This is a genomic window from Paraburkholderia sp. Ac-20340, from assembly GCF_017104965.1.
Classification (GTDB): domain Bacteria; phylum Pseudomonadota; class Gammaproteobacteria; order Burkholderiales; family Burkholderiaceae; genus Paraburkholderia.
On the sequence record NZ_JAAGPR010000039.1, the window covers coordinates 1 to 57671 of the forward strand.

The window sequence follows — 57671 nt, forward strand, 5'->3', positions numbered from 1 at the left end:
CCGCTACGTGCAGCAGGGGTGACAGGGGCGGCGGGCGTGACGGGCGCCGCGGCCTGCGGCGCCGCAGGCTGGCCGCCGAGCCACAGGGCCTGCGCGTCGGAGGCGCGCAAACCGGCCTCGCGCAGCGCAGTGCGCGCCGCGCGATTCTGGATGGCGATGAGACGTCGCATGCCACCCGCCCACAGCTTCGTCAGATCTTTCGTCATCAGTGGCCTCGTGAAAGGGGTCGGATACGTAGCAAAAATCTGCCACGCGCATTCGTTGTGCGATGCACAATATCATCAATCTGACAGCGCTGCAGTCGAATGAGTTCTAAAAGAAAATCGTCGTTCGCTGCAGCGCATTAAGCGCAACGAATCGCGGCTATACTGCAAAATCGCGCGACGCCCTGTCGGCCCAACCGGCCGCTCATGCGTTGAATCAATCGATACCCTCTTTCGAACGCGCCACCGTGGTGCCGACTCATGCCCGATTTGCCGCTTAACCTCTGGAATTCGATAACGAACCTCGGCGGTGCAGGTCTCACGTTCCCGCTCGCCGCCGCGATCGCGCTGTGGCTTGTCGCAGGCTATTCGTGGCGCATGGCGGCCAGTTGGGTGGCGCTGCTCGGTGCGGCAATCGGCCTCGTCATACTGACGAAGATCGCCTTCATGGGCTGGGGCGTCGGCGTGCGTTCGTACGATTTCACGGGCCTGAGCGGCCACGCGATGATGTCCACCTCGGTGTATCCGGTGGCGTTCTTCCTGATGCTGCAAGGCGTGCGCGCCCCGCTGCGCGCGGCTGGCGTCGCGCTGGGGTTGATCGTCGGCGTGGTGGTGGCTTTTTCACGCGTCGTACTGGATGCGCATTCGCCTTCGGAGGCCGTGACCGGCACCATCGTCGGCGCGCTGACGGCGCTGGTGTTCGTGCGCTACTGGTGGGATGCGCGTTCGGGCGGGATTTCGACCGCCGTGGTCGCGCTGAGCCTGGCCGCCATCACCGTCGCCTTGCATGATGTGCGCGTGCCCACGCACCGCTGGGTCACCGATATCGCGCTCACCGTTTCCGGTCACGATCAGCCCTTTGTGCGCGCCCGCTGGAAGACCAACCGGCCGATCCGCACGCCCGGCACGCCCACCGCGCCGGTCTCGCAAACCCGCGACACCCTCACGCCGCCGGCGCAACGCCCGGCCTGATCCCGCGAGCGGCATCGTGCTGCTCACGTTCGGCTCTTTCTAGCCCGCCACGCCCAGCAACACGCTCGACGCCTTGAAAACGGCCGTCGCGCTTGCGCCGATGTCGAGCCCGAGCGCATCGACGCTGACATCGGTGATGACGGCCGCGACCACCGTGCCGCCGGGCAATTCGAGCGTCACTTCCGCATTCACCTCGCCGCGCCGCACGTGGCTGACGACGCCGCCAAGCCGGTTACGCGCCGACAGCCGCGCCGCCGCGTCCTCCCTGCCCGCCACCAGCACGACCGAGGACGCCTTCACCAGCGCCACGACCGCCACGCCTTGCGCCAAACCCAAAGCGTCCGCGCTCTCGCGCGTCACGATCGCCGCCAGGCGCTGGCCGCCCGGCAGCGCAATCGACACTTCGTCGTTGACGGCGCCGCGCACGAGTACCGCAACGGTCCCGTAAAGCTGATTGCGCGCACTCGTGCGCAGCGCGAAACGGCCGAGCACGGCCAGATCGACCGACACGCTTTGCGCCGCGTCCCGATTCGACGCACTCTCCAGCGCACTCACCGCCGCCGCCGCGCGCTCCAGAAAACGCCGATGCTCACGCTCGATCGCGCCAAAGGCTTCGATCAGCCGCAACGCGCGCGGCGTGAGTCGCGTGCCGCCGCCGCCCGTCCCGCCGGTCGAGCGCACGACGAGCGGTTCGCCGGCGAGATTATTCATGGCGTCGATGGCGTCCCACGCGCCCTTGTAGCTCATGCCGACCGCCTTGGCCGCGCCCGTGATCGAGCCGCAATCGCGGATCGCCGCGAGCAGCGCGATGCGCGCCGCGCCGCCCAGCATCTGCGGCCCGGACTGGAACCAGACCGAGCCGCCGAGGCCCAGTTCGGGCGCGGCGGCGTGATCGGCGGCATCGGGTGGGAGAGAAGTCGAGGGGACGTTTGTCATCGCGTATTGCGTGTCGCGTATTGCGTGTCGCGTATTGCGTGTCGCGTATTGCGGTCGTGATCGGAAACTTGCATGTTGCGGCGATTATAGAGATGGCGCCCTCACGCGCCGCGCACGATCTTCGGCTGACGCAGATCGCGCAGCAGGCGCTCGCCCTCTTTTGCGGTATAGCGTTTGACCGCTTCACACCAGCCTCGCGCAAAGCCCAGTTGATACGGCTCGGCGTCCATGCGTTCGAGAAAACGCAGCGCCACGGCCGCGTCATTGCCATCGCCCAACACGCTTTGCAGGCGCCCAAGCGTGCGCGCCGTATCCGTGCGCGTGCGGCGCGACGTAATCGGCGCGAAAAACTCGAGCGTGTAGCGCAGATACTTCGCGTTTATGCGCACACGATGACGGCTGGCTTCGTCGATGGCGGTAAGTTTCTGCGCTTGCGCAAGCCGTTCGTAATAGCGATGCACGCGCTTTTTCGCATGGCGACGCAGCGACGGGCCAGCCTCAGCGGATGTGGCGGCATGCTGCGCGAGCGCGGCCAGCCATTGCAGCCACGCGAGCGCCAGATGCGCATAGCGCGGCGATGCGAGCGCCTCGCGCACCCGGCCGCGCGCGGCTTGCCGGCCGGCTTCGGCCTCGTCGCGCAGCGCGCGCCAGCGTTCGGACTCGTTGTCGGCGGCGGCCAGCGCGGGCAGCGTCGATTCGACGAACACATCGCGGTCGCGCGCCTCGCCGAGCAGGCCGCCCAGCCATTTGAGATCGGGTTCGATACGCTCGCGCCAGCCCACGTCCTGCCAGTGCGAAAAAATGCGCATCGCCGTGCGCAACCGGCGCTGCGACACGCGCATCTGGTGAATGAACTCCGTGTTGGCGGAATCGCGCACGCCCGCGTCGTTGCCGAACCATTGCGCGCTGATATTGGCGCCGATCGCCGCCAGCGCGGCCTCGGCGCTCGACGCGCCGCCCAGATCGACCGGATCGGCGTGAATCGCCTTTTCGTCGCCGACGGTGCTGCCGTGCGCCGTGCGCGCCAGCGCGTCGGTCAGGCGCACGAAAGCAGGCAGCGCATCGACCAGCGCGTGCGCGCCGTCAAAAAGCCCGGCGACGAGTGGCGCAGATGGTGCATCGTCAAGCCAGGGCACGCTCAAGCGAAGTTCATGCAGCCGCGCCGTTTCGTCGCGCGGCATTCGCGTGTCGGCATCGAGTTCGAGTGTCAGATCTTCGGCTTCGCGCGGCCACGTCCAGGCGCTTCGCGTCGCCATCAGAGAAGCCGATGGCGCAAGCGGACCGGCCGCCGCCAGCGCCTCGCGAAACGCTTCGGGGGCGGCCTCGAAAAGCGCTGCGTCGAGCCCATCCGTTTCGAGATGCGCCGAGAATATCGGCTCGACGACAACGATGCCCGGCGTCAGCACGTAGCGCCTCGACACGACAACGCTATGCGCGGCGCTTCGCGTCTCCACCGCAATCCGCCAGCCGGCTTTCGCGAGCGCATCGCTGCTATCGAAAGTGACGTTCGAAACGGACTCTACGGGACCGGCCTGCGCAACGAGTGACGGCACCGCGGCGCGCAACGCCGCCGTGACACCGGTTGCCTCTGAACCAGAATCAGAATCAGGCGCAACGGCTGTCTCGCGCGGTGCCGGAGGCGCGCCATTCACGACATCCAGCACGATTTCCAGACGGCGGACCATGAACGCTCCAGGAGTTCGTTGGCGCGACGAGCGGACGGTTTGCGCAGCGCTTCAAACCGAACCGGGGCAAACCGCGTTACTGCCCTGATAGTACACGCGCCGCTGCAGCGATGCTTCCAGAAACGGATTGCGCCTTCCCTTACGCGCACTGACGACGATCAAGATCGTCAGGAGGCGAAAGTGGAAAAATACTTACATATCCCTTCGATCAATCTCGTTTTTATCAGGAGTATTGAGTGTTTCCCGAATACAGAGAACAGATCTCGCACCTCAAGGTCCACGACGAACATTTCGCGCGGCTTTTCAATCGTCACAACGAGCTCGACCAGCAGATCAAGAACATGGAAGCGGGCATCGTTCCCACCCACGGCATGGCCATCGAACATCTCAAGAAAGAGAAACTGCACCTTAAGGATTCGCTCTACTCGATCTTGCGCAAAAACACGAACGACTAGGCATCGCGCACGCTGTTTTTACGCGCTTCAGTCCATTTTCAGACGGCTTCAAATCGCCTCATTGCGCGGCATGCTTCAAAGCGTGCCGCGCGTGAGCGCCTGACCGGAAACACGCGCATGAGCGTCCGGCCACGCCCTATCGAACGAGAACAATCATGTCCAGGACCGCGCCGCAACCCCTCCCTCAGCATTCCGCCGCTAGCGCGCAAACCGCCGACGATGCAAATCTCGGCCCGGCCGCGCGCCGCCCAGGCATCACGCCGCGCAGCGCGCAACGGCGTACCGTCGATGCCGCCGTCGAAGCATCGGCGCAAGCCATCGCAGGTGCCGTTCACGACGTCATGAGCGTGCATCGTTCCGCGCAGCTTGCGGATCAACCCGCGGCGAACAGCGAGCCGCCGGAATCGCTGCTCGATTCCATCGCCGCCTTGATGCGTGGACTGTCGCCCGACGAAGGCGCTCAACTGCGCAGCCTCGTTCTCGAAGGCACGCCATCCGACTGGCAGGCATCGCGCTCGCGTCATCCCGACGACGAACTCGCTTCAGGCTGGCGCGAAGGCCTCTATCCGTATCGCCATCTGATGTCGCGACGCGCCTACGAGCGGCAAAAGTATCGTCTTCAGGTTGAATTGCTGAAACTTCAGGCGTGGGTGCGCGAGACCGGCCAGCGCGTGGTGATTCTGTTCGAAGGGCGCGACGCCGCCGGTAAGGGCGGCACCATCAAGCGCTTCATGGAGCATTTGAATCCGCGCGGGGCGCGCGTCGTTGCGCTGGAGAAGCCCAACGAACTCGAACGCGGCCAATGGTATTTTCAGCGCTATGTGCAACATCTGCCGTCGGCGGGCGAGATCGTCATGTTCGACCGCTCCTGGTATAACCGCGCGGGCGTCGAGCGCGTGATGGACTTCTGCTCGCCCGAGCAATACGCCGACTTCATGCGGCAGGCGCCGGAATTCGAGCGGCAACTGATCCGCAGCGGTATTCACCTGATCAAGTTCTGGTTTTCGGTGAGCCGTGCGGAGCAGCGCCGGCGCTTCAAGGAGCGCAGCGTGCATCCGCTCAAGCAGTGGAAGCTGAGCCCTGTCGATCTGGCCTCGCTCGACAAATGGGACGACTACACGCAGGCCAAGGAGGCGATGTTCGCCCAGACCGATACCGCGGACGCGCCCTGGACCGTGATCCGCTCCGATTGCAAGAAGCGCGCGCGGCTCAATGCAATGCGCTACGTGCTGCAAAAGCTGCCGTATGCGAGCCGGGATGCCGAAGCGATCGGCGTGGTCGATCCGTTGCTGGTCAGCCGGGCGATTTGAGACTTTGCGGCAAGGCTCGAGGCGTGTTGCCTTGAGCCGATCTCAGCGCGTTGCCGCGCCTGCGGGCCGCATCCGCCATTGTTTGCTCGCCGCGCCATCGACGGACGAGTCGAAACCGGTGTCCAGCACCCACTCCCAGTCGGGCGCGGCCATCTTGCCGCCCGTTACGCTGGCCACCTGAGACAGAACCTGATCGCGGTCGGCGAGAAACTTCAGTGAGCCGCACACCACGTTGAAGAGCGGCACCGTGCCATCCACCATGAACACATGGGCGACAACACCGTCTGCGCACGCAACGCGCGTCGAACTGCCGACAGAGCGGGGAAAAGACACTGCAGGTGTGACCATGAAACTCCTCATACGTCAGGCAAAAGAAAGCTTGGCAGCCGCAAACACGTCCTGTGATCCGGTGAGCCCGGAAGGAACCGTGTACTCGCACGCACGGGGAATGACTCGCTCGACCGCCGTGCGTGATACCTGCGAGTTAACGACAACAAGCTGCGCGACTTTACCCATCCGCAGAATGAAGTTTCTTGTCTGACGAATGACGGCGAGTTCAGCGGCACGCTATTGGCAATCACAAGCCCCAATTACCTGCCGCTTTGTCTGCCCGCCCCGAAGCGCTACGCAGCCTGACTTCGCAACGCTCCGGGCGGGCTACCCAGATATTCAACCCGTCATCAACGGCCCAGCGACGCCGCTTCCTGCAGACTCATCGAGCGAGTTTCAGGCGCCAGCATCATCGACACCAGGAAGCCGAGCAAAGTGATTGCCGCCGCCGCGAACATCGTCTCGCCAATCCCGAACTTTTCCAGCGAGATCGGCACGAGCCAGGTCCCAACAGCGCTGCTCAGTGCCGACAGCGATGCACCGAGCCCGACAGCGAAAGCGCGAATCTCCGTGGGGAACAGTTCGTTGGGGTAGACGAACTCCAGCACCTGCGCACCGCCGATAAACAGCGCATAGGCCGCGAAGAGCAGCAGCACGATCCAGCCCGCGGCTTCAGGGAACAGGCCCAGACCGAGTAGCGCGAGTCCCGACCACAGGAAGCTCTGGAGAATGATTGTGCGTCGGCCAATGAAATTGATCAGCCACGTCGCCACCACGCAACCGACGACAAACATCAACGTGATGCCGACCGAACCATAGGACGCGAGACGGCCGGTCAAATTCAGCGCCTGAAACAGCTTGGGCACGAACGCGTAGACCGCGAAAACCGGAATAACCGCGCAGCTCCAGAACATCACCACAAACATGATCCGCTTGCCGTAACCCGCGCGGATGGCGTCCATAAAGCTCATCGCTTTCGCCGCCTTCGGCTCCTCAGCAATATTGCGCAACGAGAACGACGGGCCGAAGACGCGTTTGATCACGGCTTCGGCGTCGGCGCGACGTCCTTTGCTCAGCAGCCATCGCGGCGATTCCGGCGTGCCAACGCGAATGACCAGCAAGATCAACGCGATGATTGCCGGGCTGGCCATGACATGACGCCACGCGTCGGCGCCAGCGCTCGACAGGATGAAATTGCCCGCGATGTACGACAGTGCCGCCCCCACGAACCACAGCACGGTCAGGACCGAGAGTCGCGCACCGCGATGCTTCTGCGGAATGAACTCAGTCAGCAAAGACCCCGCCGCCGTGTATTCGATCCCGACCGCGAGCCCAGAGAGCAGACGCAGAACGGCAAGGCTCGCCCCACTGCCCACCCAGAGCATGCCAATCGAGCAGGCGAGCACGATCGCCGGCGCGACAAAAAACAGTTTCTGACGCCCGAGGCGGTCAGTCAGCCAGCCGCCGACGAATCCGCCGACGAACACACCGACAAGCGCCATCGCTGCTGTAATGCCTTGCCAGAATCCGCCCAGCGCCAAGGCGCTGGACATGGGAATGGTCGCAACGCCGATGATGCTCAGGATGTAGCCGACCATCACCCAGCCGCCGCCGGTGCGTACCGTCAACAGTTGATGAAATGCATTTATCTTTACATCGTCAATCAGTACATCAGATTTAGTAGAACTCATTTTCCTGCTTTATATCCTTACGTGTAGTGGGCACCGTATTCTCGCGACAACGTGTGCGTTGTCATGCTTCGAGACCGGCGCGGAATTGCCCCCACTTCAAAACCGCATTCACGCCAATCGAGAGGAACGGCTCCGGTGGCGTGCTGTTCGGTCCCGGCGAGGCCAGCAGAAATTCCGTGAGTTCGCCGCCTTTGCCCGCCAGCCAGTCGGCGAGCAGCTTGCCGGTCGCCGTGCCGCGCGTGATGCCAAGCCCATTGCAGCACAAGGCGCCATACACATTGGGCGCGAGTTGCCCGAAGAAGCCTTCGTGGTTTTCCGAGAGGCAGATCGCGCCGCTCCACGTGTACTCGAGATCGACCTTCGGCAGCATCGGGAAACGACGCTCGAATGATTTCCGATGGTTCTTGATGTAGCGCTTCAGGTAATTCGCGTTCGGCCTGCCATTCGGATTGAAGCTGAAGCTGTTACGAACCAGGATGCGGTTGTCCATCGTGCGCCGCACCGTGCTGCCGAACGGATCGGCAGGAATCACACCCCAGACGTCCTTGCCGCCGAGTTGAGCCTGCTCCTGAGTCGTCAGCGGGCGGGTCAGGCTGCCATACAGGAACGTCGACAGCAGCCGGCCTTTGAGGAAGCCAAAGTGCGAAGCGAAAGCGTTATTCGTGAGAATCAGCTTTTCGGTCGTAATGCGGCCCTGGTCATGCGCGAGAACGATCTCGTCGCCGTATTCGACGCCGGTGATCGGCGTGTGCTCGTAGAGCGTGACGTTCGCGGGCAGGCTATCCGCCAGGCCCTTCACGAGCGCGGACGGCTGCAGCAGAATCGTGCCGGGAATGAAAAGCGCCTTCTTGTAGAACGACGTGCCGATATGCTCGGGCAGATCCTTCCCTTCGATCATCTGGGTCTCGCGACCGATCTTGGCCAGACCGCTCCGATACGCTTCCAGCACCGCGATGCCGCGATCCTCGACAGCGGCCTGATACTTGCCCGCTTCCGACATCTGGCATTGGATATTGTTTTCCGCGACGATCTCGCGCAGGAAATTCTGGCCGAGCGTATTCAGCTTCAGGACCAGCTTCGCCGTATTCACATCGCCGATGTAGTCCTTTGCGCCGATGTCATGCGGCACATCGATGGCGAAGCCCGCATTTCGGCCTGCCGAGCCAAAGCCGACTTCCTGGGCTTCGACGAGTACGATCTCTTCATCCGGGAAATTCGTCGCGAGTTGCCGGGCTGCGGCGAGTCCGGTCAAGCCCGCGCCGACAATCGTCCAGCGCACGCGCTTCTCGCCCGTATGGCGCGGCTTCGGTCGACGCGCGGCACTCGTGTGATACCAACCCGGGCGCGAATCGTCTCCCGGTAGCGATGTGACTTGCTGCATATTTCCGTCCAGTTATCGATGCGTGCATCTGCCCTGCTGCCGTTTTGTGGCTGTCTTTGCAGCATTCCAGGAGCACCAGTACTTATCCTTCTTGCCGAATAAGACGCGATCCCGGCAGTCCCCTCGAAGACCCGGGATCTGGAAGCCAGCCAACGGTATGCGCTGGCATGGCAAAAGAAAATTCAAGAGCCGAATCCATTCGCACGCGATTCGCCACGAAAGACTGATTAGGCCTACGAAATTAATGGCGTGCCAAAGCCTCGACCTCGCCTCATCGGATGAGGCTATCGATGCGTCATTTCAAATGACACCGGAAGGTTCGCCGCCGCGCGTGCCCGCGCGAGCGCTTTGATTTCAGATCAGCGCTCTATGGCCAACGAACCAGAGCGATTCAGACTCACAAATTTCTTTGTATACAGATTGTCTAACATTGGTAGGCGAGATTATGGACCGTCTCGCGAATCGCGTCAAATGGACGCATCGCACCGAAGGATCGATAATCCGGACGCCAGCGGGATGACGCGTCCAAACCAGCACAAAACGCGCCCCGGTTCGACGGCACCCAAGTAAAACGTTTGCGCGCCAACAACTGCTTTTTAACCATTGCGCGCCCTGCTGTGCCGCATATATTCTGAGCGGGCATCTCGCGAAGCCGATCAGATACTCGAAAAAAATGAAAACTGAGCAAATCGGGGTAACGAATTCCGACTCCAGCCTCTCACGGCAAACGTCTCAGACGGAAGCATCGAGCAATCTGGTTGGCCGGGAGCCTATCCAGCAGTTGGGCTATTCCATTTATCTGCTGAATGCAGAGGGATTGATCAGAACGTGGAACGCCGAAGCTGCGAACGCCACCGGATTCCCGGCGGAGGAAATCGTCGATCGGCACTTCTCGCGCTTCTATTCTTCTGATGAAAAGCTAGCCGAAGTTCCTGCGCAACATCTGCATCTCGCGAGCACAACGGGAAAATTCGAGGCCGAAGGCTGGCGCGTGCGCCCGGACGGCACGCAATTCTGGGCCCATGTCCTCATCGAACCTGTCTACGGCGGCGATGGCGAATTGCACGGGTTCGTCAAGCTGATGCGCGATCGCACCGAAGAACGCTCGCTGGACAAGCCGACGCGCGACCATGAGCGCAGCCTCAGGTTGCTGGTGGAAGGCGTCACCGACTACGCGATCTACATGCTCGACACGAATGGCGTCGTCTCGAACTGGAACGCCGGTGCGCAACGCGCCAAGGGCTATCAGGCGGCCGAGATCGTCGGCAAGCATTTCTCCTGCTTTTACGAACCCGCCGATCGCGAACGCGGCTTGCCGCAACACGGCCTCGAAACGGCGCGTCAAACCGGGAAATTCGAAGCCGAAGGCTGGCGCGTGCGCAAGGACGGACGCCGCTTCTGGGCCCATGTGGTCATTCAGCCGATCTACGACGACGCAGGCGTGCTGTTCGGCTTCGCGAAAATTACCCGCGACTGCAGCGAACAGCGCGAGATTGCGCGCGCGCTCGAAGAGACCACGCGCAATCTGGATCTCGCGCTGGATAACATGTCGCAGGGATTGTGTCTGTTCAATCGCCGCGGACGCCTCGTCCTGTCCAACAACCAGTTCGCCCGCATCCTCGCGCTCCCTGACGGTGCGCTGTTCGAAGGGATGCGGCTGGGTACGCTGCTACGGTGTATCGGCGAGCGTGCCGGCATGCCGCAAGATCAAACGGCGGCGTGGGTCAGAACGTTGCGTACGCAACTGGTTCACCGTTTCGAAGTCAATCAGCAACAGGCGACGATGGAAATCGCCTGTCTGGGCCGCAGCATCTCGGTCGTGACACGCCTGCTGTCGCATGGCGGCTGGGTGTCCACGATCGAAGACATGACCGAACGGCGCATCGCGGAACAACGCATCTCGCATCTCGCCCATCACGATCATCTGACCGACCTGCCCAATCGTCTGCGCTTCCAGGAGCGCTTGTCCGAACTGGCAGAAAGCGCATCCGCCGAGCGGCCGTTTGCGCTGCTTTTTCTCGATCTGGATCGCTTCAAGTCGGTCAACGACACGCTCGGTCATCATGTCGGCGATGAACTGCTCAAGGCCGTCGCGCGACGACTCTCGGACACCGTGCGCGCGAGCGACCAGTTGGCTCGCCTGAGCGGCGATGAATTCGCAATTCTGCAGGTGCCGTTTCGCAGCATGAATGACGCGGCCGAACTCGCGCAACGATGTATCGAGACGCTCTCCGCGCCGTTCGAAATCGCGAGCAATGAAATCAGCATCGGTGCAAGCGTCGGTATCGTCATTCACGCGCGGGCAGGAATCGATGCGGGGACCGTGCTCCAGCGCGCGGACCTCGCGCTCTATGCGGCCAAACGCGATGGCCGCAACTGCTTTCGCCTGTACGAAAGCGGCATGAACAACCCGATCCGGTTGCGCAACGAACTCGAAGACGATCTGCGCCGCGCCCTGCGCGCGAATCAACTGGAATTGCACTATCAGCCGATCGTCGATGCGCATAGCGGCGTCACCACTGCCTGCGAGGCGTTACTGCGCTGGCGTCACCCCAAGCGCGGCCCCATCTCTCCCGCCGAATTCATCCCGGTTGCGGAAGAGCGCGGCCTGATGCCGGAACTCGGCGCGTGGGTGCTGGAGAAGGCGTGTCGAGACGCGGCGCTCTGGCCGTCGCATATTCGCCTGAGCGTCAACGTTTCGCCGGCCCAACTGATTCACGCGGACTTTACGCACATTCTCGCGAAAGCGCTGGTGAATTCCGCACTTCCTGCGCATCGTCTGGAAGTGGAAATCACCGAAACGGTGCTGCTGGAATCGTCTGGCACCTCGTCGCGAATCCTGAACGAAATTCGCGCGATGGGCGTGGGTGTCGCGATGGACGATTTCGGCAAAGGTTATTCGTCATTAGGACTACTGCAGAGCGTTCCCTTTACGCGCGTGAAAATCGATCGCGGTTTTGTGAATGGACTGGGCAACAATCCGAAATCGGCGGCCATTATCCACGCGATCACCGAACTTTGCCGCAGCCTCGATTTGCCGATCACCGCGGAAGGCGTCGAAACGGGCGATCAGCGGCAAGCGTTGCTCGACGAGCGCTGCCACGAACTGCAAGGCTTTTTCTTCGCGCGGCCAGCACCCGTCATTGCGCTCGAACGTTATCTGAACTCGTAGCAAGCGTGTAAGTTCACGAAAGCAGTCGACTTCGTGTGGCCACGCGATTGCTTATGTTGCGTATTGCGCCGCCCCATTCCCAAACGACACTTAATATAACACCGAGAGAAAATCGCTCAGAGCCATACGTGTCAAGGGTTTCCGGCAACCCAGCCGACGTAGGAACGGCCTAATCAGGCTAAATTTCATCCCACTCAAAGCACTGACGCGGATAAGCCTGCAAGGTCATCCGACACCAATTCCCCCCTTCGGGAAGCCCGGTTGCAGCATCCAGATGTGCCGCTACGTCCGGCCCGGTACGCTGAGTTATTCTGCGGCCTGAACGGGCCGCCTCCGCAGCCGCTGCGTGGCCACGCCCCTTCGCTCGCCTTCGTCGGCAGTCGGCCGATTCTGTTGAAAAACTCCGCTGCCGCGAGGCAAGAGAGGTTTTCGAGGATCCTCTCACCTCTGGCGGGTGCTCGCGAGCGGTTTATACGCCGATCAGAGAGGTCGATTTTTTGATCGCTGCGTGCGCAACGACGCGGAACGAGTTTTTCAACACTATCGGCCACGAACTGACGTTCAGCCAGTGCAAGACTCTGCCGTTTGAACTGCAGTGCTCCGATGAGCAGCCGTTAGCCCCGCAGCCATTTCTCGCGTCCATAGTGAAGTTGCCAAACAGCACTGATGGGGTGCTCCCACCCGATCAGCTATTCCGTCGTTGTAGCGACCGGTTGAGTCCACTGTCATGCATTGACGTTCCAATAAGATACTTTCTCTCGCAACCTATACGAGGCAAAATACTACAATGGCACAAACCGCCTAAGCCAATTGTCGTCTAAAAATTGCTAGTCCAAGGGAATGAATGATAGATACAGAACAAGAGGTTTTTTTGCTCGAAGATGTGCAGGAACGGATACCAACCTCCGGGAAACGTGTAACGCGGGTATTGCCGGGAATCAACGGGTGGACAAACATTGGCGCGGTCGCACTAGTCCTTTTCGCTGGTTTTAGCGTTTGGTATTACGTCCACTTAGCTCGTGATGGTGCCAAAACCGCTCCTGTGAGCGAGGCGCTTAGCGATTTTGGACAGTATCTTGGTGGTGTTATTTCTGCCGCAACGGGCTTGGTAACTGTTCTTTTTGTGGCTAAAGCATATTTACAGCAACGAAAAGAATTAGCAGAAGCCAAAACCGAAGCCATACAAGCGAATGAACACAACCAAAGAATTTATCATCTCAGTGTCACACAAAATATAAATCAAACCCTCTTTTCTTGGCTGAGTAGCTACGATGCGCTAATTAATTCCATTTCTCGGAACTCAGGGACCAGCGGCAGGCGTGTACTTCAGGAGCTGTACATTGAATGGTTCGCAAGTGGTCCCGTTGCAAGTGAGATCGAAAATAATGGGCAATACGCTTCAACGGATCCCGATAATAGAACGCAAGCTTTTATTCGATACATAATTAACGGAAACGGCCTTACCTCGGAGGAACTTGACGCTCTTTACAGGCGGTCATCCGACGTATTACTAGATCGCTTTGGCAGAATGTACTCTTCCAACAGAGCTGATTTAGATTCTATTTTTCGGACGATGTATAGGCTGTTATGGTGGCTTGACACGCTAGAGTCTCTTACCTCCAGAGAGAAGTATGATTTTGTTGCGCTTGTTCGGTCTCGCTATTCTTGGATAGAGCAGGCATTTTTTCTTTGTAACTGCATGACTCCTAGAGGAGAGAAATTCGCTCTCTTAGCAGAGAAATATGCACTTTTTGACAACTTCGAAATCGATGCAAGAGAGATACTCTGCTCGGTCATTCAATGGTCCAAAACTCCTACAGGAACTGATCACTTCCGAAACCATCCAACGTTTCAGGCACTATCTGAGTCAGCATTTTCGTCTGATTTAGCTAAGATAGCGCTCGGAATTTCTACTTAATCGGCTCGGCCTTAGCACGCCTGCTGCCATCTCGCTGGGCGATGAAAGCATACGTCCTGACGATCATTCCTATACGCTCTTCAATAGGTCAATGAGTACTGTGGCGCGACTAAATCTATCGAACATCGACCTCAGTGATTGGACCATCGAATGGCCGATGTATCCTAGAAAGCCACGCGTCCGCGAATTTCCCAGATCGGCCACGACCCGACACTCGGTTCAATTGTATGTGCGACCGCTTCGAACCGGGTTCGTGGCTGGATGTTAGCGGTAGCGAAGTCGGGAAGCGGAGGGAGCGGCGGCAATTACCCGGGAAACTGCCAGTATGACTGGCAAACTGCCGCAGATGGGTCGCGCTGTGGCGCACGCTCTACGGAGTCACGGCCGGGTGGCTACTGAATCACCGGAGCTCGGAAAGGGCGTTGTCCCAACGCAAGCTTCCTGCTTGCACTACCGCGGAGCACGCGGGGTCGGGCCATTTTTTGGTTTTTTAATCGACAAAGTCCGCCGCTGCGCTTCTTCCGCCGGCTTCTCGTTGAACCGCTTGATATGGCTTTCGCGTGCATTATCGCTTTGACAGAGTGCGCGTTCGATCCTATGTGAAGTTGGACCGACCGACTCGTTTTTTGCCGGGTACAACGCGTCGATATTGAACGGCACCACGCAGGCGTTGGCCTTTTCCAAGCTTCGATCTACCGCATGGAGAATGACGTTGAAGATGTTTACTTTCAACTGCTCAGGACGGTCGTACCAATGCTTGACGAGCGTGTCTACAGCGTGCAGCGAGTCGTAAAATTCCACGAGCACTACCGCATCGTCTCCCGGTAAGTCGTGGAATTGCGGGGCACTGGGGTAAAGGACAGGCATGAACGGCACAAAGTCTACCTGAATGTCGTTCGGCAACGCATGGCCCCAAGCCGCTGAAGAATAGTTAGCAAGCGCCCGCTGGTGCACGTGGAGAATTTTGTCAATGAGCCGCATCAGCTCCGGTGTCAAGAACCGTTTGGCATTAAGTTCCCGCTCAGCCTTCTGAGCCGCGTTGGCGCGTTGCGCGTTGTTCGCCGTTATCCATCCGCCGAGCATCGTCGCGCCTGCGCCGAACAGCGCTCCAGCAATCGCGGGAATACTGAACGCGAGACCTAGTATGCCGACGAAAAATAGCGTGCCTGATAGCGCGAGCTGTGGATTTCGCCGCAGCAATTCCCAAATCTCTCGTAAATCTGGCTTCAGTTCATCCATCGACGTATATTGAGCCTGTCGTTTGTCGTTATCGGGACTTGATTCAGTAGGACACTGTCCGAGCAGACCAATGGTGTTACTACAAGTACCACGACGGCTCGTCGTTCCACTCAGAAATTATGCCTTCGGCCTCAATATGGTTGGGGAGTAATTCGCGAAGGCGTTCCACTTTGCGATCCATGATCGTACGATCACCAGAAAGAGTCATCAGGACGGCGCCGTCAACTTCAAGCTTCACAGCCGCGTCGGCGAGATCTTGAATATCGCTATCGGCGATTATTTCCGCGCTGATCTTGGCTTCCCCGATGATGAATTTATTATCAACGGTACAGACAACATCCAGTTCGCGGGTTGCTCGACCGCCCTGATTTTCTGGGTAGTCTGCATAAAGACTCATTTGCGGACTAAAAACAAATGCGCTCTTGGACTTATGTCGTAATGCCGACAAGGCCCAAGCCACGGTCAAAGTGTCATGTTCGCGTAGGCATGTGGCAAAGAAATCGTTGAGACGGAAGTCCAATGTGATGTCGACAGGCAATTGATGTGCACTTCCGCAAACTTCACAAACCATAGCGTTCTTCAGAGCATCCACCGTCACCCAGTTGCGGTGCGCGCAATGCCAGCAACTCCACTCGTGTCCACGATAGAAGATGCCACGATCAAGCAGATAACTCAGTGAGCGCCTGAGTTCGCCTCTTGCCTCACCCAAAATTTCGTCCCGGCGAGTGACCATATTCTGATCAAGCTGGATGGCCTGCTCAAGTTCGGCTAACCACGCTTGTAACAGCTTATCAAACTGTGTTGTGGTTTTCGGCGCACGAAGTCGAGCAGACTTCTCTATGACGCGCTGAGCAAGGTTTTGCCAGCCCGCTTCATCATTTATCGTTAGCGTACCCTCACGTGCTCTCAAACGACGTTGCAGATAGGTGATGATCTCTGTCTTCTGATCCTGAGCCGGCGTAGCCATTTTCAGAAATTGATTGCGCCAGAAATGATTTCCTAACGTATTCTCGGCATCATTCAGAGAGCCAAAAAGCCCCAGCATTCCACGCAGATAGGAGCCCTTGTCGGACGGCACAGCATAGCGATAAGCAGCGGTTTTCTGAAGCGCCTGACGCATGTCGCCGTAATTGTACTGGGGTGCATCCGTCAGCAGGCTGCGGATGAACTCGTCATCTGACGGAGTACTTATCTCGAAAGAGGACTGGTTAATGTCAACGGGCCGTGAAATCGCCCCATCCCGTAGTATCCGGGCTTCACGTATCGGACAAAACATCCTGACCAGCTGACGACGCCGAGGCAACCGCCATTCCTCGCGTACGTTCGCGAAACGACCATTGTCATTCAGCCGGTCGATCGACAGGTCCACATACCATGAGCCGCGCGAGAAAATCGGATGCTGACCGATGGCGTACTTAAGATGATAAGGGTTCGGTACAGCCAAAGTAAGACTATCGCCGGTAATCCGTATCTCGTTTCCATCCAATGGATCATTCGGCCACCTGCGACCGCCTGCATGGACGTGCGTGAGGTCATCGGGGCAACATTCGTCAAGCGTTGCTATGGGGCGAACTTCGGTCCAGATGTGTTGGTCATCGCGGAGTTGACGAGCTATGGCATCGAGCTGGTCCAACGGTAACGAGTGCGAGCGCAAAATAACTCTGCCACTACCGCCCTGCTGATTGATCCAGTTCTTTCGGTTAAGGTATTTGGCGAGAATGGATAGCTTGCCCCGGTCAGTCGCGACGTGCGCAGGAACGCGCATCGTTTTTATTGACTGATGCTGGGCGTCGTCAAACAAAAGCGCAGCATTCCAGCACGACACTCGATCCGCAAAACTATCGCCAATCACCATGCAAAAAGCCTGGTTCCATGCATGCGGCAGATGGAAGCGCTGCGAGGCCAGATTAGAGAGTTGAGCAAGTGTTGCGATGTTACCGCTATTTGTTAGGCGCTCGATGGCGGCGTAGGCATCTTGGATTTCCTCGCCATTAACTGCCCTGATATGCCAGCGGTTGGCTGGTGCGTCTGGCGGCGTAAGCATTAGAGCACGCAGATCTATTTGGTCGTGCAACGGAAAAGGATCGAGGCTGCCACAGAGTGTGCCGAAGTTGTCCTTGATGATACCGTCGTCGCCCCAATCCGGGTAACGGTCGAGAATAAACTCTGGCGCAGTTTGAAACGGTCCTGAGACAACCCTAAAGAACGGCAGCCAAGAGATTGCCGGCAAGCTTGGCAAATCGACGCCGACACGTGGGTGTTGCTCAATCGTGCCGTGTACACGCTCACGCTGCTGGATCGTTGTATCACCAAGCAGCCGCGCGAGAGGCTCTACCAGGCCGGCATTGTCATAGGTTAGAAGCAGAGCATAATCCGGATCAAGTTGCCGCAACCAGTTCTTGTAACGATCCGAGATCTGTCCGTCGACAGCGGGAACGACTAGCGACTGGCGGCCACCATGACGGCCAAAACATTCGGCAAATATCGCGTCAAGCCACGCATGGCTGTCGACGCCGTCCTCGATCACGTAGGCCACTCGGAGTGGACGCGGTATCGCCTTAATTTTAGCGTCTGGTTTCATCATCGAGTAACGTTCACGCCTCACGAAAACGATTACTGAAACATCGCGGTAGTTGCACAACCCTCCCTGAAGGGGATTGTCTCGATGGCGACCATTCGGCCGTCATCGTAATCTTCACCCCGGGTGCCTCATTCGACTTTGAGCTGCCAATGCAAATGTAGTCGCAAAATTCACCGCGAACAAAGCGTCAGCACGCGTCAAGGACGTAGAGTCTTGCATACGTTGCCAGGTGAAGTTCCCACCCGCCATTCGCAGTACGATAGGGACGACAGACTCGAAATGGATAAGATCATTCAGGTTTGCGGCGAGGGCAAGCATGAGTGCAATACGCTCGGTTCTGGACGCCAAACCATCAACATACCTTTCAATGTCGCGCACAAGACGCGCCGCAGGGTCATCAAATCTTAAGCCCGATCAGGGCCCCCACGAACTGGATCGCGCGGAAAGTAGTGCGATAAGCTCGCCAGATGCAACAACAACCGATTCGGCGCTGTGCCCGAGGGCCTTCTCGACTTCGCCTTCCCGCAGTCCCTCGTGAGCCAAGTTCAGCCTCTCCCGGACTGCGCTTGAGATCACAAGGTCAGTAATAGACAACTCAGAGAATCGAACGTTGAAGAAGCGCTCAGCTGCTACATCGAAGAAATCTTCGACATGGGCCAGCATTCGTCGTGCGTCTGTCTTGTCCGGCACCAAGCCATAGTGCTTAAAGTTTACACGTGCCTTGTTTAATTCAATGAGCTTCGCTCGAAATGGCACATACTTGTCCTCATCGCCGTTAGCTGCGATGTCGATGTAGTCCATGCATTTGATGAATTCATCAGGGATCTTCTGACCTGGAACGGGGTACTCTTTCATCACTGCACGCAGGAATAGCTCAACCGAATCCTGTGCGATTGAGACGGCAAGACCAACATGGATGCCGTCGTTACGTGCAAGATAGGTTTCTGCTTCTGCATATAAGGCGCGACACATTACGACCTGGTGGATATCCATATTTTTCCTAAGCAGAAGCACATGACCGAAAACGAATCATGTGGTTACCGCATCGAAGTCCACGAGCCGCGCAATGCGCAGGAGTACAGGTGACGGTCCCAACAAATCCCCACCTCCAGCAGTGGCCTGGGTACTGAAGAACCCCGTTCGTCGCATTCCGTCCGCAACAGCGGCAAATTCCGCATCATCGCCAAAGACGCTCGGGACGAGATCGCGCTGAGATTTTAGCGTGGCGGCCCTCATGCGCTCGAACTCGTCACCCTTCTGCTCTATCGCCTGATTCCAGTGCCTGAGAATACAACCCGTCAAAAGTATCTCGTCTCGTCGCAACGGCGCGAGAACATCCGCATAGTAGAGAAATTCATCGGCCTTGACGAGGCCAAACCGCGCTTGGCCACAAAATACATCAGCAAGCAATCGTAAGTTGGTTCGCGCAGCACCTTCTTGTGCCGCGCGCAAATAGCGATAGACAATCGCAACCGACTCCTCAACATCGGACTCACTAAACCGGACATCGCCGCGCGCAATTGCCTCCATCATGACTTCTCGCGCATTATCTATACGCTTTTGAAGAAGCGCATTCAGCGCTTCGCCAGCAACGCCACCACCTACAATCGAAAAGACACTGAAGATATCCCCAATAACTGCTGAAATGCTAGCGCCCAAGGCAAATTCCTTCCTAGTAAATCTCGCTTACCACTATGCGAAATGCATGTACGTTTAGTGATGTAACTACTGTCGCAACTGTACACTCAATCACGCGCTTCTCGGCGCCCACCGTCCACACTCTCAAGTCTGGCGCGTGATTGCCGTTGAACCTATATGACTGTTCGATGCCGCACATCAAACCGATAGCCCACTCAGCCAGAAAATCTGAATTCAGGGTGAACTCCCCTTTGACTATACATATCTCACACGGCCAGTCGAGGGAGGATCGGCCGGCTAAAGGCGAGCGATAAGTTGGGCCAACGAACTGGCGCGAGTCACCGGACGGCACGAACCGACATTCGCCGGGCAGGCCAGGATGATTTCAGCGAACGACACGTTCGATCACTTCAGTAGTGGCGCCACACCGCTAATAAGTTAAGGAGGATGGATGGAAATTCTTGAAGCATATTGTGTGGAACTTGGCAAAGTTGTGGATATCTACGATGCACAGAAAGCCTACTTCGCCTTGCCAGAAAATCGTCGAAAGCGATTTACCTTCCGTTGTTCCGATGATGCTTGCCGAGCGGAAAAAAACCCGCTTGTGTCCGGAGTCAATTACGATAAGTTGGTCGAGGATACCGAAAAATTTCGTCAGATTCACTTTCGAGCGCCGGTCGGAAATCCGCACCTCGAAACGTGCATCTGGGTGCAAGGACATGAGCAGCGTCAGACTGGCGGCGGTAACGCCGACAGTGATCCGCACCCTCGGGTGGCGCGATCCAAGTCAACTAACGTGATCGACGTTTTCCGACCGAAAACCTCTGATCTGTCGGCTGATGGGCCATCCGGCAGACCGGTAACCAACTCTCCCGTAGATCGCGAACCACCGGATGTGAATCCATCGACGGGCCGCGGCGCCCGTACACGCGATGGCTACAGCAGTACGTCGCTCCTGGAACGCTTCATCGATTGCTGGGCGCAGTTTGAAGGCGATGAGCTCAAAGAGCATCAGGTCGTCATTGGGGGAAAAACGCTCAGCTATCGTCAAGCTGTTTTACGCCCGGACTGGATTACGCCGGACGAGAACGGTCGCCGGATCGTATGCGGTGGCGCACGCGTCAAGTTTTGGCCAGAAGACACGCCGAAGCGGATATACATAAACTTCATGGACGAATGCGAAAAATTCGATGAAAGCGAAGGCGGCCGGTCGCTCACGATCGATTTACCTTTGTCACGTGTGCACGCTTATGGCGGAGGTGCCTTGCTGATGAAAAAGATCGAACAGGCCCAAGCGCCTGGCCACTATTTGAAAGTCTATTTTTGGGGAAAAATTAACGCGCGTGATCAACGACCAGGCTACGTTGTCGAAATCGAGGCGCTCGACAATCTGGTATTCAAGGCGATTGCACGACAATCTGACGCTACTGCTGCGGCTGCGCCTCTAGACTCGCGCAACGGCTAGCACACGGCGGCCGGTGGCCTTCCCTACCGAGCTTGCGCCGATTCAAGGCAATCGCATAAGTACATCACGACCCAGAAAGGATTTCCGGCGCCGCCTTCGTCCTTCCTGGGTCGAGTGACCTGACACGTTTGCTCAAGTCGCGTATTGCGCCGCCCCATTCCCAAACGACCAATTCTCCCTCGCGACATCCACGAGATTGACGAACACATCCTCGCGCCTGACGCCCGGCGCCTGCGCGAGGTTTTCCGCGATCTGTGCAAACAGCGCCTTCTTCTGATCCTGCCCGCGCGTATTGCTCACGGCGATCTGGATCATCACCAGATCATCGCTGCGCTCGATGCCCAAATAGTGCCGGCCAAAGACAAAATTATCGGCATCGTGTTCGGTGACGATCATGAACTGGTCGTCCTCGGGCACCTTGAACACGTCCATCAGCGCGCGGTGCACGCCCTGCATGAGGGCCTTGCGATACGTTGCGGGCTTGCCGGCGCGAACGGCGATACGAGTGAAAGGCATGTCGGTCTCCATCAGGGTTGATTGAACATGACATCAGCTTAGTCCGCGCTTATCATAATAAACAGACATCACTCGATATTTCATTCATTTACGATGGAAATGAAACCGCTCGATCTCGACGCCGTGCGCGCCTTCGTGCTCGTCGCCGAACTCCGCAGCTTCACGCGCGCCGCCGACGCGCTCGGCACCACGCAATCGGCGGTCAGCCTGAAGCTCAAGCGCCTCGAAAGCCATCTCGGGCGCCAGCTGCTCGAACGCACGCCGCGCCTCGTGCGGCTGTCACAGGATGGGCTGGCCTTCCTCGGCGCCGCGCGCGATCTGCTGGGCGCGCATGAACGCGCGCTCGGTGCGCTGTCGGGCGAGGTGCGACGGCTTTCTCTCGGCTTGAGCGAGCACGTCGCCGACGCGCAACTCGCCCGCCAGCTTGCGCTCCTGCGCGCGCACGATCCGGGATTGGTCATCGCGTTGCATCTGGGTTTGTCGGCGCAGTTGCTCGCGCAGTTCGACGAGCGTCGGCTGGATGCGGTGATCGTGCGTCAGGAAGCCGATGAAGCACCGCGCGGCGACGCGCACCGGCTCTTCGACGAGCCTTTGGTCTGGCTCGCCTCGCCCGAGTGCCAATGGTCGCCCGGCACGCCGCTGCCGCTCGCCCTGCTGACTGCGCCTTGCGCGGTGCGTGCGGCGGCGATCGGCGCGCTCGATGCGGCTGGGATAACGTGGACTGAGGTGTTCGCAGGCGGCGGCGTGGCCGCGGTCGGTGCGGCGCTGGAGGCCGGCCTGGCGGTATCGGCACTGGCGCGGCGGGTGGCGCCGCGAACGCTCGTCGATGTCGGTGCGAAGTTTGGTCTGCCGCCCTTGCCGACCTCGCGCGTCACGCTGCATTCGCGGGTGCGCGAGCCGCGTTCGGCGGCCACGCTGCAGTTGCTGGCGTCGACTCTCGGCAGCGCGTGAGCGCGGCGGTTCAGCTCAGGATCGGCGGGAGTTCGTGCGGCTGCTGGATCGCGCGCTTCACGGGCACGGAAGGCGTAACGGAGGAAGGCGCCGGCGCATCGACCATCAGCCGATGATGGGGTGCAGGACGCACCGCCGCCGGCTTAACCGGTTTGTGCGCGCTCGCCTGACGCGACGTGCGCGATGTGTGCTGCGCCTCATGCTTCGGATGCGACGCGTGCGCCGATTTCGCCGATCGTCCAGTTCGCCCGCCATGCGAGGCCGTGGCGGACTGCTTAGCGCCTTTCCTGTGCGCGGACGTCTGCGCCTTGCCCGCATGAACGGCATGAGCACCATGCACACCATGAGTCGCATGCGCCGCATGCGCCGCATGCGCCGCATGTCCCGCCGCTGGCGCGGCAGCCCATGCCGTCGCCGTCGCGAGCCACCATGCCGCGACCATCACTACCGCTGCCCGCACGCCGCGCCTCCGTCGATCACAAGTAAACCGGGCGGCGATTATACCCAACCCAAATCGACTGCCATCGGCCTGCGGGACTTAAAAATATTCAGGGAAAGGCCATGTCCGCGGCACCCATCGCACGCGCGGCCTGCAAGGAGATCGACCAGTTGCGCGACGTCCGCGCCTCGACCATGGTCAGACGGCCTTCGGGGATGAAGGCGCCGGTATCGATAAACATTTGCGAACCAATCTGGCGCAACTCGCGCACCGGCGTATGGCCGCAGTAAGTCAGCGACAGCGCGTGGCGCGGCGGCGATCCTGCCTTGAAAGCAAGCTCGCGCCCCCACAGCATGCGCTCGCGCACGGCCGGGTCGAACTGGCCGGCGTCGAGTTCGGCATCGTCGCCGAAGAATTCCGCGTGCAGCACGTTGAAGCGCGCTTCGCCTTCGCCCACCGTGCGCGCCAGCGGCAGTTCGCGCAGGCGTTTCGCATGCGCCGCGAGCGCGCGATCCGGCAGCGCCTGCGCCCAGCCTCCGCCGATGCCATACCAGCGATGCCGCGGCAGCCGCCCTTCGGCGACCGCGCACAGCGCGTCTTCGTGATTGCCGAGCACGGCATAGAACCAGGGCTGATCGAGCAGCTCCAGCGCCTGTTCGCACTGGTCGCCGCGATCGACGAGATCGCCGACCGAAAAGAGCCGGTCGCGCTCTGCGTCGAAGCCCACTTTGTGAAGCAGAAAGCGCAAGGCATCCACGCAGCCGTGCAGGTCGCCGATCACGAAATCGCGACCGGCCGCATTGGCCGCGTGATGCACAACTTCCGGAACAAGAGTGAGCGTCATCGCTTCATCATAGTGCTGCGCACGCATTATGTATGCGAGCCAGCGAGCTTTTCATGGAGGTTTTTTCAGCGCCTTTTCACACGCCTTAAATAGCGCTTTCAGGCGGACTTTTTTATTGCTGGATTGACGCGATTCAATGGCGAATCTGCACGTAATCCTGGGTAGTACGGATAACTTCACCATCGTGCCCGAACACGCGTGCGCGAGGCGTGACAAGCAGTAACAAGCGTGACATTCGTGACAAGGGCGAGCGCCCTGCCATGCCGATAAAAGGTCCAGATGATCGAGCAACGATCAGGCACGCCGACGAAAGCGCAGCCGTAAGGTGCGTTCCATAAAATATCGCCATATCGGCGGTCTGACTAGAATCGAAGTGCGCAGCACACTCATACGGGCGATCGACAACGATGAAGCTACTTCCGCAGGTTTTGAGCAATCGTCCGCATATGACGGTCGGCATCGCGGTGGGCGTGCTGCTCGGCGTGCTGACACCGGCAGCGATCCGGCCGGTCGCGCGCGTTCTGCTCGGCTGGGACGCCGCGATCTGGACCTACCTCGTGCTGATCTGGATACACATGGCGCGCACCGACGAAGAAAGCGTGCGCGCCAACGCCCAGCGCGAGGACCAGAGTGCGAGCACCGTGCTGTTCATGGTGTGCGCGGCGACGGTCGCCAGCATCGTCGCCATCGTGCTGGAGCTGGGCACCACCAAGGATCTGGGCACGGCCTCGAAGGTGCTGCATTCCCTGCTCACGGGCATGACGCTGATCGGCGCGTGGTTCCTGATTCCGACCATCTTCACGCTGCACTACGCGCGCATGTATTACGGCTCCGATCCCGACGCGCCCGCGCTCGCCTTTCCCGACAAAGCGCTCACGCCCAATTACTGGGACTTCCTGTACTTCTCGTTCACGATTGCCTGCGCCTCGCAAACCGCCGATATCGGCATGCGCGGGCGCAGCGCGCGCCGCAGCGTGCTCGCGCAGTCGATCCTGTCGTTCTACTTCAATGTCTCCGTGCTCGGGCTGTGCGTGAATATCGCGGCGAGCATGGTGGGGAACTGACGCCTCGGTCCGCCACGCCGTTTTTGCAAATATCGCGCGTCTCTACGCCATCGCGGCAGACCCGCGCACGCACCGGATTCGCCGCCACACGCCAGCGCCGCGCGCGGCGGCGGGCCGATCCCCTCACTGCGCCCGCCTTGGGCACAGGCCTTGCTGAATTCATCGCCAAGACGCCACGCGTCGACCGCGGTTTGGTTCCGGCCTGCTCTTGCACTACTCTGAACAGGACGCGCCGCGGCCCCCGCGCGGCCCGCTCCGGCAGCCCACGGGCAACGTGATCGCATCCGGTGACACATCGGCCTTGCATCCACGCCGCCCGACGAACCTGGAAGACGACCGATGGAACCTCCCCACGCCTATGCGCCGCGGATCTACTTCGTCCATTCCGTCCTTGTCGGGTCGCTCGACGCGTGGCCTGCGCATTTTGCGCACGCGGCGTCGCTCGGCTTCGATCATGTCCTGATCGGCGGCCTGTTCGCGCCCGGCGCGTCAGGCGACGACCGCATCATCGCCGATCACACCCGCTTGCATCCCGCCTTCGGCTCGCAGGAACGCGTGGACGACGCGTTGCGCCTGCTCGCCAGCGCCGCGCGCGCACGCGGCCTCACGCTGCTGGCCGATCTCACGCTCGACCGCGCAGCCGCCGATGGCGCGCTCTACGCCGCACACCCCGAGTGGTTTCATCCATTCGAGCCCGAGGACGCGCGCCTCGACCCGCGTCACGGCCATGCAGAAGACAACGTCGCCTACGCCGATTTCGACCGTGCAGCCGCGCCGCTCGCGCTCTGGTGGACGCAGCTCGCGACGCGCCTGGTCGATGCCGGGCTCGGCGGCTTTCGCGTGGATTCGCCGCATCGCGTGCCCGTGAGCGTGCTGCGCGCGGTGTTCGACGCCGTGCGCGCCACGCATGCGCAGACGCGCTGGCTCGCGGCCACGCCGGGCCTTGCGCGCGAGGAAATCGCGCAACTCGAACATGCGGGATTCGACGCCGCATTCACCTCGCTGCGCTGGTGGGATTTTTCCGAGCGCTGGATGATCGAGGAACATGACGTCGTGCGTCGCGTCGGCTCGCCGGTTTCGTTTCCCGAAGCGCCGTATGGCACGCGTCTCGCGCACGATCTCGAAGGCGCCGCCGACGCGCGTGCGGTCGAACGCGCGTATCGCCGGATGTTGCGCACAGCCGCTGCGCTCGGCACCGGCTGGCTCGTGCCGATGGGCTTCGAATACGGCGTCCACGACGCCACCAGCCACGGCAGCCGCACTGCGCAGGACGCCTCGCCCCGATGGGACGACATCAAGGCGCATGCGCCCTTCGACTTTTCCGCCGATATCGCCCACGCCAACGCCTTGCAGCGGGAGACGTTCGTCCTGCAGACCAACGGCGAACTGCGCGCGCTCAACGGCGCGGGCGCGCCCGTGGCCGCCGTGCTGCGCGGCGACGGCAGCGATCTGCGCATCGCCGAAGAAGCGCTGCTCACGCTGATCAACCCCGCGCTGGCCGCGCCGGTGCGCGTGAACATGGCACATCTGCTCGACGGCGTGCCCGGCAATTTCACGCGCTTCACGCCGCTCGACGCGCAGACCTTGCGCGGCGCACGCCTGCCCGAGCGCCACGATGCGAGCGCCGTGCCCGACAGCTTCACGCTACCGGCCGGCGCGTGCTGGATGTTCCGCGCCATGGCCACGCCGCTCGTCTCGCTCGCGCCGCCCGAGGATCTCGCGAAGTCGGCCACGAGCGGCCACAAGAGCGTGCTGGAAGCGATCGCCGCGCCCCGCATCGCCATCGAAAGCGTGACGCCTTCGGTCGATCACGGACGCTTCGTGGCGAAGCGCATCGTCGGCGAGCGTTGCGAAGTGCGCGCCGCGATCTTCGCCGAAGGCCACGATCGGATCGATGGCGCGATTCTCTGGCGCGCCGCCGATGAAACCGCCTGGCACGAAGCGCCGTTGTCGCCGGTGCCGCCCGCCGGCACCGACCTCTGGAGCGGACATTTCCCGCTCGATCGCGTGGGCCGCTACGAGTTCGTAGTGATCGCGTGGCGCGACGACTTCGCCTCGCTCGTCGAGCATCTGAAAAAGAAGCGCGCGGCGAATCAGCCGCTCCACCTCGAACTGGAAGAAGCGAGCCGCCTGCTCGCGCTCGTGCTCGCCACGGCGGAAACCTCGGACGTGCCCGGCGACGAACACGCGCGCAATCGCGCAGCGCTCGACGACATCGTCCGGCGTTTTATCGGTGCCGATGAAGACACGCGCTGCGCCTTGCTTGCCGCGCCCGCGACCGCCGCGGCCGTGCGCGCCGCGCATCATCGCCCGTTCCTCTCGCGCGATGCCACCGTGCAGCGCGTGGATGCCGAACGCCCCGCCGCGCGTTTCGCGAGCTGGTACGAGATCTTCCCGCGCTCGATGAGCGACGACGAATCGCGCCACGGCACCTGGGACGATGTGATCGCGAAGATGCCGCGCGTGCGCGACATGGGCTTCGACGTGCTGTATTTTCCGCCGATTCATCCGATCGGCCTGGCCAACCGCAAAGGCCGCAATAACTCGCTGACCGCGCAGCCTGGCGACGTGGGCAGCCCGTATGCGATAGGCGCGGCCGAAGGCGGACACACGGCCGTGCATCCCGAACTGGGCACGCTCGAAGACTTCTGCCGCATGCTCAACGCGGCGCACGCGCATGGGCTGGAAATCGCGCTTGACTTTGCGATTCAATGCTCGCCCGATCATCCGTGGCTCAAGGCGCATCCCAGCTGGTTCGCGTGGCGCCCCGACGGCACGCTGCGCTATGCGGAAAACCCGCCGAAGAAGTACCAGGACATCGTCAATCCCGAGTTCTACGCGCACGATGCCAAACCCGATCTCTGGCTCGCGCTGCGCGATGTGATCCTGTTCTGGGTGGATACGGGCGTGCGCATTTTCCGCGTCGATAACCCGCACACCAAGCCGCTGCCGTTCTGGGAATGGATGATCGCCGACGTGCGGGCGCGTCATCCCGATGTGATCTTTCTCTCCGAAGCGTTTACGCGCCCGCGCCTGATGTATAGGCTCGCGAAGATCGGCTTTTCACAGTCGTATACGTATTTCACGTGGCGCGAATCGAAGCGCGATTTCATCGCCTATCTGACCGAACTCACGCAGAGCGAAGTGCGCGATTTTTATCGGCCCAATTTCTTCGTCAATACGCCGGACATTAATCCGCGCTATCTGCAAAGCGGTGCGCGCTCGATGCATTTGATACGCGCGGCGCTCGCCTCGCTGCTTTCAGGATTGTGGGGCGTGTATAGCGGCTTCGAATTGTGTGACGCTCGTCCTTTACCCAATAGCGAAGAATATCTGGACTCCGAAAAGTATCAACTACGCGCGTGGGACTGGAATCGACCGGGCCATATCATCGGTGAAATTGCGGCGCTCAATCGCATCCGCCGCGCCAATCCCGCGCTGCAAACGCACCTGGGCGTCACCTTCCTGAATGCCCATAACGACGCGATTCTCTGCTTCGAAAAAGCCACGCCCGCGCGCGACAACGTGATCGTCGTGGCCGTCAATCTCGATGCCTACAACGAGCAAGGCGCCGATATCGAATTGTCGTGGGCCACGTTCCAGCAATGGCAGATCGACGATCACGCGCGCCTGGCCGTCATCGATGAAATGACCGGCGAGCGCTTCGAATGGCAGAGCCGCTGGCAGCACGTGCGGCTCGACCCGCACACGAAGCCGTTTGCGATCTGGCGCATCGCGCCCATTGACGGTCTGCCGCGCGAAACGCCGCCGCATGATCCCGACGATGCGCAATTCGACGCGCAACTCGAAAGCCACCCCGAACTGGGCGATGATTTTCCGCCTGGAGGAGCGACATGAAACGCGATCCCTCGGTTACGCACGACCCCACCACATCGACCGACGACGAGCACGACAAACGCGAAAACCACGCCACGCAAAAGCGCGGCAAAGCTTCGCTGCTCACGGACGATCCGCTCTGGTACAAGGACGCCGTGATCTACCAGGTGCACGTGAAATCGTTCTTCGATGCCAATAACGACGGCGTGGGCGACTTTGCCGGCCTGCTCGCGAAGCTCGATTACATTGTCGGGCTGGGCGTGACGGCGATCTGGCTGCTGCCGTTCTATCCTTCGCCGCGTCGCGACGACGGCTATGACATCGCCGATTACCGCAACGTGCACCCCGACTACGGCCAGCTTGCCGACGTGCGCCGCTTCATTCAGGAAGCGCACGCGCGCGGCATGCGGGTGATTACCGAACTCGTCATCAATCACACCTCGGACCAGCATCCGTGGTTTCAGCGCGCGCGGCGCGCGAAGCCCGGCTCGAATCATCGCAATTACTACGTGTGGTCCGATACCGATCAGCGCTATCAAGGCACGCGCATTATCTTTATCGATACCGAGCCTTCGAACTGGACCCATGACCCCGTTGCGGGCGCCTATTACTGGCATCGTTTCTATTCGCACCAGCCCGATCTCAACTTCGACAATCCGGCCGTGCTGCGCGAAGTGCTGCACGTGATGCGCTTCTGGCTCGATATGGGGATCGACGGGCTGCGGCTCGATGCCGTGCCTTATCTGGTCGAACGCGAAGGGACGAATAACGAAAATCTGCCTGAAACTCATGCGATTCTTAAACAGATTCGCGCGACCATCGACGAGCATTATCCCAACCGGATGTTGCTCGCCGAAGCGAATCAATGGCCGGAAGACGTGCAGGAATATTTCGGCAATGAAGACGAATGCCATATGGCATTTCACTTCCCGCTGATGCCGCGTCTTTATATGGCGATTGCGAGCGAAGACCGCTTCCCGATCATCGACATCATGAAGCAGACGCCGGATCTGCCGGAAAGCTGCCAATGGGCGGTTTTCCTGCGCAATCACGACGAACTCACGCTGGAGATGGTGACCGATTCCGAGCGCGATTATCTCTGGAACACCTATGCGAGCGACCGGCGCGCGCGTCTGAATCTGGGCATTCGCCGCCGCCTCGCGCCGCTGATGGAACGCGACCGCCGCCGCATCGAATTGATCAATTCACTGCTGCTTTCGATGCCGGGCACGCCCGTGATCTATTACGGCGATGAGTTGGGCATGGGCGACAACATTCACCTCGGCGACCGCGACGGCGTGCGTACGCCGATGCAATGGTCGTCCGATCGCAATGGCGGTTTCTCGCGCGCCGATCCCGAACAACTGGTGCTGCCACCGCTGATGGGCTCGCTCTACGGCTACGACGCGATCAACGTGGAAGCGCAGACGCGCGATCCGCATTCGCTGCTGAACTGGACGCGCCGCATGCTGGCCACGCGCCGCGCGAAGCAGGCGTTCGGACGCGGCACGATCCGCTTTCTGCGGCCCTCGAATCGCAAGATTCTCGCGTATCTGCGCGAGATGCCGGGCGAGCCGTCGATCCTGTGCGTGGCGAATCTTTCGCGCGCGCCGCAAGCGGTCGAACTCGATCTTTCCGAATTCGCCGGCACCTCACCGGTGGAAATGACCGCCGATTCCGTGTTTCCGCCGATCGGGCAATTACCTTATCTGCTGACTTTTCCGCCCTATGGTTTCCTGTGGTTCCTGCTGTGCCCCGGCAATCAGCGTCCATCGTGGAGCCAGCCGATTTCGGAGCAACTGCCGGAATTCGTGACCGTCGTGATTCGCGAAGGTCAAACCGGCGCGACGCCTGAAAACGTGCGTCTGCTCGAATCGGAAGTGCTGCCGTCGTGGCTTTCGCGACGCCGCTGGTTCGCGTCGAAAGACAAGCCGCTGCACAGCGTGAAGCTGGCTGCGCTCACCACGATTCAGGGCGCAGGTTTTGCCTTCACCGAAATCGAAGCGGAACTCGCCAATGGCACGAGCGAGCGCTATGTGTTGCCGATCGCCATTACCTGGGGCACGGATACGACCACGCCGCTGCACATCCAGTTGGCGCTCTCGCGCGTGCGGCGCGGTCGCAATATTGGCTATCTCACGGATGCTTTCTCGCTGCCGTGGTTTGCCAATGGCGTGCTGCGCAAGCTGCATGAACGCGCGGCGGTGCCCACCGTGCAAGGCAGCACGATCCGCTTCGAGCCGACCGACCGGCTGGACGAACTCGAACTTGGTGAGGAACCCGAAATACGCTGGCTGGCCGCCGAGCAAAGCAATAGTTCGCTGATCATCGCGGAAACGCTCGTGCTCAAACTGGTGCGCCGACTGATGGCAGGCGTGCATCCCGAAGCCGAAATGAGCCGCTACCTCACGAAGCTCGGCTATGCGAACACCGCGCCGCTCTATGGCGAAGTTGTGCGCGTCGATCCTGAAGGCGTGCCGCACACGCTCGCGATCCTGCAAGGCTTTATCGACAATCAGGGCGATGCGTGGGCGTGGGCGCTCGACTATCTGCGCCGCACGATCGACGAACTGGCGCTCGCCGCCGACGACAGCGAAAACGTCGACACCGCGCACGAAGAAGAAGTCATGCAGAACTACGCGAACGTGATCGGCGCGATTGGCAAGCGGCTGGGCGAATTGCACGCCGCGCTCGCTTCGCCCACCGACGATGCGGCCTTCGCGCCCGAAGCCGCAACGCCCGCCGATGTGCGCCAGTGGGTCGCCGACGCGAAGAAGATGCTGATCGAAGCGCTCGATATCGTCGCGCAGCATGTGGGCGACGACGTCCACACGCTCGACGACGATACGCGCGAACTCGCACGCAGCCTGGTCGACCGGCGCGACGCGCTCGTCAAGGCCGTGGACACGCTGGTGCAGGAGGAGGCATCGGCGGCGCGCATCCGCATTCACGGCGACTTCCACCTGGGCCAGGTGCTGCTCGCGCAAGGCGATGCTTACCTGATCGATTTCGAAGGCGAGCCCGCGCGAGCGCTCGATTATCGGCGCGCCAAGCAGTGCTCGCTGCGCGACGTCGCGGGCCTGCTGCGTTCGCTCTCGTATGCGGGTGCCGCCGCGCAATCCACCACGGAAAGCGCGCCGCAGCAGATCGCCGATCGCAAGCGCACGCTGTTCGAGCGCTTCCGCGGCCAGGCCGCGGAAACCTTCCTGAGCCAGTACCGCGCAGCCGTCACGAACGCGCCTATTTCGCTGGTGAGCGCCACGCACGAACAGGCTCTGCTCGACCTGTTCCTGATCGAGAAAGCCGCCTACGAGATCCGCTACGAAGCCGCCAACCGGCCGACCTGGCTCGCGCTGCCGATTCGTGGCCTTGCCGCGCTGGCGAGCCGCGTGCTCGGCCTCACCGCCAATCAAGCCCACGGGCACACCCATACGGGAGGGAGCGGACATGCCTGAGCGCGCCCCGGACGCCGGCCTGCATCATCACGACATCGACGCGCTCGTTGAAGGGCGCCATGCCGATCCGTTTGCCGTGCTCGGGTTGCACTGGGTCGACGGCGCGCCCTATGTGCGCGCCTGGTTGCCGAATGCCTCGCGCGTGAACGTGCTGGCGCGCGACCGCGCGCAAACGCTGGCGGAACTCACACGCGTGCATCCCGCCGGTTTTTTTGCGGGCCCGCTCGCCGAAGCCGTGCCGTATCGGCTCGATATCGACTGGCATGGCGTCACGCAGGAAATCGAGGATTCCTATTCATTTGGAGCGCAGCTTTCCGAAGATGCGCTGCGCCGTCTTGCCGATGGCGATCCTTACGCGGTGCTTGAATGTCTGGGCGCGCGACCGGTCGTTTGCGATGGCGTGCCGGGCGTGCGCTTCGCCGTGTGGGCGCCGAATGCGCGGCGCGTTTCGGTGGTAGGCGACTTCAATGCCTGGGACGGCCGCCGCCATCCCATGCGCCTGCGCTACGAAGCCGGCGTGTGGGAGCTATTCATTCCGCGCGTGGCCGCTGGCGCACGCTACAAGTACGAGATTCTGGGCGCGCAGGGCAACGTGTTGCCGCTCAAGTCCGACCCCTGCGCGTTGCAGACCGAAGCGCCGCCCGCGACGGCTTCGATTGTCGCGCCGGTGGAAGCGCTCGATGGCTTCGCATGGCGCGATCACGAATGGATTCAGCAACGCGCGCAGCGGCAAAGTGCCCGCTCGGCCATGTCGATCTATGAAGTGCATGCGTCCTCCTGGCTGCCCACGCAAGGCGCCGATGCACCCGCGCCCGACTGGCGCGCACTCTCGGAGCGCCTGATTCCCTACGCGCAGGGCATGGGCTTTACGCACATCGAGTTACTGCCGATTGCCGAACATCCGTTCGGCGGTTCCTGGGGTTATCAGCCGCTTTCGCAGTTCGCGCCCACGGCGCGGCTTGGCTCGCCCGTCGACTTCGCTGCGTTTGTCGATCGTGCCCACGAAGCGGGGCTGGGCGTGATTCTCGACTGGGTGCCCGCGCACTTTCCGAACGACGCGCACGGCCTGATCGAATTCGACGGCACCGCGCTGTATGAACACGCCGACCCGCGCGAAGGCTATCACCCCGACTGGAACACGATGATCTACAACCTCGGCCGTAAAGAGGTGAGCGCATTTCTGATCGCTTCCGGTCTCGCGTGGCTGATGCGCTATCACGTCGATGGCCTGCGCGTGGACGCGGTGGCATCGATGCTTTATCGCGACTATTCGCGCGCGCATGGCGAATGGGTGCCGAATATCTACGGCGGCCGCGAAAATCTCGAATCGATTGCGTTTCTCAAGCGCCTCAATCACGAAACGCAATATGTGCCGCAGCGCCCCGGCGTCATCACGATTGCCGAAGAATCCACGGCGTGGCCAGGCGTGACCGCGCGCCCCGAAGACGGCGGTCTGGGCTTCCAGTTCAAATGGAACATGGGCTGGATGCACGACACGCTGCACTACATGCACGAAGACCCGGTGTATCGGCGCTATCACCATCACATGATGACGTTCGCGATGGTCTACGCGTATTCCGAGCGCTTCGTGCTGCCGCTTTCGCATGACGAAGTCGTGCACGGCAAGGGCTCGCTGCTCGGCAAGATGCCGGGCGACCGCTGGCAGAAGTTTGCGAACCTGCGTGCGTATTTCGGCTTTATGTGGGCGCATCCTGGCAAAAAGCTGCTGTTCATGGGCGGCGAATTCGGGCAAATGGCCGAATTCGATCACGACGGCACGCCGCACTGGAATCTGCTCGACGATCCCTTGCATCGTGGCGTGCAGACGCTCGTGCGCGATCTCAACAAGCTCTATCAGGCCGAACCTGCGCTGTTCACGCTCGACACCGAACCGGGCGGCTTCGAATGGCTGGTCGGCGACGACAGCGAAAACAGCGTACTCGCGTGGCGGCGCGTGGATGGCACGGGCCGCGAGATCGTCGTGATCTGCAATTTCACGCCGCTGCCGCGCCACGGTTATCGCATTGGCCTGCCGCAGCCGGGGCAATGGGAAGAAGCGCTCAATACGGACGCCGAGGTCTATGGCGGCTCGAACATGGGTAACGGGGGCCTCGTGTCGACCGAGCCGGTGCAAAGCCACGGCAAGCCACAATCGGCGGCGTTGGTGCTGCCGCCGCTCGGCACCTTGATTCTGCGGCTGCGACGCTGATTCATGAGCACACGCCCGATTCATCAGGAATCCGATGCAATACAAGAAGGACGAGAAGGAGCATCGACATGGCTAACGGCCTGCCCGACCGGCTGCTACCCGGTTCACCCTACCCGCTGGGCGCGACGTGGGACGGGCTTGGCACGAATTTCGCCGTGTTTTCCGCGCACGCGTGGCGTATCGAACTGTGCCTGTTCGACCCGACCGGCCGCAAGGAGCGCACGCGCTACACCTTGCCCGAATGCACCGATGAAATCTGGCACGGCTATCTGCCGGGCGCGCATCCCGGCACCGTCTATGGCCTGCGCGCGCATGGCCCTTATCAACCGCATCAGGGGCACCGTTTCAATCCGTACAAGTTGCTGCTCGATCCTTACGCGCGCAGACTCGTGGGGCAGTTTCGCTGGTCGGACACGCTCTATGGCTATCGCGTGCATTCGAATCGCGTCGATCTCTCGCTCGACCGGCGCGATTCCGCGCCCGCCATGCCCAAGGCCGTGGTCAGCCACGACACCTTCGACTGGTCGCACGACGTGCGCCCCAACACGCCCTGGGGCAAGACCGTCATCTACGAAACCCATCTGCGCGGCATTTCGATGATGCGTCCCGACCTGCGCTCGCATACGCGGGGCACCTTCGCCGCACTGGGCGCACCGCATTTCATCGAACATCTGCACAAACTCGGCGTGACCGCTGTGGAACTGCTGCCCGTGCAGGCGTTTCTCAACGAGCGCTTTCTGGTCGAGCGCGGCTTGCGCAATTACTGGGGCTATAACTCGGCCGCGTATTTCGCGCCCGAGCCGTCCTATCTCTCGGGTTACGACACCGACGAAATGCGCATCGCCGTGCGCCAGTTGCACGCGGCCGGCATCGAAGTGATTCTCGACGTGGTTTATAACCACACCTGCGAAAGCGGCGAAATCGGCCCGACGGTTTCGTGGCGCGGCCTCGACAACGCCTGCTATTACCGCTGCGTGCCCGGCGACGAACGCCATCTCATCAACGATACGGGCTGCGGCAACACGGTCAATCTCTCGCATCCGCGTGTTTTGCAGATGGTTGTGGATTCGCTGCGCTACTGGGTGACGTCGTACCGCATCGACGGCTTTCGTTTCGATCTGGGCGTGACGCTCGGACGCGAGGCGCACGGCTTCGACCCAGCCAGCGGCTTCTTCGACGTACTGCGTCAAGACCCCGTGCTTTCACAGGTCAAACTGATTTCCGAGCCGTGGGACGTGGGACCGGGCGGCTATCAACTGGGCAATCATCCGCCGGGGTTCGCCGAATGGAACGACCGCTTTCGCGACAGCGTGCGGCGTTACTGGCGCGGCGCGCCCGGCCAGCGCGCCGATCTTGCCGCGCGCCTGACCGGTTCCGCCGATCTGTTCGACCGTCGCAAACGCCGGCCGTGGGCCTCGCTTAATTTCGTGACCTCGCACGATGGCTTCACGCTCGCCGATCTGGTTTCGTACGATCACAAGCATAACGAAGCAAATGGCGAAGATAACCGCGATGGTCACAATGAAAACTGGAGCGCGAATTGGGGCGCGGAAGGCCTCACGGACGACCCCGCGATTCTCGACACCCGCGCCCGCGTCGCGCGCTCGATGCTGGCGACGCTGTGCATCGCGCTAGGCACGCCGATGCTGCTGGCTGGCGACGAAACCGGTCGCACGCAGCACGGCAACAACAACGCCTACTGCCAGGACAACGAGCTTTCCTGGCTCGACTGGTCGCTCGCCGCCACGCCGCAAGGCGAAGCGATGACTGCGTTTGCCGCGCGCGCGATTGCCTTGCGCCGGGATCATCCTTTGCTGAGGGAAACCCACTTTCTGTTTGGCGACCGAGAAGTGCTGCCGGACGTGCACGACATCGACTGGTTCGACGAAAACGGCGAACGGCTGTCGCCGGAAGCGTGGCAAGACCCCGAGGCGCGCGCGCTGGCTGTTCGGCGCGCGGGACCGGGACTCGACGGCGAAATCGAAGTATTGTTGATGATGCTGAATGCCTCGACGCATCCGCTGACATTTACGACACCTGCCCCGCACCTGGCATGGTCTGTGGCGCTCGACACCGCGCGACCTGAAGCGCAAGCGGAAGCGCCATCGCATGCACTGTGCGGCGTGACCTTCGAAGTCGCGGCGCACGCGCTCGTGGTGCTTTGCGCGCGGCCCGCCCATCGCACCGCACACGAAACGAATACGGCGATCTCAGGCACGGAACCGCCCCCGCCCGACCCGCGCCAGCCCGGCATGGGCGCAGACGAACACGCTGCTGGATAGCCACAGGAACTGGCCATGGCCTTGCATCCGAACAATCCGCACGATTCACACGATCCACACCATGCTGCGCATGCACACCACTACATGCACTGCCTGCCGTTCGGCGCGCAGTTGACCGGCGCTGCGCTCGCGCAGCCGCATACGCGCTTTCGCTTCTGGGCGCCGTCCTGCAGTGCGGTGCAACTGGTGTTCGAAAACGATGACCGGCACGAAGCGAACGAATCGCACGACGCGCACGAACCGCTCGCACCGATCGAAATGACGCCTTCGCACAATGGCTGGTTCGAGGCGCAGGCAGCGTGCGGCCCAGGCACGCTTTATCGATATCGTATTGACGGTGGCCAACTCGTGCCCGACCCCGCTTCGCGCTTTCAGCCGCAAGGCGTGCACGGCCCGAGCGAAGTACTCGATGCGCGCGCTTATGCGTGGCAGCACGCGAACTGGCGCGGACGTCCGTGGGAAGAGACCGTGCTGTACGAGCTGCATGTGGGCGCATTGGGCGGCTATCGAGGTGTGACGAAACGCCTGCCCGCACTCGCCGACATCGGCATTACGGCAATCGAGTTGATGCCGCTGAACGATTACCCGGGCGAGCGCGGTTGGGGTTACGACGTCGTGCTGCCTTACGCACCGCATGCCGCCTACGGCACGCCCGACGAACTCAAGGCGCTGATCGACGCCGCGCACGGTCTTGGGCTCCAGGTGTTTCTCGACGTGGTCTACAACCACTTCGGCCCGGACGGCAACTGGCTTGGCCGGTACGCGAAGCCGTTCTTCAAGGCAGGCACGCATACGCCGTGGGGCGAAGCGCTCGATTTCGAGCGCCCCGAAGTGCGCGACTTCTATAGCGACAACGCGCTCTACTGGCTCACTGAATACCGCTTCGACGGACTGCGTCTCGACGCCGTGCACGCGATCGACAATCCCGCATGGCTGCGCGAACTCGCCGATCACGTCCAGGCGCGCATCGAGCCAGGTCGCCACGTGCATCTGGTTCTTGAGAACGAGCATAACGAAGCCAATCTGCTGGAGACGCACTTCAACGCGCAATGGAACGACGATGCTCATCACGCGCTGCATGTGATGCTCACGGGTGAATCTGAAGGTTATTACCGCGCGTTCACCGATCATCCGATCAGAAAGCTCGCGCGTGCGCTTGGCGAAGGCTTCATCTATCAAGGCGAACCGTCGCCCGTGCATGACGGCAAGCCGCGCGGCGAACCGAGCGCGCATCTGCCGCCCACCTCGTTCGTGATGTTTTTGCAGAACCACGACCAGATCGGCAATCGCGCTATGGGAGACCGCCTGCGCACGCTCGCCGACGACGACGCTTTACGCGCGGCCACCGCGCTCCTCCTGCTTTCTCCGCACATACCGCTGCTGTTCATGGAAGAGGAATACGGCTCGACGCAGCCGTTCCAGTTCTTTACGGCCTTCGAAGGCGATCTCGCCGATGCGGTGCGTGAAGGGCGTCGCCGTGAATTCAAGGCTTTTAGCGCGTTCCAGGACGAAAAGCGCCGCGCGCAGATTCCCGATCCGAACGATCTGCAGACCTTTATCCAGTCGTCGCCGCCAGCCGATGCGCCGCTCGACGAAGAAAGGCTCGACTGGATGCACTTCTACAAATCCGCGCTTGCGGTGCGCGCCCGCTTGTTGATGCCGCGTCTTCACAACGCACGCGCGCTAGGCGCAACCGTGCTCGCCGACGACGACGCCAACGGCCAACGCGCCCTGATCGCGCGCTGGCGTCTGGACGACGGCGAAACCTATACGATCGCACTCAATCTCGGCCACGATGGCGTGCGGCTCGAAACGCCGCCCGAAGGCATGGTGGTATTCGAAACACCGCCGCGCGCGCGCGATCGCACCGACAACGGCGTGCTGCCCGAAAGCGCGTGCGTGGCCTGGCTCACCGGCAAGGTGCCCGAGTACGCGCAGCATCACGACGCGCGCACGATGCGGCGCGAGGAGCCGTTCGCATGAACAGCGCGAATACCTCCCGGCGCAGCGAATCGCTCGCGGAACTCGCGCAGCGTGCGGGCTTCGAAGTCGAATGGTCCGACGCGCATGGCGTCGCGCAACGCGTGCCGGACAACACGCTCGAAGCGCTGCTCGATTGCATCGGCCTGCCGTGTGCGAACGCCACGCAATTGCGCCACAGCATGTCGATGCTGAACGCCGAGCAGTCGTCGCGCCGCCTGCCGCCGCTCATCACCGCCGAATACGAAAGCGCCATCGAATTGCCCGCGTCCGCCGTGCGTACCGGCAGCCACTATCGCGTCGATCTGGAAAACGGCGAGCATATCGAAGGCCGTTTCACGTCGCCTAAAGGCGCGCCCGCGCTGCTCGCGCCGCTTTCCGAGCCGGGCTATCACACGCTCAGCGTCAACGATCATCGACTGACGATTGCGGTTGCGCCGCCGCGCTGCCATAACGTCGCCGATGCCTGGCGCGCACGGCATGGCGGCCAGAGCGCGGGTGTGCCGCCACTTTGGGGCGTCGCCGCGCAATTGTATGGACTCCGACGTAAAAACGATGGCGGTATCGGCGACTACACCGCGCTGGCGACGCTCGCCACGCACAGCGCAAGCCACGGCGCCCAGGCGCTCGCAGTGAGCCCCACGCATGCGATGTTTTGCGCCGATCCTGGACACTTCAGCCCTTACTCGCCGTCCTCGCGGCTCTGGCTCAATGTCACGCACATCGATCCTGCCGCCGTATTCGGCGAGCAGGCCGCACGCGAAGCCATCGTGGCAGCACACGCCGAAGACGCATGGCGCGAACTCGAAACGCTGCCGCTGATCGACTGGCAGCGCGCCGTGCCGCTCAAGCTCAACGTACTGCGCGTGCTGTTCGATCGCTTCGACGCCACCGAACGCGCGAGCGGTTCGCCGCGCGCCGCCGCGTTCGACGCGTTCTGCGCGCGCGGCGGCGAAGCACTCGACGATCACGCGCGCTTCGAAGCGCTGCAGGCCGCCATGCTGAGCGGCCCGGAAGACTCCGGTGCGAGGCACTGGCGCGACTGGCCCGACGCGCTGCGCGATCCGCGCAATCCCGCGGTTGCCACCTTCGCCACCGAACATCGCCGCGAAGTGGATTTTTATCGCTTCCTGCAATGGCTCGCCGCCGAAGGCCTCTCTGCCGCGCAGCGCGCGGCGCGCGAAGCGGGCATGACGGTCGGTCTCGTCGCCGATCTCGCCGTGGGTTGTGACGGCGCGGGCTCGCATGCGTGGTCGCTGCCCAACGACATGCTGCAACGCGTTTCGGTTGGCGCGCCGCCCGACATCTTCAATCAGGCCGGGCAAAGCTGGGGCCTCACGACTTTCTCGCCGCGCGCGATGCACAACAACGGCTTTCGCGCCTTCATCGACATGTTGCGCGCCGCGTTCGCGCATGCGGGCGGCGTGCGTATCGATCACATTCTGGGCTTGCGGCGTCTTTGGCTCGTACCCGAAGGCGAGAGCGCGAAACATGGTGCGTATCTGCGCTATCCGTTCGACGATCTCGTGCGGCTGATTGCACTCGAATCGTGGCGTCATGACGCGGTCGTGATCGGCGAGGATCTTGGCACGGTGCCGCCGGGTCTGCGCGAGCGGCTGGCCGCGCATGGCCTCTATGGCATTCGCGTGCTCTGGTTCGAGCGCGCAGGCCACGGCTTCTTGCCGCCGGCGCGTTACGACGCGCACGGCATCGCGACCACCACCACGCACGATCTGCCGACGGTGGCAAGCTGGTGGCGCGGCGCCGATATCGACTGGCGCAACCGCATCGGCCAGACGCTGCCACGTGCAGACGGGCGCGACCCGGTTGCGCTCGAACACGCGCAGCGCGATGCGGACCGCACCGCGCTCTGGCACGCGCTGCAAGAAACGGGCTTCGCGCCGCGCGATGCAGCCGAGCCCGCGCCCGACGACCCGCCCGTAGACGGCGCGCTGGGCTACGTCGCGGCAAGCGCGAGCCCGCTCGTGACCTGCCCGCTCGAAGACCTGCTTGGCCTCACCGATCAACCGAATCTGCCCGGCTCGATCGACGAGCATCCGAACTGGCGCCAGCGCCTGCCGCTGCCCGTCGATGCCCTGTTCGCCGATCCCGCGTTCGCCGCGCGCGTGGAGACCATCGTGCGTGCGCGCGAAGCGGCGCACACGCAGGCAGACCTCGCCGCGCCCTCCGATCCACCGACGCCATGACACTTCCCCGCGCCACGCTGCGCCTGCAGCTTCATCACGATTTCACTTTCGACGACGCGCTCGCGCAACTCGACTACTTCGCCGCGCTCGGCGTGAGCCATCTGTATCTTTCGCCGGTCACGACCGCGCAGCCGGGATCGATGCACGGCTACGACACCGTCGATTACGGCGCGGTGAGCGCGGAGCTGGGCGGAGAAGGCGCACTGCGTCGTCTCGCCGATGCCGTGCACGCGCGCGGCATGGGTCTGATCGTCGACATGGTGCCGAACCACATGGGCGTGGGCGGCTCGCACAACGCATGGTGGCTCGATATTCTCGAATGGGGACGTCATAGCGCGTTTGCGCGCCACTTCGACGTGGATTGGCATTCGCCCGATCCTGCGCTGCGCGGCAAGGTGCTGATGCCTTTTCTCGGCGCACAATATGGCGAGGAGCTCGCGGCGGGGCGTATCACGTTGCAGTTCGACGCGGCTAACGCATGCTTTTACGCGCAGTACGGCCCGCATAGGTGCCCGATCTGCCCAACCGATTACGCGGCGCTGCTGCAATCCGCCGACCGCGCCGATCTCACTGCGCTGGCGGCTGGATTCCAGGGTCTCACCACGCAGCCCGACGATCAGATCCGCGCCACAGCCGCACGCGATGCGCTACGCGCGTTTGTCGAGCGCGAAGGAACATCGGCAATCGAATGTGTTCTGGAATCCTATTCAAGTGATGATCCCGTGCCGCGCGATCGTTTGCATCGGCTATTGGAGCGCCAGCATTTCCGTCTCGCCTGGTGGCGCACCGCCAGCGACGAAGTGAACTGGCGGCGCTTCTTCGACGTGAGCGCGCTTGCGGGCGTGCGCGTCGAGCGGCACGACGTATTCGAAGCCGTGCACAAGCTCATTTTCAAGCTCTATGCCGAAGGCGTGATCGACGGTTTGCGCATCGATCATATCGACGGTCTCGCCGATCCGCGCGAGTATTGCGAGCGCCTGCGCCAGCGGCTCGCGAGCCTGCGCGCCGGCGTGCCTTATATCGTCGTGGAAAAGATTCTCGCGCGCGGCGAAGCGCTGCGCGACGACTGGCCCGTGCAGGGCACCACCGGCTACGACTTCATGAACGATGTGGGCGCACTGCTTCACGATCCCGCTGGCGCGGCGCCGCTGGCCGAAACGTGGGCATCGATTTCGGGCGCAGACGTGCCATTCGCCGAGGTCTCGCTCGACGCGCGCCGCGAGATTCTGAGCGCCTCACTCGCAGCCGAACTCGATCACGCGGCGCGCGCACTGCACCGCATCGCACGCGAGCAACCCGGCACGCGCGACTTCACGTATGCAGTCGTGCATCGCACCGTCGCGCAACTGGCGATGTATTTCCCCGTCTATCGCATCTATCCGTCGAATGGCGTGCGCAGTGCGATCGACAACCGCTATTTCGACGTTGCGCTCGACGCTGCGCGCAAGACGCTGCCGCGCGCCAATCTCGCGGCGCTCGAGCAGGTCGACGCCTGGCTGGGCGCCCGCGCGCCTGATCCTGCGAACGGAACCGCCAACGGCGCCAAAGCGGCGCGCGCCAGTAACTCATCGAATGCCAGCAGCGGCAAACACGGCAGCCCAAACCCGCCCGTCGCGCCGCTGAGCCACGCCTTGATCGCGCAACGCACCGCGCTCGCGCTGTTCTCGCAACTCACCGCGCCGCTCGCGGCAAAAGCCACCGAAGACACCGCGCTTTATCGCTACGGCCTGCTGCTCTCGCGCAACGACGTCGGCACCGACCCCGACGATTTTTCGCTCAGCGCAGAAGCGTTCCACGCCGCCAATGCGCAGCGCCAGCGCCACACGCCCCACGCGCTGCTGGCCACCGCCACGCACGACCACAAACGCGGCGAAGACGTGCGCGCGCGCCTGGCCGTGCTCAGCGAAATCGCGCCTGAATGGAGCGCTACCTTGCGCGCCTGGTCCACGCTCAATCAGGCGCAGCGTCGCGGCGATCCGGCGCAATGGTCGCCCGGCCCCACCGCCGAGGCGATGCTTTATCAGACGCTCGTGGGTTGCTGGCCGCCGGAACTCGATCCCGCCGACGAAGCAGGCGTACACGCGCTGGCCGAACGCGTCGCACAGTGGCAACTGAAGGCGCTGCGCGAAGCCAAGTTGCGCACCAACTGGCTCGCGCCCGACGAAGTCTATGAATCGGACTGCCAGGCATTTCTTTTCGACCTACTCGCACCGCAGCGACGCGAAGGGTTTTTGCAGGAACTGACCACATTCGTGGCACGTGTGGCGCCCGCGGGCGCGCTCAATACGCTGCTGCAAACCGTGCTGAGACTCACATCGCCGGGCGTGCCCGATCTCTATCAGGGAACCGAGTTGTGGGATTTCAGCCTCGTCGATCCCGACAATCGCCGGCCAGTCGATTATGCGCAGCGTGCGGCGTCGCTCGACGACACCGCGCCCGCCGCGAAGCTCGCACATTGGCGCGACGCCAGCGTGAAGCAGGCCGTGATTCACCGGTTGCTCGCGTTGCGCGAGCGCGCGCCGGGCCTGCTGCGTGAGGGGGAATACTGGCCGCTGGAAGTGCGCGGCGCGCTCGCGGCGCATGTGATCGCCTTTGCGCGCCACCATGGCGATGCGTGGGCGGTGATAATCGGCACACGTCACGCCGCGGCGCTGCTCGATGGCGATACGCCGCTGGTCGCGCCCGAGCGCTGGGGCGATACCGCCATCGTGTTGCCGAAGGGTTGCGCAACAACCGGGCTGCACGACTGGCTGGCCGATTCACAGCACGTTTCGCAGCACGTTTCGCAGCACAACGCGCAGGGCGATCCGGCCAGCCTGCTCTATCTGCGCGACGTACTCGCCGCGCTGCCGGTGGCCGTCCTCACCAGCGTCGCGCGGACATAAAACTCAACCGCCCTCGTCTTCCAGATCCTTCGGATACACGCGCACCAGCACGATACGCGGCCCCTTCATCTTTTTCACGACGATATCGAAGCGCTCGAACGATACGCGCTGCCCTTCGGTCGGCAGATCGTTGAGCGCGTGAATCACGAGGCCGCCGACCGATTCGGCGCGCCCTTCGTCGATATCGATACCCAGCGCCTGCTCCAGCGACACCACGGGCAGGCTGCCGCGTCCCATCAGCGTGCCGTCGTCCATGCGGGTCCAGTCGGTATCGGCCTGATGGAATTCGTCGTGGATCTGCCCCACCAGCGCGCCCAGCAGATTGTCGAGCGTGAGAAAGCCGCTCGGCCGCATGCCCTTGCGTCCCACCAGCGCGAAGTGCGGCGCGCCCTTGCGAAAGCGCCGGAACAACGCCAGCGCGGGCGCTTCGGGCTTCACGTACTGCACCGGGCGCACGAACTTGCCGAGATCGTCGAGCGTGTGGCCCGCTTCGCGCGCAAGCAGCAGATCCTTAAGGTGAATCAGGCCCGCGACCTGTTCGCCCGACGCATCCTCGAACAGCGGATAACGGCTGAAGCGATGGCGCGCAACGATCTGCATGTTTTCGCGCAACGAGAGATCGCGGCGCAGCCCCACCATTTCGTGCGCGGGGCGCATGAGGTCGGAGACGGTCAGACGCGAAAAGTCGAGCGAGTGCGCCAGCGTGTTCCATTCGTCGACGCTCAGCGCATTCGCATTGCCAGCCGCACCGTGCGCCTGACTCGCCGCCGCTTCGCGCGCCGGGCGGCGGCGTGGCGCGCGGCCATCGGCGCCTGCGTGCGCGCCGGTGTCGGCGTGCGAGTGCAAGGCGGCCTGCGCTTCGGCTTCGGCGGCCGCGCGGCGGCTGCGCAGGATCAGCTTGAGTTCTTCGGTCGAGTAATGCGCTTCGCTGCCGTGATCGGCGGACAAACCCGCCAGCCGCAGCACCGCGTTCGCGCTGGAGTTGAGCAGCCAGATGGCCGGATACATCGTCCAGTAGAACGTGTAGAGCGGCGTGGCGGCCCAGAGCGAGATTTTCTCGGCTTCGCGGATCGCCAGCGACTTCGGCGCCAGTTCGCCCACCACGATATGCAGGAAGGAGATCACCGTGAAGGCGAACACGAGCGAAATGCCGTGGATCAGTTCGGGCGAGTGCACGCCCACCAGATCGAACACGGGTTCGATCAGTTGCGCGAAAGCCGGCTCGCCGATCCAGCCGAGACCGAGCGAGGCCAGCGTGATACCGAGCTGGCAGGCAGAAAGATAGGCGTCGAGCTGGCCATGCACCTTGGCGAGCAGACGTCCGCGCAGGCCGTGTTCGGCCGCGAGACTTTGCACGCGGGTTGCGCGCAGTTTGACCAGACCGAATTCGGCCGCGACGAAGAAACCGTTGAGGGCAACGAGGAACAGCGCGCCGATCAGGGCGATGAGCTGAATCAAGACCAGAAGCTCCGAAATAGCGAAGCGCTCAGTATAAGGGCAAGGAGTGAAAGAACCCTGTAAGGCATCGACGGCCCGCGCGGGCGGGCACGTCGAATAAACGGCGAGTGAACGGTTGCGAAGCTTCGGGTCGTGCCCGTCAGGCGCTGCCGGCGGGGACGTTCAGCGTGAACAGCGCGGCCTCGCCTTGCACGAGCGGCTGCGCTTCGAAGCGCCCGCCGTGGGCTTCGGCCACGCGCTGGCAGAGCGCGAGCACCCACGGGAAGCGCCCGATCTCCTGCGGCTCGCGCGCCTGAGTGCGGGCGAAGGGTTCGAGCACGTGCGGCAGGGTTTCGTCGGCGAGCGATTCGAGGCTGGCCTGCCAGCGCAGTTCGAACTGCGCCGCCGTGCCCGTGGCGCTGACGGCGAGTGTGACGGTAGCGCCGCGCGTGGCGGTTTCCGCAGCGAAGGCGAGCAGCAGCCAGAGCGCCTGGGCGACGCGCTCGCGTCCGGCATCGAGCGTGACGCCGGCCGGCACGCCTTCGACGGCAAGCGTGACGCCGCGTGCATCGGCCAGCGCGGCGCGCGCGTCGGCCACGGTTTCGTCGATCAAGGCGTCCAGTTCGAACGGCGCGCGCTCGATCTGCAGCTTGCGGGTTTCGGCGCGGGTCGTATCGACGAGCGTTTCGAGCAGATGCACCTGCTGCTCGACGCCCGTGCGGATGCCGGCGAGCGCGCGCTGCGCGGCGGCATCGGCGTTATCGATCTTGCGGTCGAGCACGTAGGCCCAGCTATGGATTGCATTCAGGGGGCTGCGCAGATCGTGCGAGACGCGCGAAAGCACGTAATCGCGCATGAAAAGCGCTGCCTCGGCACACAGGCGTGCCGTGCGTTCGTTACGGGTAGTGGTGGTCGACGCCATCGGTTTCCTCTTCTCTCACCCGCTCGGGCGGGCCGGCCCGTGGGGCCTGGCCTTCGGGCTGGCCAGGGCCCCATTATAGGCAGCGGCGCGAAGCCGCGGCGGCATCGCGCCCTGCACACGGGCGTGGGGTCGTGCCGCATGCGCTGTGCCCGCTCGCCACAAAGCGGCAACGTTCGAGCGCGCCTGTCGCCAGAGCCATGCGCGGCGCGCCTCTGGAGCCTGCAAAGCGCCTACAATAGCGTTTTTACCCAATTCGATTCAGGAGTGTTCCATGTCTATCGTGACCACCGCAACCGGCCTCAAGTACGAGGACCTGACCGAAGGCACCGGCGCTGAAGCCAAAGCCGGCCAGACCGTCAGCGTGCACTACACCGGCTGGCTGACGGACGGCCAGAAGTTCGATTCGAGCAAGGACCGCAATGACCCGTTCGCCTTCGTGCTGGGCGGCGGCATGGTCATCAAGGGCTGGGACGAAGGCGTCCAGGGCATGAAGGTCGGCGGCGTGCGCAAGCTGACGATTCCGCCGCAACTCGGCTACGGCGTGCGCGGTGCAGGCGGCGTGATTCCGCCGAACGCAACGCTCGTGTTCGAAGTGGAACTGCTCGACGTCTAAGCTTCGCGGCGGTCGGCTGGGCCGGTTTGTAGTGTGTTCCGGCCTGACTGCCTCGCGCTGCGCTCGCCTGCTGTACGACGCTGCGGTACAACGCTCATGAACCCGCATCACCACGCTCCCGTTACCGGACCCGGCGTCGCGTTGCGCCGCTATGGCGCGATCGAGGCCACCGATCTGCACGATTTTCACCAGATCGTGCTCGGGCTCGACGGTGCGATGGAGATGTCGGTCAACGGCGTGGGCGAGCGCATCGACCAATGTTCGGCCTGGCTGATTCCCGCCGGCGCGCAACATGACTATGTCGGTATCGGCGAGAACTGCCAGCTCGTGCTGGATCTGCCGGCGGCCTCGCTCGCGATACCCGAGCGCCTGTTCGATTCGGCGCGCGCCGTGCAAATCGATCCCGCGCTGACGGCGCTCGTGCGTCAGATCGCGCAACGTGCATCGAATGCCTCGCCTTCTGCTTTACCGCCAGCCGTGCAGGACGCCGATACCAACCTGCGTGCGCGGCGTTTTCATTGGGATGCTTCGGCGCGTCTGTGCGCCGCTGTCATCGCGCAAACCGGCATTGCCACGGACGCCACATCGGCGGCGGCAACCGGACTCGATTTCGCGCGCATCGACCGCTGGCTGCGCGCGCATCTGGCCGAGCCGCTACGTATCGCCGATCTCGCCGCGCATTGCGGCTTCGGCATGCGGCGTTTTCATCAGCTATTTATCGAAGCGTTCGGCGAAACGCCACACCGTTATTTACAACGGTTGCGGCTCGATACGTCACTCGCCTTGCTCGCGGACCCGCGCCGCTCGCTCACGCAGATCGCGCTTGAAGTGGGATTCGGCGATCAAAGCGCTTTCACGCATGCGTTTACGCGGCGCTTCGGGCTCGCACCCGGGCAATGGCGCGCGCTGCCTGCGCATTAAGCGCCTGCGTTTCCCGCCTTTATTTCTTGCAGCGCTGATTTCCGCGTTTGCCGGTTCGCGTCTGAAACTCGCAAAATTAAAACAAGAATAATCTCAAGACTCCACATCGATTTATCGATATTCAGATTCAAATCCATAATCTCGACTTTGATATAAAACAATACCAATTTAAGTCATCTGTATTGACTGGATTTAATCAACAAAAATCCACAGATTAATTCACCTCTTTTCAATAGCATCACAGTCCTTGTCTATCGCCACTTGATCAAGGAGTCTTACCGTGTCGCGACGCGAATTCCTGAAGCGCACCGCCTTTGCCCTGCCCGCCGCGGCAGTCGGTTCGACGTTGAGCCTGCCCGCCCGCTCAGCAGGCTTGCTGACCAATCTGAAGTATCAGGCACTCGTCCCTGAGATTTACCAATCCGTACCGAAACCTCCGGTTTATACCAAGGCGATTGTGATTGGCAGCGGCTTCGGCGGCGCTATTTCCGCGCTGCGTCTCGCAAAAGCCGGCATTCGGACTACCGTTCTGGAACGCGGCTCGCGCTGGCCGACCAGCGCCTGGCGACAAACCTTCGCCAGCGATGTGCTGCCCGATGGCCGCGGTTATTGGCAACGCACGAAAGCAAAAGAACTCAATACGCTCACGTATTTTTTTGATTATTTCAACGGCGTTTTCGATGTCACCTCATGCGATACCATCGACGTCTGGCGCGCAGCCTGCGTGGGTGGCGGCTCGGTCGTGTTCACCGGTTGCATGATCCAGCCGCAGCAACGCTATTTCGATGCCATCTTCAAGGGTCTCGTGAACTGGAACGAGATGAACACCACGTACTATCCGCGCGTACGTGCGATGCTCAACCTGAATCCCATGCCGGCCGATATCTACAACTCCGGGCCATTTGGCCATTCGCGGGTCTGGGATCAGCAGGCCGCCAAGGCGGGCTTCAGCACGGCGCAGACCGACTCGATTTTCAACTGGGACATCGTGCGCAGCGAGATGAAAGGCGGCACGCGTGCTTCGGCGACGATCGGCGAAAGCAATCTTGGCAATAGCAACGGCGCCAAATTCGACCTGAACCAGAATTACTTGAAGCAGGCCCAGGCCACCGGCAATGTCACCATCTATCCGTGTCACGAAGTCTCGCAGATCACCTACGACGGCTCGCGCTATGTGCTGACCACGATGAAGTACGCGCCCGACGGCACCGTGACGGATCGCTATCAACTCAGCTGCGACTATCTGTTTCTCGCGGCGGGCTCGATCGGCAGCAGCCAGTTGATGGTCGGTGCGCGCGACCGGGGAGATCTGCCGCGCCTGAACGAATACGTGGGTACCGGCTGGGGCACCAACGGCGACACACGGGTCGTTCGTTCATTCTCCCCGATCAAAGGCATCGTCCAGGGCGCGCCCTGCGCGTCGATGCTGCACCAGCCAGGCGCCCTGCCGACCACGCTGGAAAACTGGTACACGCCGGGCGTGCCCGTCAACGTCGGCATGATCGGCTCGCTCGGCATGGGTTTCGATCAGACCAATCGCGGCAACTTCGTCTACAACCGCGCGACCGGCAAGGTCGAACTCAAATGGCCTGCGGCGGGGAATAACGATGTCATCGCCGTGGCACGCCAGATCAACAACAAGATCGCAAACGCCAGCAATGCATTGCCGGGCGTGCCGCTGCTTGCGCCGGACGTGGACGGGTCGTTTACCGCTCATCCGCTGGGCGGCCTCGTCCTCGGCAAGGCAACCGACGCGTGGGGGCGCATCGAAGGCTATCCGCGTCTGTATGCCATGGATGGCTCGCTGATTCCTGGCTCGACCGGCGCCGTCAATCCGTCGCTGACGATCTCGGCACTGGCCGAACGGAACATCGAAAAAATCATTGCTACGGACTTCTGATCAATGAACTTGCTTCGCACCGCGATGCGTACGTTGAGCGTCGCGTCCATCGTGCTTTTGATTGCGGCGTGTGGGCAGCAGGATTCCACTACGCCGCCGGTCGCCACCGCACTGTCACCCGCAGCAACGGCCGTGGCGCCTGCCGCCATCGGTGCGAACAGCTTCAACGCGCAAACCAGCGATACGAATCCAACCGCGCTACCGGCGGACTGCGAAACCTATCTGATGAAGATCGAAGCGTGCGTGGCGAAACTCGGTGTGCAGAGCGAAACGGGCCGTCAACTCAAGGAAGGCGCGGACGAAGCACGGCGCGAATGGGCGAAATCGGAAGACCGCACTTCCGTTGGCCAGATGTGCCGGCAAGCGGTCGTGGATTTCGCCCAAGGCGCTACTGAAGTCGGTTGCTCTTGAGCGACGTGCTGCGGCTTCACTCGAAGCGATATTCCCACTGCGCCTGCGCACCCACCGCCAGGCGCTTGCCCGCACCATTCACCACGATCGCGTTCTGCCCGAACGTGAGGCCGCCGTCCACGCGTGCATCGGCGCGAAACGTCTGTAGCGTATCGAGCGGTTCGGCCGGCCATTGCGCGTCGTGCTCGCCGGTCAGTTGATCGATGGTCGTAATCGGGCAGCGCGCGCAAGGCTTCACGAAACGCAGCACCACATCGTCGTGGCCGGCTTCGTCTTCGATCGACAGCGTGTCGATAAAGTCTTCGTCGAACGCCTCGCCCGCATCGCCAACGACGATATTCGGACGAAAGCGGCTCATCGGCACCGGCGAGGCGCCCTTTGCCGCAAGACGCTCGTTCAGATCCGCCAGCGACGATTCGCTCGTAACGAGAATCGGATAACCATCGGCAAACTGCGTGGGCGCGTCTTCGTCGAGCGTCCATTTTTTGCTCGCCAGACGCGTGACATCCTGCGCGAAACGCACGAGCCGCACCGGCGCGCCCAGTGCGCGCGAGAACCACTGCGCGGCTTGATCGCCTTCGTCGAGCGCATCGAAGCGGTCTTTCCAGACTGTCGCGGGCACGCGCGCTTCATCGCCGCGCGGCGCGAACGGCAGCAGCAGCGGCGCATCCATGCCGTCCATCGTGAGCAACACGCCCTCAGCCTCGAAGCTCGGAACGATGCGCGCCATGGCCGCGTATTCGCGCTGCGAAACAAAGCGTCCCGTTGCGTCCACAACCATCCAGTGACGATCCCACCTCAGCCCTTCCACGTCGAGTTGCGCGTGATCGAGCGCAATCGCGCCGCACGATTTCACCGGATAGACGAACAAGCCACGAATCACCGCCATGATGCTTTCACTCCAAAGTTAACACCTTGCAGACGCAAAAAAGCCCGCTTGTGCGTCAGCGTAGGCTGACCCGCAAGCGGGCTTTCGATGCGATCACGGCAAGCGCGGGCTTGCACCCGCACCCGCCGCCGCGTCCATTACTCCACCGACAGTTGCAGGTGAAGCTGCGAACGCGTGCCGCCGTCCTGCGCGTCGCTCGCGGCGTCGCGATCCGACTGCGATTGCGGCGCGAGACGCGCGGTCTCGATGTTGTCGAGATAGGCGCTGGTGATATCGCCGGTGATGTATTCGCCGTCGAAGCACGAAGCCTCGAACTCGCCCAGTTCCGGGTTGATATCGCGCACGGCCTTCTTGAGCGATTCCACGTCCTGATAGACGAGGTGATCGGCGCCGATGATGCGCGCGACTTCCTCATCCGTGCGGCCATGCGCCACCAGTTCGCCGCGCGTGGGCATGTCGATGCCGTACACGTTCGGGAACTTCACGGGCGGCGCCGCCGAAGCGAAGATCACCTTGGTCGCGCCCGCATCGCGCGCCATCTGCACGATTTCCTGCGAAGTCGTGCCGCGCACGATCGAGTCGTCGATGATCAGGACATTCTTGCCCTTGAACTCGATGCCCATGGCGTTGAGCTTCTGGCGCACCGACTTCTTGCGCATCGCCTGGCCCGGCATGATGAAGGTGCGGCCCACGTAGCGGTTCTTGAAGAAGCCTTCGCGGTATTCGACGCCCAGTTTGTTCGCCACCTGCATTGCGGCGGGACGCGACGAATCGGGAATCGGCATGACCACGTCGATCTTCACATCGGGCAGTTCGCGCTGGATCTTCTCGGCGAGATAGTCGCCCATGCGCAGACGCGCGTTGTAGACCGGCACGCCGTCGAGCACCGAATCCGGACGCGCGAGATACACGAGTTCGAAGATGCAGGGGTTGAGCTTCGGTGCCGTTGCGCACTGCTGCGAGTGGAACTTGCCGTCGAAGTCGATAAAGATCGCTTCGCCCGGACGCACGTCACGCACGAATTCGAAACCGATACCTTCGAGCGCCACCGATTCCGAAGCCAGCATCCATTCCGTGCCTTCCGGCGTTTCCAGCTTGCCGATACACAGCGGACGGATACCGAACGGATCGCGGAACGCGAGCAGACCGAAACCGGCGATCACCGAAACGATCGCGTACGAGCCGCGCAGACGGCGATGCACGCCCGACACCGCCTTGAACAGCGTTGCCGGATCGAGTTCGAGGCCGGTGGTGGCGAGCTGAACTTCGTGCGCGAGCACGTTGAGCAGCACTTCGGTATCGGAATTGGTGTTCACGTGACGGCGATCGACACGGAACATCTCTTCTTTCAACTGTTGCCAGTTGGTGAGATTACCGTTGTGCGCGAGCACGATGCCGAACGGCGCGTTCACGTAGAACGGCTGGGCCTCTTCTTCGCTCGACGCCGAACCGGCCGTCGGGTAACGCACCTGGCCGATACCGCTGGTGCCGGGCAGGCTACGCATGTTGCGCGTGCGGAACACGTCGCGCACCATGCCGTTGGCCTTATGCATGTGGAACGTGCTGCCGTCCGCGGTGGCAATGCCGGCCGCGTCCTGGCCGCGATGCTGCAGGAGCAGCAGGGCGTCATAGAGGAGCTGATTGACGGGGGAGCGGGAAACTACGCCTACGATGCCGCACATGGCAGGTCCTTCAAAAAAGCGAAATCGGTAACGACGCGGTGACGGCAGCCGGCAAAGCCGGCGCCAGGCGCCGCGAAGGGGCAGTACTGGCGTTCAGTACGTGCCTTCGGTCCGGCCCTGCGTCCGCGCGATCAGCTTCTGATCAGACGTGAACGTAGGACGCGAGTGTCTCGGGCAACAGCGGTTTCAGTTCGTGCACGCCCTGCTCGGCATACGGCCGCAGCAGCGCATTGCGCCAGAAGTCCTGCTGGGGCAGCTCGGTCAGTCCGGCAAGGACGACGAGAATCAGCACCAGCACGACGCCTCGCACGAGGCCGAACATCATGCCGAGCGAGCGGTCCACACCGGACAATCCACTCACCTGAACAATCCGGCTGAGCAGCGCATTCGCCACACTGGCGACCAGCACCACGGCGATCACCACCAGCGCAAACGCGATCAGCCACTGGGTCAGCGCGCCGCCCGGCCAGGTCGCCGGAATAAAAGGCACCACGCGATCCACATAGCGGCAGGCCACGATAAACGCCGCGATCCAGCCGATCAGCCCAAAAATCTCGCCGATGAGGCCCCGCCACGCGCCTCGCAGCGCGGACAGACCAATCACCGCCATTACAGCGTAGTCGAATGCCGTGAACATCGATGGCTTATTCGGCGTTGCCGTTCGAACCGGACGCCAGCCCCGCGCCGCGCACCTTGGCGATCGCCTCCGAGGCGGCCGCGCGGTCCGGGAACGGACCCGCGCGCAACAGGGTGCGCGTGGAGCCGTTGGCTTCCTTGCGTTCTTCGGTATATGCGGGTACGCCCGCCGCTTTCAACTTGCTGACCCAGCGGTTTGCTGCGGCGGCGTCCGGGAACGCGCCCAGTTGCACCGCGAAGCGCGCACCCGGCGGCGCGGCAGGCGTGCCGGCGTCGCTATTGGCGCTGCTGTCGTTGTTCGATGCGCTCGACGTGGTGGATTGCGCAGGTTTGGCGGCCGGCTGGGCAGGCTTTGCAACCGGCTTCGGCGCCTGGGCGATCTGTGTCTGCGTTTGCGTTTGCGTCTGAGCCGGCTGCGCGGCGGCGGGCGCCGGTTTGGACGGCGCAGCCTGAGCGGCTTGCGTGTTCTGTGCGGACGCGTTGGCGGAATTCGCCGCGGCGAGGCCCGACGCTCCCGGCGCGGCTTCAGGCGCGGCGGGATTATCGGGTGCGACACCGGCCTGGGTATCCTCGTCGTCGTCGCGCGCAGCGTTTTTCGGCGCGGGATGACTCGGGATGTCGATGGCGATGTCGTCGGTGACGGGCTTCGGGTGGGAATCCAGCACCATCGGCAGGATCACGATGGCGGCCAGCACCAGCGCGATCGCACCGACCAGGCGGCGGCGCGCACGCTGCTTTTCCGGCAGCGTGGGATCGAGGAGCATGGCCTCGGCGTCGCGGGTGCGCTCGGGCCGGCGGCTACGCCGCTCCACGCGCGTGTTCTGACTGCTCCGCCGGGTGGTGGAGCCCGCTTCGGCACCGCGTCGGCGGGGCGCGTCGTCTTTCTTGCCGAACGAGAAAATTCCCATGTATGGCTGCTTTTTGCCTGTGCGTGGCGGCTTGCAGGGTGCCGCGCGATCAGTGCTGCTGTGACTTCCGCCAGGCCATGACGCCGGCGACTGTCAGAAAACTCCCGAAAACAACGATTCTATCATTTTCGGTAGCCCGTTTTAGCGCTTCTTGAAACGCTTGCGCTGGCGTTTCGTAGCGCGTGACGCTGCTGTCGGCGCCCTCTTCCACGCCAACGTCGCGCAATACGTCCTCAAGTTCCTGCGCCGATGCCGCGCGCGGTCCCGGCAGGCCCGTCACGCACCAGTGATCGACCTCGTCCTTCAGATGATTGATCACGCCCGCGATGTCCTTGTCGCGCATGGCGCCAAAAACCGCGTACGTGTACGGAAAATAGCCCATGCTGCCGAGATTTTGCCCGAGCACGGCGGCGGCGTGCGGATTGTGCCCCACATCGAAAATGATCGCGGGCTTGCCCGGCAGCACCTGGAAACGGCCCGGCAATTCGACGTTGGCAAGACCCAGACGGATGTCCTGCGCCGAGACCGGCAGGCGGTCGCGCATCGATTCGAGCGCGGCCAGCGCCGCCGAAGTATTGATCAGTTGATTCGCACCACGCAGCGCAGGATAGGCTAGCGCCGAACGGCGCTGCGTCGGGCCGACATAGCTCCATTGCTGACGCTCGTTGCCAGGCGCGCCTTCATAGCGGAAATCGCGGCCGAAGAGCCACAGTTCCGCGCCGATCGCTTCGGCATGGTCGATCAGCGTCTGCGGCGGCAGCGGGTCCGAGCAGATCGCCGGGCGGCCCGCGCGGAAGATGCCCGCTTTCTCAAAAGCGATCTTCTCGCGCGTATCGCCGAGGTATTCGGTGTGATCGAGGTCGATGCTCGTGACGATCGCGCAATCGGCATCGAGAATGTTCACGGCGTCCAGGCGGCCGCCCAGACCCACTTCGAAGATCACGGCGTCGAGCCCGCGCGAGGCGAACAGATGCATGATCGCGAGCGTCGTGAATTCGAAATAGGTGAGCGAAACCGGCGTGGCGAGCGCATTGCGCGCGGCTTCCACGGCCTCGAAGTGCGGCAGCAGATCGGCGTCGCTGGCCTGCTGGCCGTCGATACGCGCGCGTTCGTTGAACGCCAGCAGATGCGGCGACGTGTGGCAGCCGACGTGATAACCGGCCTTCAGCAGAATCGTTTCCAGAATCGCGCAGGTGGAACCCTTCCCGTTGGTCCCGCCGACCGTGAAGATCGGGCAGGCAAACTTCAGGTTCAGTGCGTCCTTGACCTGGCTGATGCGGCCGAGGCCCATGTCGATGCCAACCGGATGCGCGGTTTCGAGATGCGTGAGCCACGCGTCGAGGGTGGGAAAAGTACTCATCGGGACGTTTGCGGAGTGATTCGGAAAGTACGGCGCGATTCAGTCAAGGCCTGTCGAAGCCGACCGGCACGCTTCGAAAACACGGCATTATCGCGGAAATGACAACGCGCCGCTTGCTTTCGCTTGCGGCGCGTCTGACACGGGGCGGAATCATGAAGTTCCGCACCCGCCTTGATCACTGCTTGCAGCTACGCTCAGGCCACCGCGTCGGCGGGCTGGCGCTGCATGATCGCCATCAACTGGGCGATTTCCTCACGCAGCTTGCGACGGTCGACGATCATGTCGATCGCGCCCTTCTGCAGCAGGAATTCCGAACGCTGGAAGCCTTCCGGCAGCTTTTCGCGCACGGTCTGCTCGATCACGCGCGGGCCGGCAAAGCCGATCAGCGCCTTCGGTTCGGCGATCACCACGTCGCCCAGGAAGGCGAAGCTCGCCGACACGCCGCCCATGGTCGGGTCGGTCAGCACCGAGATGAACGGCAGCTTGGCTTCCGACAGCTTGGTCAGCATGGCCGTGGTCTTGGCCATCTGCATGAGCGACAGCAGGCTTTCCTGCATACGCGCGCCGCCCGAAGCGGTGAAGCAGATGAACGGCACTTGCTGTTCGAGCGCGGTCTGCGCGCCGCGCGCGAAACGCTCGCCAACCACCGAACCCATCGAGCCGCCCATGAACGAAAACTCGAAGCAGGCGACCACGCACGGCAGCGTGTGGATCGCGCCGCCCATGACGACCATCGCGTCGGTTTCGCCCGTATCGTCCATCGCTTCCTTGATACGGTCCGGGTACTTGCGGCTGTCCTTGAACTTCAGCGCGTCGACCGGAACGATTTCCTGGCCGAGTTCATAGCGGCCTTCCGGATCGAGCAGTGCGTCCAGACGCTCGCGCGCATTGATGCGCATGTGGTGGTCGCACTTCGGGCAGACGTGGAGGTTCGCTTCGACATCGTTGCGGTACAGGACCGCTTCGCACTTCGGGCACTTGATCCACAGACCTTCCGGAATGCTCTTGCGGCTTTTCGGATCGGTTTGCTTGATCTTGGGCGGCAGCAGTTTATCGAGCCAGCTCATTGTTGTTTCTTCCTTCATCGTGATGCGCGGGCGCGGCGGCCGGTTCTATACGGCAGTCATTTCGACCGGGTTCCGACCCCGGCCGCGCATGGCGAAAAGTGGATTTTACAGCAGTCTCGTAACTAGTCTCTAGCCGCGCTCATCAGCGTTTGTCGGAGATGGCGTCAAGCGCCGTCCGAATATCGGCGATGAACTGCGTGAGTGCTTCTGCTGCAGTGTCAGGCGATGCCTTCTCGAGCAGTTGCACGATACGGCTGCCGATCACCACGGCGTCCGAGACTTCGGCCACTGCAGCCGCTGTCTGGGCGTCGCGAATCCCGAAGCCCACGCCAACGGGCAACGGCACGCGGGCCTTGATCGCCGGGATTTTACTCGCGATGCTGGCGACGTCCAGATTCGCTGCGCCCGTGACGCCTTTGAGCGACACGTAATAGACGTAGCCGCTGGCAATACGGCCCACCGCCGCGATGCGCGCGTCGGTCGAGGTGGGCGCGAGCAGGAAGATCGGATCGATGTCCGCGGCCTTCATCTTCGCGGCGAAATCCTCCGATTCCTCGGGCGGATAGTCGACCACCAGCACGCCGTCTACGCCCGCTTCCTGCGCGGCGGCCGCGAAAGCCTGTGCGCCCATGCGCTCGATCGGGTTGGCGTAGCCCATCAGCACGACGGGCGTTTCGTTGTCGGTTTCGCGGAAGCGCTTGACGTCGGCCAGCACGCTCTTGAGCGTGACGCCCTTGGCCAGCGCGCGTTCGGACGACTGCTGGATCACCGGGCCATCGGCCATCGGGTCGGAGAACGGTACGCCCAGTTCGATCACGTCGGCGCCGCCGGCGGCGAGCGCGTGCATGAACTCGACCGTGCGGGCCGGATCGGGGTCGCCTGCCGTCATGAACGGGATCAGGCCTTTCTTGCCGGAGGCGGCCAGCGCCTCGAATTTGCTCTTGATGCGGGACATTTCAGGGTCCTCAGATTCGGTGATACTGCGCGGCGCCAAACAGGGCGGGCGGCGGCACTGCCTGACTTGACTCAGACGTCTGCCGCCACGCTCGCCGACATCGCGGACGCAGGTGCCGCAGGCTCTGCCTGTGCGGCCAGACTCACGCGTTCGCGCGCGATCGCGCAGTAACTTTCATTGATTTCATAGCCGACGAATTCGCGCTTCTGACGCGCGCAGGCGACTGCCGTGGTGCCGCTGCCCATGAACGGGTCCAGCACGCGGCCGCCCGGCGGGCAGCTCGCAAGCACCATGCGCTCGACGATTTCCAGGGGCTTCTGGGTCG

General features: G+C 62.3%; 41 protein-coding genes and 2 pseudogenes (1 of these 43 running past the window's edge). 19 read left to right on the forward strand and 24 right to left on the reverse strand.

Annotated elements, in window-relative coordinates; translation table 11 throughout:
* Positions 1 to 206: pseudogene (locus G3N59_RS31770) on the reverse strand (esterase); the annotation flags it as partial.
* Positions 207 to 464: 258 nt separating this feature from the next.
* On the opposite strand from G3N59_RS31770, the gene G3N59_RS31775 reads away from it, so the two are divergent.
* Positions 465 to 1175 (forward strand): phosphatase PAP2 family protein, encoded by a 711-nt coding sequence (locus G3N59_RS31775; protein ID WP_205986816.1) that lies wholly within the window; start codon positions 465 to 467, stop codon positions 1173 to 1175.
* Between the two features lie 39 nt (positions 1176 to 1214).
* Here the strand turns inward: G3N59_RS31775 and G3N59_RS31780 are convergent, their stop codons facing one another.
* Both G3N59_RS31780 and G3N59_RS31785 read right to left on the reverse strand, forming a co-directional pair.
* Entirely contained in the window at positions 1215 to 2111 is an 897-nt protein-coding gene (locus G3N59_RS31780) for a TOBE domain-containing protein (RefSeq protein WP_205986817.1), read from the reverse strand.
* A gap of 101 nt (positions 2112 to 2212) precedes the next feature.
* Positions 2213 to 3796, reverse strand: coding sequence for a CHAD domain-containing protein (locus G3N59_RS31785; protein ID WP_205986818.1), 1584 nt, complete (start codon positions 3794 to 3796; stop codon positions 2213 to 2215).
* Between the two features lie 236 nt (positions 3797 to 4032).
* On the opposite strand from G3N59_RS31785, the gene G3N59_RS31790 reads away from it, so the two are divergent.
* Entirely contained in the window at positions 4033 to 4251 is a 219-nt protein-coding gene (locus G3N59_RS31790; RefSeq protein WP_205986819.1) for a YdcH family protein, read from the forward strand.
* A gap of 155 nt (positions 4252 to 4406) precedes the next feature.
* Entirely contained in the window at positions 4407 to 5561 is a 1155-nt protein-coding gene (ppk2, locus tag G3N59_RS31795; protein WP_205986820.1) for a polyphosphate kinase 2, read from the forward strand.
* A gap of 42 nt (positions 5562 to 5603) precedes the next feature.
* Here ppk2 and G3N59_RS31800 read toward each other — a convergent pair whose 3' ends face one another.
* The 3 genes from G3N59_RS31800 to G3N59_RS31810 form a co-directional block, all read right to left on the reverse strand.
* Complete coding sequence (locus G3N59_RS31800) at positions 5604 to 5909, reverse strand: hypothetical protein (protein WP_205986821.1); 306 nt, start codon at positions 5907 to 5909, stop codon at positions 5604 to 5606.
* A 332-nt stretch (positions 5910 to 6241) separates the two neighbouring features.
* Positions 6242 to 7519, reverse strand: coding sequence for an MFS transporter (locus G3N59_RS31805; RefSeq protein WP_241024553.1), 1278 nt, complete (start codon positions 7517 to 7519; stop codon positions 6242 to 6244).
* A gap of 124 nt (positions 7520 to 7643) precedes the next feature.
* On the reverse strand, positions 7644 to 8963 hold the full coding sequence (locus G3N59_RS31810; protein WP_205986823.1) for an FAD-binding oxidoreductase: 1320 nt from the start codon (positions 8961 to 8963) through the stop codon (positions 7644 to 7646).
* 781 nt (positions 8964 to 9744) lie between these two features.
* Between G3N59_RS31810 and G3N59_RS31815 the strand changes: the two genes are divergently transcribed.
* Together G3N59_RS31815 and G3N59_RS31820 are read left to right on the forward strand one after the other, a co-directional pair.
* Complete coding sequence (locus tag G3N59_RS31815) at positions 9745 to 12135, forward strand: EAL domain-containing protein (RefSeq protein ID WP_205986824.1); 2391 nt, start codon at positions 9745 to 9747, stop codon at positions 12133 to 12135.
* Between the two features lie 844 nt (positions 12136 to 12979).
* Positions 12980 to 14053 (forward strand): putative phage abortive infection protein, encoded by a 1074-nt coding sequence (locus G3N59_RS31820; RefSeq protein WP_205986825.1) that lies wholly within the window; start codon positions 12980 to 12982, stop codon positions 14051 to 14053.
* A gap of 450 nt (positions 14054 to 14503) precedes the next feature.
* Here G3N59_RS31820 and G3N59_RS31825 read toward each other — a convergent pair whose 3' ends face one another.
* From G3N59_RS31825 to G3N59_RS31840, 4 genes are all read right to left on the reverse strand, one after another.
* The gene (locus G3N59_RS31825) at positions 14504 to 15292 is read right to left on the reverse strand and encodes a hypothetical protein (RefSeq protein WP_205986826.1); all 789 of its coding nucleotides are present in this window, start codon (positions 15290 to 15292) and stop codon (positions 14504 to 14506) included.
* Between the two features lie 79 nt (positions 15293 to 15371).
* Entirely contained in the window at positions 15372 to 17876 is a 2505-nt protein-coding gene (locus G3N59_RS31830) for a hypothetical protein (protein ID WP_205986827.1), read from the reverse strand.
* Positions 17877 to 18287: 411 nt separating this feature from the next.
* The gene (locus G3N59_RS31835; protein ID WP_205986828.1) at positions 18288 to 18866 is read right to left on the reverse strand and encodes a hypothetical protein; all 579 of its coding nucleotides are present in this window, start codon (positions 18864 to 18866) and stop codon (positions 18288 to 18290) included.
* A gap of 36 nt (positions 18867 to 18902) precedes the next feature.
* Positions 18903 to 19532, reverse strand: coding sequence for a hypothetical protein (locus G3N59_RS31840; protein ID WP_205986829.1), 630 nt, complete (start codon positions 19530 to 19532; stop codon positions 18903 to 18905).
* A gap of 430 nt (positions 19533 to 19962) precedes the next feature.
* Between G3N59_RS31840 and G3N59_RS37165 the strand changes: the two genes are divergently transcribed.
* A complete protein-coding gene (locus G3N59_RS37165; RefSeq protein ID WP_241024555.1) occupies positions 19963 to 20976 on the forward strand; it encodes a hypothetical protein in 1014 nt (337 codons plus the stop codon).
* Positions 20977 to 21108: 132 nt separating this feature from the next.
* On the opposite strand, the gene G3N59_RS31850 is transcribed toward G3N59_RS37165, so the two are convergent.
* Positions 21109 to 21492, reverse strand: a complete 384-nt coding sequence (locus G3N59_RS31850) for a tautomerase family protein (RefSeq protein WP_205986830.1) — start codon at positions 21490 to 21492, stop codon at positions 21109 to 21111.
* A 99-nt stretch (positions 21493 to 21591) separates the two neighbouring features.
* Between G3N59_RS31850 and G3N59_RS31855 the strand changes: the two genes are divergently transcribed.
* Positions 21592 to 22443, forward strand: a complete 852-nt coding sequence (locus G3N59_RS31855; RefSeq protein WP_205986831.1) for a LysR family transcriptional regulator — start codon at positions 21592 to 21594, stop codon at positions 22441 to 22443.
* A gap of 10 nt (positions 22444 to 22453) precedes the next feature.
* Here the strand turns inward: G3N59_RS31855 and G3N59_RS31860 are convergent, their stop codons facing one another.
* Entirely contained in the window at positions 22454 to 22903 is a 450-nt protein-coding gene (locus G3N59_RS31860; RefSeq protein ID WP_205986832.1) for a hypothetical protein, read from the reverse strand.
* An 88-nt stretch (positions 22904 to 22991) separates the two neighbouring features.
* Positions 22992 to 23726 carry a metallophosphoesterase gene (locus G3N59_RS31865; protein ID WP_205986833.1) on the reverse strand — a complete coding sequence of 245 codons (735 nt, stop codon included), beginning with the start codon at positions 23724 to 23726 and terminating at the stop codon, positions 22992 to 22994.
* Between the two features lie 407 nt (positions 23727 to 24133).
* Between G3N59_RS31865 and G3N59_RS31870 the strand changes: the two genes are divergently transcribed.
* The 8 genes from G3N59_RS31870 (at position 24134) to treY (ending at position 43645) form a co-directional block, all read left to right on the forward strand.
* Positions 24134 to 24790, forward strand: a complete 657-nt coding sequence (locus G3N59_RS31870; RefSeq protein WP_205986834.1) for a DUF1345 domain-containing protein — start codon at positions 24134 to 24136, stop codon at positions 24788 to 24790.
* A gap of 339 nt (positions 24791 to 25129) precedes the next feature.
* Positions 25130 to 28648, forward strand: coding sequence for an alpha-1,4-glucan--maltose-1-phosphate maltosyltransferase (locus tag G3N59_RS31875; RefSeq protein WP_205986835.1), 3519 nt, complete (start codon positions 25130 to 25132; stop codon positions 28646 to 28648).
* On the forward strand, positions 28645 to 32082 hold the full coding sequence (gene treS / locus G3N59_RS31880) for a maltose alpha-D-glucosyltransferase (RefSeq protein WP_205986836.1): 3438 nt from the start codon (positions 28645 to 28647) through the stop codon (positions 32080 to 32082). Before G3N59_RS31875 ends, treS begins: the two co-directional genes overlap by 4 nt.
* Positions 32075 to 34291, forward strand: a complete 2217-nt coding sequence (gene glgB / locus G3N59_RS31885; protein WP_205986837.1) for a 1,4-alpha-glucan branching protein GlgB — start codon at positions 32075 to 32077, stop codon at positions 34289 to 34291. Before treS ends, glgB begins: the two co-directional genes overlap by 8 nt.
* 68 nt (positions 34292 to 34359) lie before the next feature.
* Positions 34360 to 36573, forward strand: coding sequence for a glycogen debranching protein GlgX (gene glgX, locus G3N59_RS31890; protein ID WP_205986838.1), 2214 nt, complete (start codon positions 34360 to 34362; stop codon positions 36571 to 36573).
* Between the two features lie 15 nt (positions 36574 to 36588).
* Positions 36589 to 38556: a malto-oligosyltrehalose trehalohydrolase gene (treZ, locus tag G3N59_RS31895; protein WP_205986839.1), complete on the forward strand. Its 1968-nt coding sequence runs from the start codon at positions 36589 to 36591 to the stop codon at positions 38554 to 38556.
* Positions 38553 to 40760 (forward strand): 4-alpha-glucanotransferase, encoded by a 2208-nt coding sequence (gene malQ / locus G3N59_RS31900; protein ID WP_205986840.1) that lies wholly within the window; start codon positions 38553 to 38555, stop codon positions 40758 to 40760. The genes treZ and malQ overlap by 4 nt, the downstream gene beginning before the upstream one ends.
* Complete coding sequence (gene treY / locus G3N59_RS31905) at positions 40757 to 43645, forward strand: malto-oligosyltrehalose synthase (protein WP_205986841.1); 2889 nt, start codon at positions 40757 to 40759, stop codon at positions 43643 to 43645. Before malQ ends, treY begins: the two co-directional genes overlap by 4 nt.
* Before the next feature lie 3 nt (positions 43646 to 43648).
* On the opposite strand, the gene G3N59_RS37485 is transcribed toward treY, so the two are convergent.
* The 3 genes and pseudogenes from G3N59_RS37485 to G3N59_RS31915 form a co-directional block, all read right to left on the reverse strand.
* Positions 43649 to 44302: a transporter associated domain-containing protein gene (locus tag G3N59_RS37485; protein WP_346777972.1), complete on the reverse strand. Its 654-nt coding sequence runs from the start codon at positions 44300 to 44302 to the stop codon at positions 43649 to 43651.
* 216 nt (positions 44303 to 44518) lie between these two features.
* Positions 44519 to 45103 (reverse strand): annotated as a pseudogene (locus G3N59_RS37490) (CNNM domain-containing protein); the annotation flags it as partial.
* Between the two features lie 139 nt (positions 45104 to 45242).
* A complete protein-coding gene (locus tag G3N59_RS31915; protein WP_205986843.1) occupies positions 45243 to 46004 on the reverse strand; it encodes a HAMP domain-containing histidine kinase in 762 nt (253 codons plus the stop codon).
* A gap of 271 nt (positions 46005 to 46275) precedes the next feature.
* Here G3N59_RS31915 and G3N59_RS31920 point away from each other — a divergent pair, with 271 nt between their 5' ends.
* The 4 genes from G3N59_RS31920 to G3N59_RS31935 all read left to right on the forward strand — a co-directional run bounded on the left by G3N59_RS31920 (position 46276) and on the right by G3N59_RS31935 (position 49849).
* Complete coding sequence (locus tag G3N59_RS31920) at positions 46276 to 46617, forward strand: FKBP-type peptidyl-prolyl cis-trans isomerase (RefSeq protein WP_205986844.1); 342 nt, start codon at positions 46276 to 46278, stop codon at positions 46615 to 46617.
* 96 nt (positions 46618 to 46713) lie between these two features.
* A complete protein-coding gene (locus G3N59_RS31925) occupies positions 46714 to 47538 on the forward strand; it encodes an AraC family transcriptional regulator (RefSeq protein ID WP_205986845.1) in 825 nt (274 codons plus the stop codon).
* Positions 47539 to 47818: 280 nt separating this feature from the next.
* Complete coding sequence (locus G3N59_RS31930; protein WP_205986846.1) at positions 47819 to 49438, forward strand: GMC oxidoreductase; 1620 nt, start codon at positions 47819 to 47821, stop codon at positions 49436 to 49438.
* A gap of 3 nt (positions 49439 to 49441) precedes the next feature.
* Positions 49442 to 49849, forward strand: coding sequence for a hypothetical protein (locus tag G3N59_RS31935; protein ID WP_205986847.1), 408 nt, complete (start codon positions 49442 to 49444; stop codon positions 49847 to 49849).
* 16 nt (positions 49850 to 49865) lie between these two features.
* On the opposite strand, the gene G3N59_RS31940 is transcribed toward G3N59_RS31935, so the two are convergent.
* The 8 genes from G3N59_RS31940 to G3N59_RS31975 all read right to left on the reverse strand — a co-directional run.
* Complete coding sequence (locus tag G3N59_RS31940; RefSeq protein WP_205986848.1) at positions 49866 to 50738, reverse strand: MOSC N-terminal beta barrel domain-containing protein; 873 nt, start codon at positions 50736 to 50738, stop codon at positions 49866 to 49868.
* Positions 50739 to 50875: 137 nt separating this feature from the next.
* Positions 50876 to 52420, reverse strand: coding sequence for an amidophosphoribosyltransferase (gene purF, locus G3N59_RS31945; RefSeq protein ID WP_205986849.1), 1545 nt, complete (start codon positions 52418 to 52420; stop codon positions 50876 to 50878).
* Positions 52421 to 52562: 142 nt separating this feature from the next.
* Positions 52563 to 53057 (reverse strand): CvpA family protein, encoded by a 495-nt coding sequence (locus G3N59_RS31950; protein ID WP_205986850.1) that lies wholly within the window; start codon positions 53055 to 53057, stop codon positions 52563 to 52565.
* Between the two features lie 7 nt (positions 53058 to 53064).
* Positions 53065 to 53964: an SPOR domain-containing protein gene (locus G3N59_RS31955; RefSeq protein ID WP_205986851.1), complete on the reverse strand. Its 900-nt coding sequence runs from the start codon at positions 53962 to 53964 to the stop codon at positions 53065 to 53067.
* 49 nt (positions 53965 to 54013) lie between these two features.
* The gene (gene folC / locus G3N59_RS31960) at positions 54014 to 55324 is read right to left on the reverse strand and encodes a bifunctional tetrahydrofolate synthase/dihydrofolate synthase (RefSeq protein ID WP_205986852.1); all 1311 of its coding nucleotides are present in this window, start codon (positions 55322 to 55324) and stop codon (positions 54014 to 54016) included.
* A 194-nt stretch (positions 55325 to 55518) separates the two neighbouring features.
* Positions 55519 to 56391 (reverse strand): acetyl-CoA carboxylase, carboxyltransferase subunit beta, encoded by an 873-nt coding sequence (gene accD, locus G3N59_RS31965; RefSeq protein WP_205986853.1) that lies wholly within the window; start codon positions 56389 to 56391, stop codon positions 55519 to 55521.
* A gap of 142 nt (positions 56392 to 56533) precedes the next feature.
* A complete protein-coding gene (gene trpA / locus G3N59_RS31970; RefSeq protein WP_205986854.1) occupies positions 56534 to 57346 on the reverse strand; it encodes a tryptophan synthase subunit alpha in 813 nt (270 codons plus the stop codon).
* Between the two features lie 71 nt (positions 57347 to 57417).
* Positions 57418 to 57671: the 3' portion of a site-specific DNA-methyltransferase gene (locus G3N59_RS31975; protein WP_205986855.1), read on the reverse strand. It continues 661 nt past the right edge of the window; 254 of the gene's 915 nt are visible here — the last part of the coding sequence; its start codon lies beyond the right edge, outside the window; its stop codon occupies positions 57418 to 57420.

Coding starts and splice junctions, on each gene's coding strand:
- G3N59_RS31835 (WP_205986828.1), bottom strand. CDS start 18,866: ATGGATATCCACCAGGTCGTAATGTGTCGCGCCTTATATGCAGAAGCA.
- G3N59_RS31925 (WP_205986845.1), top strand. CDS start 46,714: ATGAACCCGCATCACCACGCTCCCGTTACCGGACCCGGCGTCGCGTTG.
- G3N59_RS31935 (WP_205986847.1), top strand. CDS start 49,442: ATGAACTTGCTTCGCACCGCGATGCGTACGTTGAGCGTCGCGTCCATC.
- treS (WP_205986836.1), top strand. CDS start 28,645: ATGAAACGCGATCCCTCGGTTACGCACGACCCCACCACATCGACCGAC.
- accD (WP_205986853.1), bottom strand. CDS start 56,391: ATGAGCTGGCTCGATAAACTGCTGCCGCCCAAGATCAAGCAAACCGAT.
- glgB (WP_205986837.1), top strand. CDS start 32,075: ATGCCTGAGCGCGCCCCGGACGCCGGCCTGCATCATCACGACATCGAC.
- G3N59_RS31940 (WP_205986848.1), bottom strand. CDS start 50,738: ATGGCGGTGATTCGTGGCTTGTTCGTCTATCCGGTGAAATCGTGCGGC.
- G3N59_RS31810 (WP_205986823.1), bottom strand. CDS start 8,963: ATGCAGCAAGTCACATCGCTACCGGGAGACGATTCGCGCCCGGGTTGG.
- G3N59_RS31785 (WP_205986818.1), bottom strand. CDS start 3,796: ATGGTCCGCCGTCTGGAAATCGTGCTGGATGTCGTGAATGGCGCGCCT.
- G3N59_RS31850 (WP_205986830.1), bottom strand. CDS start 21,492: ATGCCTTTCACTCGTATCGCCGTTCGCGCCGGCAAGCCCGCAACGTAT.
- G3N59_RS31800 (WP_205986821.1), bottom strand. CDS start 5,909: ATGGTCACACCTGCAGTGTCTTTTCCCCGCTCTGTCGGCAGTTCGACG.
- G3N59_RS31955 (WP_205986851.1), bottom strand. CDS start 53,964: ATGGGAATTTTCTCGTTCGGCAAGAAAGACGACGCGCCCCGCCGACGC.
- G3N59_RS31950 (WP_205986850.1), bottom strand. CDS start 53,057: ATGTTCACGGCATTCGACTACGCTGTAATGGCGGTGATTGGTCTGTCC.
- G3N59_RS31830 (WP_205986827.1), bottom strand. CDS start 17,876: ATGATGAAACCAGACGCTAAAATTAAGGCGATACCGCGTCCACTCCGA.
- trpA (WP_205986854.1), bottom strand. CDS start 57,346: ATGTCCCGCATCAAGAGCAAATTCGAGGCGCTGGCCGCCTCCGGCAAG.
- G3N59_RS31780 (WP_205986817.1), bottom strand. CDS start 2,111: ATGACAAACGTCCCCTCGACTTCTCTCCCACCCGATGCCGCCGATCAC.
- G3N59_RS31855 (WP_205986831.1), top strand. CDS start 21,592: ATGAAACCGCTCGATCTCGACGCCGTGCGCGCCTTCGTGCTCGTCGCC.
- treZ (WP_205986839.1), top strand. CDS start 36,589: ATGGCCTTGCATCCGAACAATCCGCACGATTCACACGATCCACACCAT.
- G3N59_RS37165 (WP_241024555.1), top strand. CDS start 19,963: ATGGAAATTCTTGAAGCATATTGTGTGGAACTTGGCAAAGTTGTGGAT.
- G3N59_RS31915 (WP_205986843.1), bottom strand. CDS start 46,004: ATGGCGTCGACCACCACTACCCGTAACGAACGCACGGCACGCCTGTGT.
- ppk2 (WP_205986820.1), top strand. CDS start 4,407: ATGTCCAGGACCGCGCCGCAACCCCTCCCTCAGCATTCCGCCGCTAGC.
- G3N59_RS31825 (WP_205986826.1), bottom strand. CDS start 15,292: ATGGATGAACTGAAGCCAGATTTACGAGAGATTTGGGAATTGCTGCGG.
- G3N59_RS31865 (WP_205986833.1), bottom strand. CDS start 23,726: ATGACGCTCACTCTTGTTCCGGAAGTTGTGCATCACGCGGCCAATGCG.
- G3N59_RS31820 (WP_205986825.1), top strand. CDS start 12,980: ATGATAGATACAGAACAAGAGGTTTTTTTGCTCGAAGATGTGCAGGAA.
- G3N59_RS31875 (WP_205986835.1), top strand. CDS start 25,130: ATGGAACCTCCCCACGCCTATGCGCCGCGGATCTACTTCGTCCATTCC.
- G3N59_RS31775 (WP_205986816.1), top strand. CDS start 465: ATGCCCGATTTGCCGCTTAACCTCTGGAATTCGATAACGAACCTCGGC.
- malQ (WP_205986840.1), top strand. CDS start 38,553: ATGAACAGCGCGAATACCTCCCGGCGCAGCGAATCGCTCGCGGAACTC.
- glgX (WP_205986838.1), top strand. CDS start 34,360: ATGGCTAACGGCCTGCCCGACCGGCTGCTACCCGGTTCACCCTACCCG.
- treY (WP_205986841.1), top strand. CDS start 40,757: ATGACACTTCCCCGCGCCACGCTGCGCCTGCAGCTTCATCACGATTTC.
- folC (WP_205986852.1), bottom strand. CDS start 55,324: ATGAGTACTTTTCCCACCCTCGACGCGTGGCTCACGCATCTCGAAACC.
- G3N59_RS37485 (WP_346777972.1), bottom strand. CDS start 44,302: ATGCGCCCCGCGCACGAAATGGTGGGGCTGCGCCGCGATCTCTCGTTG.
- G3N59_RS31870 (WP_205986834.1), top strand. CDS start 24,134: ATGAAGCTACTTCCGCAGGTTTTGAGCAATCGTCCGCATATGACGGTC.
- purF (WP_205986849.1), bottom strand. CDS start 52,420: ATGTGCGGCATCGTAGGCGTAGTTTCCCGCTCCCCCGTCAATCAGCTC.
- G3N59_RS31920 (WP_205986844.1), top strand. CDS start 46,276: ATGTCTATCGTGACCACCGCAACCGGCCTCAAGTACGAGGACCTGACC.